Genomic DNA, 56,078 nt, shown 5'->3' with positions numbered 1-56,078 from the left:
ACCGTCGCCCCCTTAACCCAGTCCAGGCTACCATGGGCAGCCCCCTGGATTTCCACCTGATTGAACGGCTCATCGGGCAGAAACCAGGAGCCAGACTTGCCGCCCATCGAATAGACATTCCAGTCGGGCAAGGTGAAGTAATCGTGCCGCCCCGCCAGACGGGAGCGGTTATAGACGCCGGGCCAAGTGGTTTCCCGGATACCGTCATTGCCCTTCCACATGCGCTGCGCGATATCGCGCTGCTCGGTGAATTCCACCTTGCGGATACGGGTGCTGGCATCGGCCAGATAGGGCGGCGGATCGTCGACCCGGTCAAAGCCGTTGCGATGCGACCATGCGGCCCAGCCATCGGGAGCCGCTGGCACTGACACCGGCTCCCCACCCTGCGCCAGCACCTTGATTGCGGCGGCGTCCAGGGCGCGGTCATGGATGCGGATATCATCAATATCGCCGCCGCGCAGGAAATTATACCGGCTCTGTACCTGGATCGGACTGATGATGCGGCTGTGGGGCCCGAACTGATCCAGGCTGGCATCCAGGGAGGCCGGTTGATCCTTGCGGGCCACCAGGGCGCCATTCACATAAAGCTGCACCCCCGTCGCCTCATCCCAGGCAAAGGCGATATGGGTCCAGGCGTCAGGGGCCGGCGCGGCAGGTATCTCCCAGGAAACCCGCACGCGCGCCAGATTCGTGTCGGTCACGAATCCGTCGAAGCCCTTGCCGTTCCAATCCAGCCGCAGGAACACCATGTCCCAGCTGCTGTGATTGGCAAAAGACACGCGGAACAGCGGAAACTGATTGCTGCCAACGGGATAGCGGGAGCGCCAGAAGAAGCTGAGCGTGCCACGCTGCGCCCTTATATTGCCAGGGGCCGCCCAGGCCAGGACCTGATCGTCGGCGGCCTGAAGATAGGCACCAGACGCCCCACCCTGTGGCACCACGGTTACCTTGTCGGCAAAGGTGGGGCGCGCGTCGCCCACGGCACGGTCGGCCACCAGCCCCTTGTCACCCGTGACCTTGAACAGCAGCCCGTCCGTCGCATCCGCCCCCGCCACAGGCAAGACCACCGTCCAAAGGGCAATCAGCGCCACCCCTGTCCGTAACCGTTTCGCATGCGCCATTTTCGGTGTCCTTCCCTGGCCATGGCGACGGTTCATCCGCCTGCCCTGTTTATCGCCGGTCGTCTGGTTCGCATCCGCGCCACAGGAACGAAGTTTGTTCGGCTTCCTGTTTCCCACCGCTTGCGTTCCGTTTCAAACCATGCATAGTTTCTTATGACACCGGTGACAATTGGCAAGCGAAATCGCCTGTCGCTGGTGCAAAAAGGGGATGAACGGTGCGGCAAAGCATCGAGGCCCCGAACAGGAGGAGGAATCCCATGTCCCGTATCCATCGTGGCCTTCGCCGCGCAATCCCTTGTGGTGTCTCCGCTTTTGCCCTGTCGCTGGCGGTTTCCGCCGGCATCGCGCAGGCCCAGCAAGCCCCGGCCCAGACCGACAGCGGCGCGGTGCTGGAGGAGATTGTGGTTACCGGTTTCCGCGCCAGCCTTGCCAACTCGCTGAACATCAAGCGCAATGAGGCCGGCGTCGTTGACGCGATCAGTGCCGAGGATATCGCTGACTTCCCCGATACCAATCTGGCCGAAAGCATTCAGCGCATCCCCGGCGTTTCCATCGACCGCGACGCCGGCGAGGGCCGGTCACTGACGGTGCGCGGCCTGTCATCAGAATTCACCCGCACCCGCATCAATGGCATTGAGGCGCAGGCCACCACTGGTGCCACCGACAGCTCTGGCGGCACCAATCGTGGCCGCGGCTTCGACTTCAATGTTTTCGCATCCGAACTGTTCAACAATATCACGGTGCGCAAGACGGCGTCGGCTGAGGTTGAGGAAGGCTCGCTGGGTGCCACGGTCGATCTGAAAACCTCGCGCCCCTTCGATTTCAATGGCTTCACCGCCGCCGCCTCTGCCCAGGCCGGCTATAATGATCTGTCGGAAAAAGTGGACCCGCGCGGTGCGGTCCTGTTGTCCAACACATGGCTGGATGATCAGGTGGGTGCCCTGCTGTCGGTCGCCTATTCGGAGCGCGACCTGCTGGAAGAAGGGTTCAGCTCCGTGCGCTGGGGCCCCGCCAATGGCGATAACGGCTTCCAGAATCCGGCCGCCCTGCCCGGCGGGGCTTCTTCTGCTGGCGGTGTCTTCCACCCGCGCATCCCGCGCTATGGCCGTCTGGTCCATAATCAGGAACGCACCGGTGCTACCCTGTCCTTGCAGGCCAAGCCGAGCGAGGGCAACACCACCGTCAGCTTCGACGTGCTCTATTCCAAGCTGGACAGCACGCGTCAGGAAAACTTCCTGGAAGCCTGGTCGCTCAGCCGCAATGCCTCGCAGGGCGGTAAGCCCGAAGTGGACATTGTCCAGGCTGTGGTTGATCCGCAGACAGGCGAAATGGTCTATGCCAAGCTGGATGACATGGACATCCGGTCTGAACAGCGCTTCGACGTGCTGAAGACCGAGTTCACGCAATACACGCTGAACGTGGATCATGAATTCAGCGAGACGGTGCGCGGCAGCGTGACGGGTGGCCGGGCCAAGTCGAAATTCGACAATCCGGTCCAGACAACGGTCCTCATGGACCGGCAGAATACCGATGGCTACAGCTGGGATTTCCGCGAGAATTCGAACCTGCCGCTTATCGATTACGGGTTTGATGTCACCAACCCGTCCAGCTGGACGTTCACCGGCCCGACCGGTGCCAATCCAAGGTCGGAAATCCGCATGAACCCGACCTTCCAGACCAATACCTACGACACGGCCCAGGGTGATCTGGCCTGGGATATCAGCGAGACGTTCAGCGCCAAGGGCGGCGTCAACTGGAAGCGGTTCAAGTCCGACGCCCAGGCCTTCGCCCGTCCGTCCGCCACCAGTAATGTCGCCCCCGCCCTGCCCGCCGGCACCACTCTGGCCAGCGTGACCAAGCTGCTGACCGGCTTTGGCAAGGGTCTGAACCTGCCCACCGGCACGCCGACCAGCTGGCTGGTCCCCGATTTGGCTGCGTTTGAGCGTGTTTTCAACATCAACTGCAACTGCGATACCGGCATTGCGGGTGGCGATTTCCGCAGCCTGGGACTGGAGAACAGCGCTACCCTGGCCAACTGGCGGAGTGTGAAGGAAGAATCCCTGGGCTTCTGGGCGCAGGTCGACTGGAATACCGAACTGGGCGACATGCCGTTCCGCGGCAATGTTGGCGTGCGTCAGGTGAAGACGGACGTCACCGCCACCGGCTATTCCTTCATCAACAACGCTACCCGGCCCGTGACCGGCAAGAACAGCTACAAAGACACCCTGCCCTCCATCAACATGTCGCTGGAACCGGTGGACGACGTGATTCTGCGCGCTGCCGCCGCGAAGGTGCTGTCGCGGCCGCCTGTCACCAACCTGACGCCGGTCTTCACCCTGTCGGCGCTGAACGCGCCGAACCCCAGCGCATCGCTGGGCAATGTCACGCTGGAGCCGTACCGCGCCGATACGGCGGACCTGTCGCTTGAATGGTACTTCGCGCCGGAATCGCTGATCTCCGTCGCTTATTTCTACAAGGACATCTCCACCTTCGTGCAGACCACCCAGCAGACGCTGACCTATGCGCAGTTGACCGCCATGAATGCCGAGGCATTCCCGGCTGGCGGTGGGCGCGACCCCAACCTGACCTATGTGTTCAGCACGCCGACCAACACGCCGGGCGGCCCGCTGAAAGGCTTTGAAGTCAGCTTCCAGGCGCCGTTCAGCTTCCTGCCGGAAGGGTTCGACAATCTGGGTGTGCAGGCCAACTACACCCATGTGTCGTCGAAGATTGACTATTGCTCGACCTCGGCCTGCAACGCCTATGTCACGGCGGATCTGGTCAATCTGTCGCCCGACGCCTGGAACGGCACGCTCTATTACGATGACGGGGAGAAGTTCAACGCCCGCATCTCCGTCGCCTACCGGTCCGGCTATTATCAGCAGGTGCCGGCGGCCAATGCCGGTACACGTGGCATCGTGGCCATCGGCAAGTCCGCGACGACCACGTTCGACGCCTCGGCCTCCTATAACGTGACCGAGAATTTCTCAGTGTCGTTTGAGGCGCTGAACCTGACGGATGAGGCCAACCGCCAGTATCATGGCGAGTTGGATGGCGTCCGTAACTCCACCTACGTTTATCACCATACGGGCCGTCAGTTCTATCTGGGCGCCCGTTACAAGCTATAAGCTGATTGGTTCAAGGGGGGCCGGGATGCACGCCGCTTCCCGGCCCCTTTTCCATTGGATTTGGGGACCGTTTCGTCCATGACCATCATTCTGTCCCGCCGCGCCCTTCTCTCCTCCCTGGCTGCCTTGCCGCTGGCCGGGTGCGCCACGCGCATGTCGGGACGCCCCGGCGTGACGGAGCAGGTGTTCGGGCGGATGCCGGACGGATCACCGGTCACGCTCTACACCCTGGCCAACGGAACGGGTTCCAGCCTGCGCGTTATGACCTATGGCGCCGCCGTCACCAACCTTGTCATGCCGGACAAGACGGGGAATTTCGCCGATATCGTCCTGGGCCTGGATGATTTCGAGAGCTACCGCACCAAGTCCCGCAATTTCGGCACGCTGGTCGGCCGTTACGCCGGGCGCATCGGCAATGGCCGCTTTCCGCTGGATGGGCGGGAGGTGGTGCTGGAGACGGGCGGGTCGAAACATTCCGTCCATGGCGGACCGGTCGGCTTCGCCAAGCGCAACTGGCAAGGCCAGATCCTGGATGGTGCCGCCGTCCGCATGACCCTGCTGTCGGCGGATGGGGATCAGGGGTTCCCCGGCGAACTGGGCATCAGCGTCATCTATAGCCTGACGCCGGATAACCGCTTCTGCCTGGAGATCGAGGCGCTGACCACCCGGCCCACGGTCGTGAACCCCACCCATCACGGCTATTTCAACCTGTCGGGCGTGCCGGGATCGCTGGTCCATGATCACCTGCTGACCCTGGAGGCTGACAGCTTCACCGCCTTCGGACCTGACAAGATGGTGACGGGTGAAATCCGCCCCTTGGCGGGCACAGCACTGGATTTCCGCACGCCCAAGCCCATTGGCCACGATATCGCCTCCACCGAAGAACAGATGCGTATAGGCGGCGGTTACGATCACTGCTTCGTGATCCGTGCCCCGCATGGCGGCAAGCCCCGCAAGGCCGTCCGCCTGGACCATCCCGGCAGCGGGCGCACAATGGAACTCTGGACCACTGAACCGGGCGTGCAGCTATTCACCGCTAATGCCGTGGACATGGTCGGTCGCGGGGGGGCCGTCTACAAGCCGCATTGCGGCGTCTGCCTGGAACCCCAGCATTTCCAGAACAGCCCCAACCAGCCCGGCTTTCCGGGCACGGTGCTGAGACCGGGGCAGCGGTTCCGGTCCCGTAGCGAGTATCGGTTCGGTATCGAGCGCTAGGCCGCCACCGCTGCCATCACATCTGCCGCCAGGAACGCCGTCCACAAAGCCGGCAGCGGTTTCAAGGCGGCAGCCGTCCGCTTGCGCAGGGCGTCAGCGGCGGCTGTCTGTTCAATCTTATCCAACAAACCCACCGCGTTCATGTCATCCGCCACCTGCTTCAAAGGTGCGCGCAGGGCATCCACGGCGCGCTGCAGCGGCTCCACCCGTTCGGCGGGCCAGACGGCACGGCAGAAATCCAGATCATAGCGCAGTTTGCGCAGGCGCTTGTGGGCCTTGACGGCGGTGGCGACGTCACCCGGCAACCCAACTGCCCGCAACGCGTCCAGGCGCAGGCGCAGCATGTCGCCGGCGATTTCCGACAGGGTGGTACCGAACGGGCAGCCATGGGGCTGCCGCGCCCAGTCGCCGGCCTCCAGCCATGCCGCAAACTCAAGCTGCCAGCCTGTCCATTCCGGCGAGGCCAGCAGCCGCATGGCCTTGTCCAGCGCCTTGGCCCGGGCCGCCGAAACCGGCCCGACGGCGCCCTTGCGCGCCTCCGGCGGCAACTCGGTCAGGGCCATGGCCAGCTTCTGCCAGTCACGCGCCTTTTCCAGCTTGCGGCCCAGCGCCTTCAACTGGTCCCGCAGGGCATCGCCCTGGTCGGTATGGATCAGGTCGGCGAACAGGCCATAGGCCGTGATCAGCCGCCGCACCGCCGACGCCATTTCACGCAGGGCCGCCGGATCGCCCATGCCCTCCGTAAAGGCTGGCTGATTGTCCAGAAGATGGGCCAGACCATTGCGCCCAATATGCCGGAACGCCTCCATCACGGTGGTGATGGGCGTTATGCCCAGGGGCCGTACCGGATGGGCGCGCGGCTGCGCCCCGGTCAGCAGGGCCAGACCCAGGTCGGCCTTGCTGCGCGTGGACAGGCGCAGCGGCACGCGGGCATGGATATCGGCTGCCAGCCGGAACAGGTCCGCCACCTCCCCCTGTTTCAGTTCCAGTTCCACCTCGCTGATCGTGTGGCGGGCGGCGGGCTGACCATCGGGCGACATAACCATTGCCTGGCCCAGATCCAGCGCCAGTTCCACCCGCCCCTCATCCCCGGCGCGCAGCAGCAGGATGGTGCGCTGCACATCGGTGGTGAAGAGCGGAGAGAGATTGCCCAGCGCATCCGGCGGGATCAGTTCCGACAGGTCACCCTGGCGCAGCAGGCTGGTATCCAGCCCGTCACCGGCCACATCCCAGCGCCATTCACGGCGGACGGCGATGCCGGCACCATCCCCGCCCTCGCCCGACGACAGGGTCTTGACCGACTGTTCGCGCTTCATCCCCTGCCGACGCAGGCGCAGGGCAAGACCGCGCTTGGCCAGCGCCAGACCGGGCGTGTCGTAATAGGCCGTGTGCTGACGCGCGGGTTCGGCCTGCGTGACCAGTCGGTCACGCACCAGGGCCAAGGCCGCGATACGGGGCAGGTCCGCCGCATCGGCCAGTAGTTTGATTTCCACCTCCCGCTCCGGGCGGGGAATGCGGGGGGCCTTGGGCTTTGCGTTCAAGGGGGCTCGCGCGTCGGTTCCGTCAGGGAAGTCCCCCTTCACATACCGCAGTGCGGCATGGGACGGAAGGGGCAATGACCTTCGGTTACCGTTCTTCCAGATCGCGCGGCCGCGTGAAGCCAGACAGGGTACAGCTTCCCCATGTCAGATCCCGCCAATTCATCCCATCCGGCAGGGTGATTTCTACAAAGGAGCAGGTGGGCAGCTTGGTCGCCAGGGACTGACGCAGTCCTGCATCCCCCAGGCCACACAGGTCACGGGCCAGAAGCTGGAAATCGGGATTGTGGCCCACGAACAGGGCCGCCTCCACCTGTTCCGGCAGGGCCTTCACCCGGTCCAGCAGCAACTCCTCCCCACACAGATAAATCGACCGGTCAAAGCTGGTGGGCGGCAGGTCCGTGCCCCAGGCAGCCGCCACAATCTCCAGCGTGGCACGCGCCCGCACCGCCGTGGAACAGACGACAAGGTCGGGACGGGGCGGCCCACCCTTGCGCGCGGTCCAATAATTCGCCATCGTCGCGGCGGCGCGATGGCCCCGCGCGCTCAACGGCCGGTCATGATCGGCCAGGCGCGGGTCATCCCAGTCCGATTTGGCGTGCCGCAGCAGATAGAGTGTCTTCATGACGACCCATGGCAAGGATGGCGGAACTGGAACAGCAGGGCAGCGTCGCCGCCCGCGCGGGACCCGTGTACCCAAAACCGTCACAGAAGCAACATATACTGCCGCCGCCCCGCAGGACCAGAAGGACGAGATCGCCGTGACCGCCGCCCCCGATACGCTGCCGACCGCCGCACAGCCCGATGCCTTGCTGGCCGACACGCTGATCGCCAATGCGCTGATCCCGTCCAAAAGCGGCATTGATGCTGACAGCCCCGAACGGTTCATCAACCGTGAACTGTCCTGGCTGGCCTTCAACCAGCGTGTGCTGGAAGAGGCGTACAATAACCAGCATCCACTGCTGGAACGGCTGCGGTTTCTGTCCATTTCGGCCAGCAACCTGGATGAATTCTACACAGTCCGCGTCGCGGGCCTGAAGGCGCAGGTCGCGGCCAAGGTCGCCACCCCATCCGACGACAACCTTACCCCGGCGCAGCAGCTGGCCGCCATCAATTACCGGGTGACGGAGGTGATGCGCGACCAGCAGGTGTGCTGGCTGATGCTGCGCAAGCTGCTGCGCACCAACGGCATCGCCGTCGTCGATCCTGACGAATTGACCGCGTCGGAGCATGACTGGCTGGAAGCCCGCTTCATTGACGAGATTTTCCCCGTCCTGACCCCCATCGCGGTCGATCCGGCCCACCCGTTCCCCTTCCTGCCCTCCAGCGGCTTCGCGCTGGCCCTGCAATTGTTCGATCCGCAGAAGGGGACGAACCTGGACGCGCTGGTCCTGCTGCCAACGCAATTGGAGCGGTTCATCCGCTTGCCGGGCAATGAGACGCGCTATGTCCTGCTGGAACAGGTGGTCCTGACCTTCATCTCCCGCCTGTTCCCGCCTTTCGTCCTGAAGGGCCATGGCGTGTTCCGCGTGCTGCGCGACAGCGAAATGGAGATTGAGGAAGAGGCGGAAGATCTGGTTCGCACCTTTGAGTCAGCCTTGAAGCGGCGCAAGCGCGGCAGCGTCATCCGGCTGGCCGTGAATGCCGGCATGTCGAAGGAGCTGCGCGCCTTCCTGGTCGATGAACTGAACGTTTCCAATGACGATGTGTTCGTGCTGGATGGGCTGATCGGGCTGGCTGATACCAAGCAGATCATCGGCGATGACCGGCCCGACCTGCTGTTCCCGCCCTATAATGCCCGTTTCCCCGAACGTATCCGTGATTTCGGTGGCGATTGCTTTGCCGCCATCCGGCAGAAGGACATTGTCGTCCACCACCCGTTCGAAAGCTTCGACGTGGTGGTGCAGTTCCTGCGTCAGGCTGCTGCCGACCCGAACGTGCTCGCCATCAAGCAGACCCTCTACCGCACCTCCAAGAACAGCCCCATCGTGGCCGCCCTCATCGACGCCGCCGAGCAGGGCAAGTCGGTGACGGCGTTGGTGGAGCTGAAGGCGCGGTTCGATGAAGAGGCCAATATCCGCTGGGCCCGCGACATGGAACGCGCCGGCGTGCAGGTGGTCTATGGCTTCGTGGACCTGAAGACCCATGCCAAGGTGTCGCTGGTCGTCCGCCGCGAAAGCCATGGGCTGCGCACCTATGTGCATTTCGGCACCGGCAATTACCACCCGATCACGGCCAAGGTTTACACCGACCTGTCCTTCTTCACCTGCGACGTGGCACTGGGCCATGACGCGGCCCACATGTTCAATTACATGACCGGTTACGCCACGCCCAAGGCGCTGGAGAAAATCTCCATCGCGCCCATCACCCTGCGCCAGCGTCTGGTCGAACTGATCGACGCGGAAATCGCGCATGCCCATGCCGGCCGCCCCGCCCAGATCTGGGTGAAGCTGAACAGCCTTGTCGATGCCAAGCTGATCGACAAGCTGTATGAGGCATCGCAGAACGGCGTGAAGATCGAGTTGGTGATCCGTGGCATCTGCTGTCTGCGCCCTGGCGTGCCGGGCCTGTCGGAGAATATCCATGTGAAGTCGATCGTGGGCCGGTTCCTGGAACATGGCCGCGTCATCTGTTTCGGCAACGGCCATGGCCTGCCCTCGCGGCAGGCGAAGATTTTCATCTCGTCCGCCGACTGGATGCCCCGCAACCTGGATCGCCGCATCGAAACCCTGGTGCCCATCGAAAACCCGACGGTGCATCAGCAGGTGCTGGACCAGATCATGGTCGCCAACCTCAAGGACAATACGCAGAGCTGGGTCCTGCAACCCGACGCGACATACCGCCGCGTGGAGGCTTGCCTCGAAAGCTTTAACGCCCATACCTATTTCATGACCAACCCCAGCCTTTCGGGCCGGGGCAGTGCCACGACGGAGGCGCGTCTGCCGCCGAAACTGGTGTTGAGCAATTTCCCGTAACCCGGCATTCTCACCGATGTTGTCACTGAAAGCGGATCACCCGAACGTGGATCACGCCCATGCCGACGACCGTCTCGCGGTCATCGATGTCGGTTCCAATTCGATGCGTTGCGTCGTCTATGAGAAGCTGACCCGGTCGCCCGTCGCCCTTTTCAATGAAAAGGTGCTGCCTAGCCTGGGCAAAACGGTGGAACGGACGGGCAAGCTTAACCCCGACGGCGTCGTGCTGGCATTGGATAATCTTGTCCGGTTCCGCCGCCTGCTGGAAGGCATGCAGGTCCGTCGCGTCGATGTGCTGGCCACGGCGGCTGTCCGTGATGCCGCCGACGGGGCCGATTTCGTCGCCGAGATCACGCGCCGCACCGGCTTTCACGTCGATGTCCTGTCCGGTGAGGAAGAGGCGCGGCTGGCCGCACTGGGTGTGCTGTCCGGTGCCCCCAATGCCGAAGGGCTGGCCGGTGACCTGGGCGGCGGCAGTCTGGAACTGGTGCTGCTGGAAAAGGGGGAGATCGGGGCGCAGGTGACCACGCCTTTGGGTCCGCTGCGCCTGCTGGAGGCGACGGAGGGCAAGCCCGGCCCCGCCGCCAAGCTGATCGATCAGCATCTGTCCAAGCTGGATTGGCTGGCCCGCGGTAAAGGCCGCACCTATTACCCGGTCGGCGGCGCCTGGCGCGCGCTGGCCAAGATGCATCTGGAACAGGTGAACCACCCCCTGCACATCATCCATCAATATAGTGTGGATGGTGCCGCCATGGCGGAGTTCGCGGGCGCCGTGGCCCGTGCCGGACGCAGCAACCTGGAAAAGATGCAGGGCGTATCAAAGCGCCGCCTGGACACCTTGCCACTGGCCGCCCTGGTCATGGAACGGGTGCTGAAGGCGGTGCAGCCATCCCGCGTCACCTTCTCCGCCTATGGCCTGCGCGAAGGGCATCTTTACGATCTGCTGAATGCGCCGGAAAAGCGGCAGGACCCGCTGATCACGGCGTGCGAGGATGTGGCCGAACGCATTGGCCGTTTCGGCCATGCCGAAATCCTGACCGGCTGGACCGCGCCGCTGTTTGTGGGGGAAGACCCGACGGCCCGGCGTCTGCGTCAGGCGGCCTGTCTGCTGTCCGATCTGGGCTGGGCCGAACATCCCGATTACCGCGCCGAACATGCCTTCCTGCGTATCCTGCGCATGCCGTTCGCGGGCGTGGACCATGCCGAACGCGCCTTCCTGGCGACGGCCGTCCATGTCCGCTATGCTGGCACCTTGGACAGTCCCATCCTGGCGCCGGCCCGTGGCCTGCTGAAGGAAGGGGCGCTGACGCGGGCCTATATTGTCGGTCTTGCCCTTCGCCTCGCCCATACGCTGACTGGTGGTGCGGCAACCCTGTTGCAGCGGACATTGTTGCGTCTGGGTGATCAGAAACTGACCCTGTTCCTGCCCGAAGACGCCGCCATGCTGACGGGCGACAGCGTCCAGCGCCGGCTGGACGCACTGGCCAAGGCGCTGAACCGGACGGGTGAGGTCAGCGTACAGGCTGGACCGAAACTGGCCCGGTGAGGCAATCCCTCACTGCTCCATGACCTCCTTCACCTTGCCGGCCAGCTGTTTCAGGCTGAAAGGCTTGGGCAGGAACTCCACCACCTCCCCGCCGCCGACGGAACTGCGGAACCGCTCTTCGGCATAGCCGGAGATGAAGATCACCTTCACATCGGGCATGAACTCCCGCACCGCGCGGATCATGGCCGGGCCGTCCAGTTGCGGCATCACCACATCAGTGACGATCAGGTCCACCTCGGGCCGGTCGGGACGGCGCAGCAGGTCCAGCGCCGCCTCCCCACTTTTGGCCTCCACCACCTCATACCCTTTGTTGCGAAGGGCGCGGGCGGAGAAGACGCGGACGGCGTCCTCATCCTCCACCAGCAGGATACGGCCCGTCCCGGTCAGGTCGGCGCTGCCCTTTTCGCCCTTATCCAGGGTGGCGGCCTGCACGCCCTCTTCTTGGTAACGCGGCAGGTAGATGGAGAATTTGGCACCATCGCCGGGCGCACTGTCGACGAACACAAACCCACCCGTCTGCCGCACGATACCATAGACTGTGGACAGGCCCAGCCCCGTGCCGGACCCCAGTTCCTTGGTGGAAAAGAACGGTTCGAAGATGCGTTGCAGGTTCTCAGCCGGGATGCCGACACCGGTATCGATCACCTCGATCACCACATAATCGCCAGGCGGCATCGTCTCCGTCGCCCGCTGCACCGGGTTGATGACGTTCAGGTTCGAGGTGACGACTGTCAGGCGGCCGCCCGTCTCCGCCATGGCGTCGCGGGCATTGACGCAGAGATTGATGATCACCTGCTCCAGCTGCCCCTGGTCGACCTTGACCAGTCCCAGGTCGCGGCCATGCAGCATCTTCAGTTCGATATTCTCACCGATCAGCCGGCGCAGCAGGTTCGACAGTTCTGCCAGGACATCGGTGACCGAAAGAACACGCGGCTGCAAGGTCTGCTGCCGGGAGAAGGCCAGCAACTGACGCACCAGATTGGCCGCGCGGTTGGCATTCTGCTTGATCTGCATGATGTCAGTGAAGGAATGGTCGCCCGGCTTGTGCCGCAGCAGCAGCAGGTCACAGAAGCCGATCATCGCCGTCAGCAGATTGTTGAAATCATGCGCCACGCCACCGGCCAGCTGCCCGATGGCCTGCATCTTCTGTGACTGGACGAACTGCGCCTCCAGGTTCTTCTGATTGGTCATGTCGACCATGTGCAGAACAACGCCGGCGGCGGGCGCGCCATCGTCCCGGCGGGCATAAAGATGCACAATCGGGCCATGGGCCCCGCGCAGCTGCGCCTCATGCGCGGGGCCACCTTCGCCCCCGTCGCGGATGGCGGACAGGCGCTGCTGAATGGCCGTCCGCTGATCCCGCTTGAACAGGTTGACCACAGGGCGACCCTGGGCGTCGTCCCGCGACAGGCCGGACAGGGCCAAGACGGTATCGTTGCATTCCGCCAGCCGCAGATCGGCATCAATCAAGGCAATGCCGATGGGCGCATAGTCAAAGAAACGGCGAAACCGCTCCTCAATCCGGGCCAGATCGCAGCGCAGCCGCTCAATCTCCGCCAGATCCGCTGCCGGAACTGTTGGGGGCGGCGTCTGCACCACAGGGGCAGATGCTGTCTCCAGGGGCGGAACCTGCCAGACAGAACATCCGGGAATGCCATCTAGCGGTCGCGCCGTCACACGAAACCGGCGACCATCAGCAAAGCTGATTTCTGCATCCCCGTCCAGTCCGCGCTCCACCGCTGCCAGCAAGCGCTTGATCTCCAGGGGCGCCAGGCCGGTTCCCGCCGCAGCACCCAGCGCCGACAGGGGCGGTTGTGTTCCCGGTTGCGCCAGATCACGAAAAGCCGGGTTGTAATGCAGGGATCGTCCATCGCTGCCCACAATCACCATCGGCACGGGGGCCGCCTCCAGCGCGCGGGCCAGCAGGTGGCGCCGCTCCTCCACCCCGCCTGCCCGTTCCGCCACGGTACGGACCAGCATGATCGCCGCAAAGGCCAGAACCCCGCCCCCCAGCCATACCGCCACGCCCCCCCGCAGACCGGCGGCCCATTCCGCCGGCGGCGGTCCATCCAGCCGGGCCAGCCAGACCATGGCGGCAACACCGGCCAACACCATCACCAGCGCCCAGAGACCGGCGGCGCGCGCGGTCGGGTTCAGGCCGGAACGGGCGACGGGGGTGGATTTGCGCATGGGAACACCGGTCGTGTCTGTCGGCGGGCCATCATTCTACACGAAGGGGAATGTCAGACGCGACAAACAGTTAGGGGGCTTGCCTCACCGGGGGATGGGCTTGCGCTTCATCTTGAAGACGTAGGAGATGATTTCCGCCACGGCCTTGTAATGGTCGGTGGGGATTTCCTCATTCACCTCTGCCGTGGCATAGAGCGCGCGAGCCAGGGCGGGGTTGGTGATCAATGGCACGTCATGCTCCTCCGCGATTTCGCGGATGCGCATGGCCAGATGATCCACGCCCTTGGCCACAACCGTCGGCGCACCCATGACGGAGGGATCATATTTCAGCGCCACAGCATAGTGCGTAGGGTTGGTCACCACCACGTCGGCGGTGGGGATATTACCCATCATGCGGTTGCGGGCGCGTTCCATACGCAGTTGCCGGATCTTGCCCTTGATCAGCGGATCACCTTCCGCCTGCTTGAACTCTTCCTTGATCTCCTGCTTCGTCATGCGCATCTGCTTCATGAACGTATAGCGCTGATAAATATAGTCGGCGCCCGCCAGCGTCAGCAGAACCAGAATAACGGCGAAGATGATCTTGGCGGCCAGATGCTGCGTCTCCTTCACAATGTCGATGATCGCCATCGAGATGAAGTGATCGACCGAATCCCAAAGTGGTCGCAGCATGACGTAGACGACGATGGAAACAATCACCAGCTTGGCCAGCGATTTCAGAAACTCCACCAGATTCTTCATCGAGAATTTCTGGGCCAACGCCGGCAAGGGATTCAGGCGGTTCAAATCGAACTGCATGAATTTCTCGGTCGTCACCAGAAAGCCGACCTGCACGATGGAGGCGGTGACACCGGCAATCAGCAGAATGACCAGCGGCACCACCATGGAGATCAAGGTGCTGGTGATCAGGTCGGTGAAAACCGTGGTCAAGGCCCCGCCATCCATGATGATGGCGTGCGGTTGCTCAATGAACGGTGTGATTGATGCCGTTATTCGCCCGAATGACCAGGGCAGCACCATCAGGATCAGCACCAGCGAGGCGCTGAGCACGAACAGGTGGGTGAATTCCTGCGACTTCGGGACTTGGCCTTTTTCGCGCGCGTCCTGAAGCCGTTTACCAGTAGGTTCTTCTGTTTTGCTGTCATCATCCTGGTCTTCAGCCATGGCGAGCCCTCCCCGTCACAGCTGCAGGATATTGACAAGCTGACCCTCGAACCGGGTCAGCCAGAAGGTCATCAGGGCCGTCAGGCTGAGGCCAAGCAGCATCAGGCCCAGCACGATCTGGATTGGCGCACCGACAAAGAACACCTGGATCTGTGGCACCATGCGGGAGATCAGACCAAGCCCCAGATAGAACAGCAGCCCGATCACCGTGAAAGGCGCCGAAAGCTGCATGCCGATCAGAAAACTGTCGGCCAGCACGCGGGTCAGATGCTGTGCCACATCGCCAATGGGTAGCCATTGCCCCGGTTGAAACAGAGAGTAGCTGTCCACCACAGCCAGCAGCAGCATGTGATGCATATCGGTGGCAAAAATCAGCATCAGGGCCAGCACGCCGAGGATAGAAGATATCGCGTTTCCGGGCGATGACATGGCCGGGTTAAAGGCCTGTGCCGCTGACAATCCCACTTGATTGGCGATCAGCATACCCGCCGTTTCCAGCGCCGACATCAGCATACGGGTGATGGTTCCCAGAAAGATACCGATCATCGCCTCGGCGATGATCAGCAAGGTCAGATCAGCCGGGCTGGTCGGCGGTTTGGGCATGATTGGCAGCAGGATCGGCAGCAAAATAAACGAAACCGCCAGCGCGAACAGCAGGCGGATACGCGGCGACACGAACTGTTCGCCATAGCCGGGCATGATCAGGAAGGCGGAACCCAGCCGCACAAAAATCATCAGAAAAGCATAGACGGACCCGCCCAGGATCGCATCCAGCGACATCAGCCATCGTCCCCGTTATCGACGCCTGTCCCCACCGCGATGATCCGGTCCATGATCCGCTCGGTAAAAACCTTCAGATGCCCGTTCATGAAGGGCAGCAGAAACACCATGGCCGTGAACAGGATCAGGATCTTCGGCACGAAGGTCAGCGTCTGTTCCTGCAACTGCGTCAGCGCCTGGAACAGGGAAATAGCAAGGCCGACCACCAGTGCGATCAGCATCAGCGGCAAGCTGACGATGATCGTGGTGAACAGCGCATCGCGCACAATCTCGATGGCCTCGGCCTCATTCATGATGATAGGTCCGGCCTGCCGTCACATCGGCATGCGCAGGATTTCCTGATAGGCGGAAATCACCTTGTCGCGCACATTGACCACCGCCTGCAAGGTCACTTCGGCATTGGTGACGGCGTTGACCACATCGGCCAGATCGGCCTTGCCCAACACGCCCTTGGCCGTCATCTCCTCGCCCTTGTGCATGGTCTGGATGGATTGCCCCACGGCACTTTCCAGCATGTCACCAAAGGACGGCCCCTCCGTCGGGCCGGACCGGGAAGGCGCGCTGAGACCGCGGGTGGCGGCACTGGCATAGGCGGCGGCGGCACCGCTGAAGGGAATGGCCATGGCTCTGTCTCTTCCGTCCGGGGGATGGGGTTAATCAGTTGGAACGCAGCAGGTCGATGGTACGCATGATCATGGAACGGGTGGCGTCCAGCGTGTTCAGGTTCGCCTCGTATGAACGCTGCGCCTCGCGCATGTCCATGCTTTCCACCAGCGAATTGACATTGGGCAGCAGCACATAGCCGTCGGCATCAGCTGAGGGGTGACCGGGATCATAGCGGCGTTGGAAGTCGCTGCGGTCCACATCAATCTTCTTGACCTTGACCAGATCGGTTTCCATCTGCTTGTCCAGCGCGTTCTGGAACATCACCACCTTGCGGCGGTACGGCAGATCGCCCGGCGACGGGGCCGTGGAATTGGCATTGGCCAGGTTTTCGGCAATGACGCGCAGGCGGGTACCCTGCACCTTCATGCCGGCGGCCGATGCCGCCATCGAATTCATCAGATCCATATTCCGGTCCCCCTAACAGCCAGCAGCGGCGCGTCTTAACGCGGCGGCGTCATCGCGGTTTTCAGCATGCCAACCTGCTTGCGGTACAGGTTGGTGACGGTCTGGTACTCCATGGCGTTCTGGCCGACCTTCATCATCTGTTCTTCCAGAACCACGGCGTTGCCGGCGGGCGCGGTTTCATACGGGCTGCGTTCCTGCCCATCCTTGAAACCGGTCTTCGACACGATGGTGCCCGACAGATGACCATTCTCCCCACCCGCCAGCGGCATACGGGCCGTTTCGCGCAGCTGCTTCTTGAAGTCGAACTGCACCAGATCATGGGGACGGAATTCCGGCGTATCGGCGTTGGAGATGTTCTTGGACAGAACCTCCTGCCGTTGATTGTGCCAGGCCATCTTGTCCGACATCAGGCGGAATATGCCGCTATCCTTCAGATCCATGGCGATACCCTTCTTCCATCCTTGCCCATGAAGGCACCTGACAGGCACCTTCTCCAGACCAAATTTAATGCAATTTCCGCGCCATTTTTGGCTGTTTGGGTGGGCTTTCGGCCACCGCGCCCGCCTTTTGCGGGGACGAAACCACAGGGCCGGGGGCGGCCCAGCGGTTTTCATTCCCAACATAGCGCAAGTGCGACGCCAAGGAACGTGAAATCGCATGCGCGAAGCCGGCTCGCACAGGACAATCGCATCTGCTAAGATGCTTTCTGCCGCAAGGGTGGTTTCGCGCCCGGAATGGCACATCCGACAAGGGCCACGCCGTTGCCTCCACCCACTGAAAGCCCCCCGCCCGCCCCCGCCCGCCGACAGGTGGCCGTGGCCCTGCGGCATGAACGGGGCGACCCGAACCTGCCACGTATTGTGGCCAGCGGGCATGGCGCGGTGGCCGAACAGATCCTGGAACTGGCCTTTGCCCATGGCGTGAAGGTGCGCACCGATGCCGACCTTGCGGAAATTCTTGCCGCCGTCGATGTGGAAAGTGAAATTCCCATTGAAGCCATTGCCGCCGTGGCGGAAATCCTTGCCCATGTTTACCGCGCCAATGGCACGCTGAACGAACGCGCGGGTGAACTTGACCTGAAGCCCCTGGATCGGCCGACAACGCCATGACCAACAATCCCACCATCCCCACCCTGCCCGCCCCCGACGATATCGGTCAGACGCTGGACAGTCTGCTGTCCCTGCTGACCCAGGGCGACAAGACCCTGGGCGAAGGGGAGATGGTTGATCTCTATGGTCTGGAGCGGGAGGTGAAGCCCATCTTGGACACGATCCTGGCCCTGCCCCCACCGCAGGCGCGATCCCTGCTGCCGAAACTGGAACAGGTAATGGCGGCGCTGGATCAGGTGGCGGGAACCCTGGAACGCGTGCATGGCGACAAGCTGGGCGGGCGGGAAACGCATGCCACCCGCATGCGCGCCGCCCAGGCCTACCGCACCGGCAAGGATATGTGAATGGACGCGGCCAATTATCTGCGGCTGATCCTGGCGCTGGGCGTTGTCCTGGCGCTGATCGCGGTTTTCGCGCTGCTGCTGCGCCGTTACGGCCCCGCCGCCGGGCTGGCGGTCCGCCGGAAAGGTGATAAAAGGCTGAGCGTGGTGGAGGTGATGGCACTGGACGCGCGCCGCCGGCTGGTGCTGGTGCGGCGTGACGGGGTGGAACATCTGCTGCTGCTGGGGATTGGGGAGGACCGGGTGGTGGAGACGGGGATTATTCCGCCGGGGGATTTCAAGACGGCCCTGGATCGCCAGGAACATGCGGGGGCCGCATCATGATGGCGCATCTGTTGATGCTGATCCGCCGTACCCTCCTGCCCCTGCTGGGCCTGTTGCTGCTGTCGGTGGGGCCGGCGGCGGCGCAAAGCCTGTCGCTTGACCTGGGTGATCAGGGGGCCAGCGGCACAGGCCGCATCATTCAGTTCGTAATGCTGCTGACGGTGCTGTCGCTGGCACCCAGCATCCTGATCATGATGACCTGCTTCGTGCGCATCACCATCGTGCTCAGCTTCCTGCGGTCGGCCCTTGGCACCATGCAGGTGCCGCCCAATCAGGTGCTGGTCAGTCTGGCCATGTTCCTGACCTTCTTCATCATGGCACCGACGCTCCAGGCCTCCTATGAACGCGGCCTGCGCCCGCTGATCAATGAAGAGATCGACGAGATCACCGCCTTCAAGCGGGCGGTCGAGCCGTTCCACGCCTTCATGACCCGGCATGTGCGCGAACGTGACCTGCAGCTTTTCATGGATATGTCCAAGACAGCTCCGGTGGCCAAGCCGGAGGATGTGCCGATCCATGTGCTGATCCCCGCCTTCATGCTGTCGGAACTGAAGCGCAGCTTTGAGATCGGGTTCCTGGTGTTTGTACCGTTCCTGGTGATCGACATGGTGGTGTCGTCGGTGCTGATGGCCATGGGCATGATGATGCTGCCACCAGCGATGATCTCACTGCCGTTCAAACTGATCTTCTTTGTGCTGATCGATGGCTGGTACCTGATCGTCGGATCGCTGGTGCAGAGTTTCGGGGAGATATAGCCTCCCCAAACTCCAAAGCCTCAGCCGTTGTTCCGCCGCGCCAAGAAGGCCAGACGTTCGAACAGGTGGACATCCTGCTCGTTCTTCAGCAAGGCCCCGTGCAGCGGCGGGATAAGCTTCTTGGGATCGCGCTGACGCAGCGTCTCTGGCGACACATCCTCCACCAGCAACAGGCGGATCCAGTCCAGCAGCTCCGACGTGCTGGGCTTCTTTTTCAGGCCGGGCACGTCGCGCACTTCATAAAACAGGGTCAGGGCATCGCGCAGCAGTTCGGCCTTCAGGTCGGGGAAATGCACCTCCACGATCCGGGCCATCGTGTCGGCATCGGGGAAGCGGATATAGTGGAAGAAGCAGCGGCGCAGAAAGGCGTCGGGCAGTTCCTTCTCATTGTTGGACGTGATGATGACCACGGGACGCTTGGCCGCCTTGATGGTCTCCCCCGTCTCGTAGACGAAGAATTCCATACGGTCGAGTTCCTGCAACAGGTCGTTGGGGAACTCGATATCGGCCTTGTCGATCTCGTCAATCAGCAGGACCGGCGGCTCGTCGGCCTCAAACGCGTTCCAGAGCGGGCCTTTGCGGATATAGTTCTTGATGTCCTTGACGCGCGGGTCGCCCAGCTGGCTGTCGCGCAGGCGGGAGACGGCGTCATACTCGTAAAGTCCCTGCTGCGCCTTGGTCGTGGATTTTACATGCCAGGACAGCAGCGATCGACCCAAGGCCTTCGCCACCTCCTGCGCCAGTACCGTCTTGCCGGTACCGGGCTCCCCCTTCACCAACAGCGGGCGCTGTAAGGTAATGGCAGCATTGACGGCGACGCGAAGGTCATCGGTGGCGACGTAATCCTGGGTGCCTTGGAAACGGGTCATGGTCTCTGCTGCGCTGGGGCCATTGGGTTTGCGCAGCATCATTGCCGGAACGATCCGGAATGGCTACCCTGAAAACACCGTTACGCGGAGGTCCTGAACATGCGGCAGGTACTGAACGACGTTACCCCCGAACAAATGCCCGAAATTTTCCAACGGCTTGGCATCCAACCGGGCCAGCGCTTGCGCATCACACTGGAGACGCTGGACGAGGATGTCACCCTGCCAGGGGACGAGGAAGAAGAGGCAGCGGCCTTCGATTGGGCGCTGGACGAGGTGGAGCGGGCGTGAGGTCAGGCCGCCACGCGCGAATAGTTCTGCAACAACGCCAGGGCCTCGGCAATCACGTCGGCGTGCTGGCTGGCGAACTGGATGTCGTAGCCGACGGGTTCTCCATCCGCACCCAAGTCGATGATCACATCCCGTGCGTCATCATAACGCTGACGAACCGAAGCGCCGGGACGGATTTTGACATAGAGGCTGTCGGTCGACTGATCGTAGGAGACGGCATTGCTGCTCATGGCCTGAACTCCTCATCAATATAGTAGGTATGGACAGTGCGGCCATCGGTCAGCGTAATGACGCTGAGATAGGCACCCAGTTCCCGAACCAAGCCCCAATATCGCACACGGCCATTGGGTTGCGCCAGCCTGCGCACTGGCCTTTCAAGTACCGACACAACCATATCCGGGGTTATGGCGCGCCGTTCAGCACGGGCCATCACCTCGAACGCACAATAGCGCGTGCGCCAGAAGGGTGGCGGTGGAAAGCTTGTCGGTTCCACCGCCACCACCTTTCCTCAACCGGCCAGTGCGGCCTCCACCGCCGCGATGGCGTCGGCGGCCTTGTCGCCGTCGGGGCCGCCGGCCTGGGCCATGTCGGGGCGGCCGCCGCCGCCCTTGCCGCCGAGCGCCGCCGCCGCGACGCGAACCAGATCGACAGCGCTAGCCTTGCCCACCGCATCCTCGGTGACGCCGACCACGACCGACGCCTTGCCGTCGGCCACGGCGATGGCGACGACGACGCCAGTGCCAACCTGCTTCTTCAGTTCATCGGCAAAGGGCTTCAGGTCCTTGGCCGGCAGGTCGGCGACGACGCGGCCGATGAAGCCCAGGCCGTTGATCTGCTTCACTTCCGAGGCACCGCCGGAACCGCCGCCACCCAGCGCCACCTGACGGCGCAGGTCGGCCAGTTCCTTTTCCATCTTGCGGCGTTCGTCCAGCAGGCTTGTGACCTTGGCGACCACGTCGCCCGCCGGCACCTTCAGCGCCTGGGCGGCATCCAGCAGACGGCCTTCCTGCTGTTCCAGATAGGCCAGCGCGCCGGCACCGGTCAGCGCCTCGATCCGGCGGATGCCGGCGGCGACGGCCCCTTCGGACACGATCTTGAACAGGCCGATATCGCCGGTGCGGCGGACATGGGTGCCGCCGCACAATTCGACGGAGAATTCCTTGTTCCCGGCCTCGTCCACACCGCCCATGGAGACGACGCGCACCTCCTCGCCATACTTCTCCCCGAACAGGGCCATAGCGCCGACGGCGATGGCGGCATCGGGGGTCATCAGGCGGGTGGTGACCTCGCTATTGCCACGGATGCGGGCATTCACCGCTGCCTCAACATCGGCCACATCATTGGCGGCCAAGGGCGTGGGCTGTGAAATGTCGAAACGCAGACGGTCGGCGGAGACCAGCGACCCCTTCTGCGTGACATGGTCACCCAGACGGCGGCGCAGCGCCTCATGCAACAGGTGGGTGGCGCTGTGATTGGCGCGGATGGCGCCACGGCGGCTGCCATCGACCTTCAGTTCGACCGCATCGCCAACAGCCAGCGTGCCCTTGGTCACCGTGCCAACATGGGCGAAGACCGCGCCCAGCTTCTTCTGCACATCGCGGACCGTAACCTCGGCCCCCTTGGCGGAAATCATGATACCGGCATCGCCGACCTGACCGCCGCTTTCGCCATAGAATGGGGTCTGGTTGACGACGACCAGCACTTCCGAACCCTCAGCCGCACTGGTGACGCGGTTGCCTTCCTTGTCCAGGATGGCGGTCACCGCACCCTCGGCGGCCTCGGTATCATAGCCCAGGAACTCGGTCACCCCGACCTCGTCCTTCAGTTCGAACCAGACGCGTTCCGTCGCGGCCTCGCCCGACCCGGCCCAGGCGGCGCGCGCCTTCTTGCGCTGTTCTTCCATGGCGGCGTTGAAGCCGTCCACATCGACCGGACGGTTGCGGGTGCGCAGCACGTCCTGGGTCAGGTCCAGCGGGAAGCCGTAGGTGTCGTAAAGCGTGAAGGCGACATTGCCGGGCAATGCCTGACCTTCGGCCAGAGGGGCCTCCGCCTCGTCCAGCAGCTTCAACCCACGGTCCAGCGTTTGCTTAAAGCGGGTTTCTTCCAGGCGCAGCGTTTCGGTGATCAGTGCCTGAGCGCGCACCAGTTCGGCATAATGGCCGCCCATTTCGCGCACCAGGGCCGGCACCAGACGGTGCATCACGGGATCCTTGGCACCCAGCATATGGGCATGACGCATGGCGCGACGCATAATGCGGCGCAGAACATAGCCACGCCCTTCATTCGACGGCATGACGCCATCGGCGATCAGGAAGGAGCAGGAGCGCAGATGGTCGGCGATGACGCGGTGCGAGGTGGCCTGCGGCCCCTTCAACGACGCGCCCGTCGCCTCCGCCGAGGCTTCCAGCAGCCCCTGGAACAGGTCGATATCGTAATTATCGTGGACGCCCTGCATGACGGCGGCCAGACGCTCCATGCCCATGCCGGTATCGATCGACGGCTTGGGCAGGGGTACGCGTTCATACCCACCATCCTTGGACGGCAGCTGTTCATACTGCATGAACACGAGATTCCAGATCTCGATGAAACGGTCGCCATCCTGATCCGGGCTGCCCGGCGGGCCACCGGCGATCTTGTCGCCGTGATCGTAGAAGATTTCCGAGCAGGGGCCGCAAGGGCCGGTATCGCCCATCATCCAGAAATTGTCCGACGTCGGGATGCGGATGATGCGGTCATCCGGCAGGCCCGCGATCTTCTTCCAGAGGTCAAACGCCTCGTCATCATTATGGAAGACGGTGGTCGTCAGCTTGGACGGGGAGATGCCGAATTCCTTGGTGATCAGGTTCCAGGCCAGCTCAATCGCGTCGGCCTTGAAATAATCGCCGAAGGAGAAGTTCCCCAGCATCTCAAAGAAAGTGTGATGGCGCGCCGTGAAGCCGACATTGTCCAGGTCATTATGCTTGCCGCCCGCGCGGACGCATTTCTGCGAGGTGGTGGCGCGGTTATAAGGGCGCAGTTCCTGGCCCGTGAAGACGTTCTTGAACTGCACCATGCCGGCATTCGTGAACATCAGCGTCGGGTCGTTGCGCGGGACCAGCGGCGAGCTGTCGACAATGGCGTGGCCGTTCTTCCCGAAATAGTCGAGGAAGGTGGAACGGATTTCGTTGACGGTCTTCTTGGACATGGGATGACGGCCTGGCAGCTGCTTGGGTCGCGACGATATGGGGTGTGGGTTTTACCGTGGCCAGTGCCGCCCTGTCCATGCCCGCCTGCCCATGGGGGCCATGTCGGGGGGCAAAAAACGGTCCGCCAGCGGCCAGATGCAACATCGTGCAACACAAAAACAGGGTGTGTTGCACGGACTATCGGGATCGAAGCACCCCAAAAAGCAAAAGGGAGGCGGTTTCCCGCCTCCCTTGCTGAACGTGCATTGACATGCGGTCCGGTATTATTCCGGGCTGGATGCGTCGCCATCGGCCTCCGGCGTGCCCATCATGGCGCCTGCCACGATGCCGGCATTCGCACGGATCTTCTGTTCGATGCTGTCGGCCACGGCCTGATTGGTGCGCAGAAAGGTCTTGGCGTTTTCACGACCCTGACCGATGCGCTGCCCGTCATAGGAGAACCACGAACCCGACTTGTCCACCACACCGGCCTGGATGCCAAGATCGAGCAGTTCGCCGACCTTGGACACGCCCTCGCCATACATGATGTCGAATTCGACGACGCGGAAAGGCGGCGCCATCTTGTTCTTCACCACCTTCACGCGGGTCTGGTTGCCGGTCACCGTCTCCCGGTCCTTGATGGCGCCGATGCGGCGGATATCCAGGCGGACGGAGGCGTAGAATTTCAACGCGTTGCCGCCCGTCGTGGTTTCCGGGTTGCCGAACATCACGCCGATCTTCAGGCGGATCTGGTTGATGAAGATCACCAGACAGCGCGACTTGGAAATGGAGCTGGTCAGCTTGCGCAGCGCCTGGCTCATCAGGCGGGCATGCAGGCCGACATGGCTGTCGCCCATTTCGCCTTCCAGTTCGGCGCGCGGCACCAGGGCCGCAACCGAGTCCACCACCAGCACGTCGATGGCACCGGAGCGCACCAGCGTATCGGCGATTTCCAGCGCCTGTTCACCGGCATCGGGCTGCGAAATCAGCAGTTCGTCCACATCCACGCCCAGCTTGCGGGCATAAGAAGGGTCCAGCGCATGTTCGGCGTCAACGAAGGCGCAGACGCCGCCATTCTTCTGTGCCTGGGCGATGGCGTGCAGGGCCAGCGTGGTCTTGCCCGAGCTTTCCGGCCCGTAGATTTCAATGATGCGGCCGCGCGGGAAACCGCCGATGCCCAGCGCGATATCGAGGCCGAGAGAGCCGGTGGAAACCACCTCCGTCTCCGAGATCGCCTCTTTGGCGCCGAGCTTCATGATGGAGCCCTTGCCGAACGCGCGTTCGATCTGGCCAAGAGCCGCATCCAGAGCTTTTTGTTTGTCCATGGGTGTTTCAACCAGACGGAGTGGAGCTGCCGACATTATTGTCCCCTTCCTTCTCGCACGGATGTGCATGCCCGTTCAACTGCACCTGTTGTACATTTTTTGTTCTCATCCGCCAAGCGCAAATGTTCTCACTATGTTCACTTTTTACCATCCCGTTTCCAAGGAGAGAATGGGGAGCAATACGAACATGAACAAAGTTCACATGCGAAACGGCAGGGAATCCCGTATGATGTACCTCTTCATGGCCGTCCAACGGTGCGCATCATGATCATCAAGAACGGGAATCGCGGGCTGTTCTGTCTGGCCCTGCTGGCACTGGCACTGTTCTGCCCCCCGGCAGAGGCCCAGAATGCCGATCCGGCGGCACAGGCCAGGAACCCAGACAGCCCGCCCATGGAACAGGAAGTGATCGTCACAGGCCGACGCAACGGCGAGCCGGATTTTCAGGAGCAGCAGGAATTCCATTATGAGGAATACCGCCGCCTGAAAGCCATCTATGATCCCGATCCCCTTCCCGTCATCCGCAGCGACCGTCTGGTCCGCATGCCGGAGGCGATCAGCAGCACGGTCCAGGGCAAACCGACCCTGACGGAGAAACAATGGTAAGCGTGGCGGATCTGGTTCGTGCAGCCGAAGCGGCGGAAGTCCGGAACGACGGGGCCGCGGCCCTGGCGGCGTGGCGACAGGTCCTGAACACCGATCCCGGCCATGTGGTGGCGCTGCTGACCCTGGGCGACGCCGCGCGCCGGACAGGAGACCTGGGCGAAGCCGAAACCCTTCTGTCACGGGCGGTGACGCTTGCGCCGTCCCTGGTGCCCGCGCGTTGCGCCTTGGCCAATCTGTTGCTGCATACGGGGCGGGAGGCCGAGGCCGGCGCGCATCTGACCATCGCCCAGGAACAGGGGCCGCAGCACGCCTATGTCTGGCGCGATACGGGCCTGTGGCGGCGGGTAACCGGCGACGCGGCGGGTGCCCTGTCGGCGTTCGAGCGCTGTTTGTCGATCACGCCGGACGATGCATCGGCAAAGCTGGGCCGCGCCCTGACCCTGCTGCGCCTGGGCCGCTGGGACGAGGGGTTCCGGGAATATCATCACCGCTGGTCGGTGTCCGCCCGCCCGCCCCGGCACCGCAACCTTCCGCCCTGGCGGGGTGAGGATATCAGGGGCCGCCGCCTGCTGGTCTGGGATGAACAGGGAGCCGGCGACACCATCATGTGTGCGCGGCTGGTGCGCGCCCTGATGGAGGCGGGGGCGGAGGTAATGCTGGAGGTGCCGGACACCCTGACGCCCCTGTTCGCCGATGGCCGGCACGGGACCGTCGTGGCCCGCGACCATGCCCTGCCCCCCGTCGATATGCAGGTCCCCCTGTTGGACTTGCCGGGCATACTGGGCCTGACGCCGGCCACGATTCCCTGGAACGGCCCCTACATCAATGTGGATGCGGCCCTTTCGGCACGTTGGGCAGATGCCCTGCCCCGCCGGTCGGGGCGGATGCGCATCGGGTTCAGCTGGGCCGGCAATCCTGCCCATCCCGGCGATTTCTGGCGTTCGCCAGGCCTTGCCAGCCTGCTGCCGCTGCTGTCGCGGACGGGCGCGGACTGGTACGCGTTGCAGGTGGCCAGCGGGCGGCGGGAAATGACGGTCACCCCCCTGCCCGGCCATGTCACCGACCTGGGCGAACGCATTGCCGGCTGGGCCGACACAGCGGCGATCCTGCCGCATCTGGACCTGCTGATCACACCGGACAGCGCGCTGGCCCATCTAGCCGGGGCCATGGGCCGGCCTGTCTGGACCCTGATCGCCACCGATACGGACTGGCGCTGGCTGGACCAGGGGACGAAGACGGCATGGTATCCGTCCATGCGCCTGTTCCGGCAGCAGCACTGTGGCGACTGGGCGGGGCTGCTGTCGCGCGTCGCTGTGGCGTTGCCGGCTTGATCGCGGCGGCGCGGCGGGGCACCATCAGCCCTATCGCAAGCCCTGCACGGCGGAGACGCGCTTGGACCTGGATTGTCTGACGACTGCCTTCGACATGCTGACCGATGGCGTGGCCGTTTTCGATACGCAGGAGCGGCTGGTTGTCGCCAACCCGGCGTTCAAGGCCCTGTTCCCAGTGACAGCCGCGCAGATGGTGCGCGGTGCCACATTCGAGGCCCTGCTGCGCTATGGCATCGCCGCCGGCGACAATCTGCACGCCCAGGGCCGCGATATTGAGGAATATGTCGCCGAGCGGATGTGGACCTTTCGCAACCCGACCGGTCAGCCCGGCGAATTCCTGCTGTCCAATGGGCACTGGATTCGGGTGCATGACCGCCGGCTGCCGGAAGGCGGCACCCTGTGTGTGCGCACCGACATTACCGCGCTGAAGCACGGCGAGCAGCAATTGCGGGAGAGCGAACAGCGATATCGCCAGCTGGTGGACCTGTCGCCCGATGGTATCGCGGTCCATGATGCCACGGGCCGGGGACGCTTCATCAACCGCGCCGGTCGCGTCATCCTGGGCATCAGGCCGGATGAGGATGCGTCCGGCTTCCACATCCTGGATGTCGTGACCGCGGAAACGCGCCCCCTGGCCGAAATGCTGTTGCGCCGGGTGGTGGGCGGCGAACCGTTGAGCCAGATGCGAATTGATCTGCGCTGTCTGGACGGGCGGGACATCATCGCGGAACTGTCGGCGGTGCCGTTTGAGAGCGAGGGCGAGCGGCTGGTCATGTGCCTGTTCCGCGACGCCACCCACGAGGCGGCATCCAGCCTGCGCCTGCGGGAGAGCGAGGCACGGGCCCGATCAATCCTGGATACCGCTCTGGACTGCATCGTCTCCATCGATCAGGACGGCTATATCCTGGAATTCAACCCCGCCGCGGAACGTACCTTCGGCTGGCAGCGGGCAGAGGCGTTGGGCCGGCGGATGAGCGATCTGATCGTGCCGCCCATTCATCGCGAGGGGCATGATCACGGGCTGGCGCGCCTGAAAGCCGGGGCGGGCGGCACCATGCTGGGCCGGCGCGTGGAAACCGAGGCGATGCGCCGCGATGGCACCATCATCCCCATCGAACTAGCCATCACGGCGGTGCCGCTGGGGCCAGGCCAGCGCTACACCGCCTATCTGCGCGACATCACCGAGCGGCGTCAGGCCGAGCATGAGATATGGGAGAAGACCCGCATCCTGGACAGCATGATGGACAATGTCGGCATCGGCATTGAGGTGTATGACGCCAACGGTCATCTGCTGGTCGCCAACCGCATGGTGGCGGAACTGCTGGACATCCCGCCGGGTATCATGGTGCCGGGCCTCAAGGATCGGGATCTCGTGATCCTGCTGGCCCAACAGGGGGAATATCCAGGCGAGACGGTTGAGGAAAGCCTCGCCGATTATGACCGTATCCGCCATGACGGCATCTATTTCGGCGAAAGGCAGCGGCCCAACGGTACCTGGCTGCAGGTCCGGCACTTCCCCATGCCAGGCGGCGGGTTCGTGGTGTTGTTCGCCGATGTGACGGAACAGAAGAAGCTGGAAAGCCAGCTTCTCCAGGCCCAAAAAATGGAGGCGCTGGGGCAGCTGGCCGGCGGCATCGCGCATGATTTCAACAATATCCTGTCGGTCATCGGCGGCTATGCCAGCATGGCCAAGCAGGGGCTGCCGCGCGACGGAACCCTGGCCGGGTATCTGGGCAAGATCGGCCAGGGCGTGGACCGGGCGGCGGCATTGACCCGCGAATTGCTGACCTTCTCCCGCCAGAAGGTGGCGCGGACGGAGGTGATCGATCTGGGTGCCGTGCTGCGCGGACAGGAATTCCTGCTGAAACCGCTGCTGGGTGCCACGATCGAGCTGTCGCTGGCGGTGCCGGACAGGCCCGTCTGGGTCGCCATTGATCCCGACATGGCGGCTCAGGCCCTACTGAACCTCGCCATCAATGCCCGCGACGCCATGCCCGGCGGCGGGCCGTTGACAGTGAAGCTGGACAGTGCCGCCGAGGGGGCAATGCCGCCCGTGGGGCTGGCTCCCGGACGGTTTGCCATCCTGTCGGTCAGCGACCGGGGTACCGGCATGCCACCAGAACTGCTGGACCGCATCTTCGACCCGTTCTTCACGACCAAGCCGCCAGGCCAGGGAACGGGCCTTGGCCTCGCCATGGTCTATGGCACCGTCAAACAGGCGGGCGGCGCCATCCTGGTGGACAGCCAGCCGGGACGTGGCACCTGTTTCACAGTATGGTTACCGCTGTCCCCGCCGCCTGCAACGGTGACCGTACCGGCGGCACCGGCGCGCACCAGCATGACGGGTGCCAAGCCGGCAACCATCCTGGTGGCGGAGGACGAGCCGGAGCTGCTGACCCTGGTGTCGGGCTTCCTGGAACAGGATGGCCATCAGGTCCGCCGTGCCGCCGACGGGGTAGAGGCGCTGGAACGGTTTGAAGAGGGAGGCATCGACCTGCTGCTGACCGATCTGGTCATGCCTGCGCTGGGCGGGGTGCGGCTGGCGCATCTGGTGATGGAACTGGACCCCGGCGTCGTGGTCCTGTTCATGACCGGCTATCCCGGGCGCGGCCATGTCGAGGTGGAGGATTTGCCAGCGGATATCCCTGTGCTTTACAAACCCATTGATCCCGAGACCCTGTGCCGGGCCGTGGCGGACGCCCTGGCCAACCGGAGACGCTTCTGATGCGCATGAACATGCCGGAAGACCCGATCAAATCACTGCGCATCCTGGTGGTGGAGGATCAGCAGCAGACCCGCGTGTGGATCGCCGATGTGCTGAAACAGATGGGCGTGCGTGAGGTGCATACGGCCAATGACGGCACTGAGGCGCTGGACATCCTGTATCGCGATATCAACGGCATCGACATCATCATCTGCGACTGGGCCATGCCGCGCATGAACGGCATGGACCTGCTGGCCGCCGTCCGCAGCCGGCGCCCCGACCTGCCCTTCATCATGGAAACGGGCCACGGCACCAAGGACCATGTCCTGGCCGCCCGCGCCCAGGGCGTGGATGCCTTCATCGTCAAGCCCTACAGCGCCGCGCAGCTGGAGGTGCGCATCCGTACCCTCATCAAGAATGGCCGGCAGAAATGAGGCTGCACGATGAACGGCCCCTGGGCCTGATCTGCGCCATCCCGGAGGAAACGGCGGCCCTGGCCGGACATTTCAGCGGGATGGAGCGGGAGGAGATCGCCGGTTTCACCTTCACCACGGGCCGGCTGGATGAAAAACCGGTGGTGCTGGTGGAGGCCGGGATCGGCAAGGTGAACGCGGCGGTGGTGGGAACCCTGCTGCTTCACCGGTTCGCGGTGCGGGGGCTGCTGTTCTCCGGCGTGGCCGGCGGGTTGGACCCGGCGCTGCATGTCGGCGATGTGGTGGTCGCCCAACGCCTGATCCAGCATGATTACGGCGCCCTGTGCGATGGGCGGTTACGGCCCTATCAGCCGGGCGTGCCGCCCCTGCCCGGCTTTGACGATGCCCATGGCTATGCCTTGGCCGATGGATTGGCGGGGCGGATTGCACAGGCCCTGGAAGGCATCGTGCTGACCGGCATGACGGATGCCACGCGGGCACCCGTCTGGCGCTTCGGCACGGTGCTGACCGGCGATCATTTCCTGAACTGTGCGGCCACGCGTCAGGACCTGCATGAACGGTTCCAAGCCCAGGCGGTGGAGATGGAGGGAGCGGCCCTGGCCCAGGTCGCGGCCAAGTTCGGCACACCGCTGGTGGTGGTGCGCGCCCTGTCGGACCTGGCCGGCAGCGACAGCCACCTGGACTTCCCCACCTTTGCCCGCAATGCCGCCTTGAATGCCGCGATGATCGTGCGGCGTCTGGTGCAGGCGATCTGAAAAAAGCAGGGATTGCCGACAGGGTTTGCCGTTCCCGCCCGTTCAAGGGATGGGTCCGGCAAAACCCGTCAAGGAGCAATCCCATGAGCATCAGCAGCATCAGTAGCAGCAGCCCCTATGCCGCCGCGAGCGTCAGCCGCCAGCAGCGGGCGCAGGAGCGGTTCGAGGCGGCGGACGCCGACAAGTCGGGTGGTCTGTCGCTGGAGGAATTCCAGGCAGCCGGACCGAAAGACGGCGAAAAGGTCGGTCGCAGCGGCGGCAACCGCCCCAGTGCGGAGGAGATGTTCTCCCGCATGGACAGTGATGGTGACGGTTCCCTGACCCAGACGGAGATGGAAACCGCGTTCCAGAGCATGCGGTCGCAGACCAAGGGCGCCCTGCTGGCTGCACAGGAAGAGGCTGGTGGGGCCAGTGGTGGTCGTCCGCCCGGCCCGCCGCCGGGGAGTGGTCCGGGTGGTGCCGGTGGTCCCCCACCGGGCCCGCCGCCGGGCGAAGATGGCACGGAAGCATTCGCCACCACGGGCAGCAGCGACATCGCCAGCCTTCTGTCCTCCGGCAGTTCCGGCAGCAGCACAGAACAGGATGCGCTGGGCACCCTGATCAGCCAGTTGCAGAGCGCCATTAGCAGCTATTCGCAGAAGACCAGTTCCAGCACATCCGGTTCCACCACACAGCGGGCCGCCTGAACGGCAAGCAGCGCGTGGTCACGGTTTGGTCCGGTTGGGAATTCGCATGCCTTCAGCCGGCCCATACAGGGGGATGATGTCCCTCTGCGACTTTGGGGGAGTGCCAGCCGTCTTCTGCGGCCTTTCGGCCTCCCCCATATTTTTCAAACGGTTATAGGACGATCCTCTCCTTGCGTCCCCTTGGCTTTATCGTCAGACTGACTATCTGTTACTGCGATGAAACAAGGATGAGGCAAGGACATGGCCAGCGCACCTGCCATCAATATCGGTATTTCCGATGATAACCGCGCCAAGATCGTGGACGGTCTTTCCCGGCTTCTGGCCGACAGCTACACGCTGTATCTGAAGACCCATAATTTCCATTGGAACGTCACCGGCCCGATGTTCAACACGCTGCATACCATGTTCATGGCGCAGTATACGGAGCTGCACACCGCCGTTGACGATATCGCCGAACGTATCCGCGCCCTGGGCTTTCACGCCCCCGGCAGCTACAGCCAGTTCGCCAAGCTGACCAGCGTGGCAGAAGAAACCGGCGTGCCCAAGGCCCAGGACATGATCCGCCAGTTGGTGGAGGGGCATGAGACAGTGGCCCGCACGGCCCGGTCCATCTTCCCCATCGTGGATGAGGCCGGCGACGAACCGTCCGCCGACCTTCTGACCCAGCGCATGCAGATCCACGAGAAGACCGCCTGGATGCTGCGCTCCCTGCTGGAATAGTCGGGGACCGAACGAACAATGCCAAAGTTCAAGACAGCGCCGCCTCTCGCGGCGCTGGCCTTTTCAGGCCTGATCATGGCGGCCCCAACTGCCGCCCTTTCACAGGATGCGTTGCCGGCGGGGGTGGAGGCGATGCTGCGGCAGGCGGCGGGCCGTGATGCCGCCGCCCTGGACCTGACCGAATCCCTGGCGCGTGACGCCTTCCCCGATCAGGCGGACCCCATCGCCGCCCTGGCCGGGTCCTTGCGCAAGGACAAGAAGGAGGCGGAGCGGGCCGTGAAGCGGCAGGCGGCCTCCGACATCCTGGCCGGCTGGTCCGGCGAGGCGGAGGCGGGTGCGGCCCTGTCCACCGGCAACAGCGATGACCGCACCCTGTCCCTGCGCGTCGATCTGTTGAAGGAGACGCTGAAATGGCGGCATGAGGTGACGGCGGGCGCCGACCTGCAACGCGCCGATGGCGAGAATTCCAAGGAACGGTTCGAAGCCGGCTATGAGGCCAATTACTTCATCAGCCCGCGTTTCTATGCCGCCGGTGAATTCGGCTGGGAACGCGACACCTTCGCCGGCTACCGCCACCGCCTGACCGAAACCGTGGGTGCGGGTTATGTGGTGCTGGATGGCGACGGCACCCGCCTGTCGGTGGAAGGCGGCCCCGGTGCGCGCCACACCTTCATCGTCGACACGCCGGGCGAGCCGGGCGAACAGCATGAATTCGTCTTCCGCGCCGCCGCCGACTTCATCCAGGACCTGTCTGACAGCGCCAAGTTCGCGCAAACGGTCAAGACGCTGATCGGTGCCAAGAACACGACGATTGAGGCAACCAGCAGCCTGACGGCCCGCATCAACGCTCTGTTCTCCGCCCGCCTCGCCTTCACCCTGCGCCACGAAACCGACCCGCCCGACGCCCGCAAAGCAACGGACACGTTGAGCCGCGCGACGCTGGTCTATAGTTTCTGAGGGGCGTGTTTGAGTTAGATGGAAGCGGGACGGTCCCGCTCCGCCCCACCGTCATCCCCGCTTTCGCGGGGATGACGGTGGGGCGGGCTTCACCCGAGTCAGACAAACACCAACCGCACCATCGCCATCAGGCAGCCCCCATGCTGACAACCCTCCTGCTCCTCCTGCTGATCTGGATTGCCTATGCCGTCTGGTTCCGGCGGGGGCAGGAACGGTTGTTGCTGCGGCCCGACCCGCGCCCCCTGGTCCTGGCCGATGCCGGCCTGGGTGATTTCCGTACCGTCTGGGCGCAAACGGCGGACGGTCTGTCGCTGGAAGGCTGGCACCGCCCGGCGGACGGGTTCACAAAACCCACGGTCCTGATCCTGAATGGCCGCCGCCGGCATCCAGGCGCGCATGGTCCCCTGGCCCGGCTGCTGGCCGATGCCGGGTTCGGCGTGCTGCTGGCGGGCCTACGCGGACAAGCGGGTAATCCGGGTCAGGGCGGCGAGGCCGCCTGGATGGCGGATGCCCGCACCTGGGCCGACCATCTGGTGGGCCAGGGCATTTCCGGCGGTCGCCTGATCCTTTATGGCGAAGAAACGGGGGCCTATCTCGCGGCCACCCTGGCGGCAGAACGCGCCGTCGCCCACGTGATCCTGGAAGCCCCCTTCCCCAGCCTCCCCGACCTGCTCGGGTCCCGCTTCCCCCTGCTGCCGCTGCGCGCCCTGCTGCGCCACCGGTTCGAGATCAAATCCGCCCTGCCCCAGGTCCAGGCCCCCGTCCTTATCCTGCATGCGGGTACGGACAAGGGCGTGCCGGTGACGCTGGGCCAACGGCTGGACCCCCTGTTCTCCGCCCCGCCGCGCGCCTTCCGGCCCGGTGGCGTGGCAATGGAAGGAATGCTGGGTGCCGGGGGGGATAAGGTGCTGCTGGCGTTTCTTGATGGTGGCACGGGCGCGGCACCGCCACCGACCTTGGATCAGGAAAAGCCAGGGGGAGGACGGGCGCTGGTGGTACGGGGGTAAGCCAGGGGCAGGACGGTGCCCTGCCTGCCTGCCGCATAATGGCACTCCAACTTCTGTCGGAACATGACGGCGAGGCTCGATATACTGTATTGTGGTGAATAAGAGGGTATTCATAGGCACTGTTGGGAAGGGCGGATATTGATGCAGAACCTGTCCGGATTACTTGGGGCGGTAGAACATTATCGGCGGGACAAACCGCATCGCCATGCCGTCATGCTCGACCTGTCCGGATTACTGCATATCGATGAACCGGTTTTCCGCCGTACCCTGCGCCGCTGGCTGGTGGGTGATGAGAAGCCGGCGGCTGATGGTGCCAATGTCATTCTGTTTGATACCGGCAAGGACAAGCTGGTCCTTTCCATTCCCGACAGCCTGCTGACAGAGCGCCGTCAGGCCCTGGGAAGGGTGGCCGAGGCTTTGGCGTCCCATCACCGGGGGGAGTTGCGGACAGCATGGTTCGATCTGTCGCGGCAGGCTGATGACTTCGCCGATGCGGTGCGCGATCTGGTCGAACAGATGGGCAGCGAGCAATATCCAGATGCGCCGCCCGCCGCCGACGCCCTGGACAAGTTCATGGAGATGGAGCGCACGCTGCACGCGGTCGATCTCTCTTCCCTGCTGCGTGAACAGATCATTTTCCGGCTGGATGATGAGCAGGGGCTGGTCCCCGTGATGGTGGAACGGACGGTTTCCATCGAGGCGCTGGACCGACTGTTCGCGACGCATATGCGGCGTGAACCCTGGCTGTTTGATCAGGCCACCGCCTTGCTGGATCGCCGCATGCTTTATGACCTGCTGCGGGATGATGCCGTCCATACCCTGCCCATCGCCGTCAAGCTGCATGCCGCCACGGTGGCGGGAGAGGAATTCCGGGAGATGACGGCCCGCTTCCCGGCCCGGCTGCATGGTAAGCTGGTGGTGGAGATGCCTTTCCTGGAATGGGTCGCCGACCGGGAACTGTACCGTAAGGCCATCAATCAGGCGCAGGCGGACGAGGTTGCGGTTGCCGTTGACCACGTCCCGGCCCTGGCCCCATCGGATACTGAGCTGCCGGTGGTGGATTGGTATCGCATCCCCTGGCTGGGGGACGATGGGGCACCGGTGGACTTGTCCGGCGGGATTGCCTGGCTAGGGCCGGTGGCCCGCACACGCTGCATCCTGACCCGATGCCGGGATGATCAGGCATTGGAGGATGCCCGGACCCTGGGGTTCCGCTATGTCGAGGGGGCGGCGGCTACCCGCGCCTATCATGATGGGCTGAAGGTTGGCGACGATCAGCGCCGGGAACGCACGGCACCCGGCAACAGCCCGACGGATAAGGCAGGCGTCGAGCCGCCGGATGAGCCGGCCAAGCCATCCTCCTGGTGGTCACGGCTGTTCGGCGGTGGCGGTCGGTCCGGCGGCTGAGCTTTATTGCGTCGCTGCACTGGCAGTTACAGCATCGGTATCGATCACGATTTCCACACGCCGGTTTTCCGCCCGCCGCGCCGGATCACCCGTCACCGGGCGGCTGTCGGCAAGGCCAAGGGCACCCAGCCGGGCAGCGGGAATGCCCATGCCGGCGAGGGCGCGCACCACCGCTGCCGCGCGGGCTGCCGACAGTTCCCAGTTGGAGGGGAAGCGGATAGTGCTGATCGCCAGATCATCGCTATGCCCCTCAACTGTTATGCTGCCTGGCAGGCTAGCCAGCGACGGTGCCAGCGTGCGCAGCAGGTTGATCGCCGCCGGCTGCAATGTCGCCGAACCCGACGCGAACAGAATACGCTCCCGCACCACGATGGTTACCTTGCGTTCCGTGGCGCTGATATCGACCTCCGGCGGCAGGCCCAGCGCCTCCAGCCGGTCCAGCCATTGTTTGTTGCCGGGCGTCAGCGACGGGGGGGCGGGCGATGTCGGTGGGGAAGGTGCGGGCGCTGCGGCGCGGGCGGGTTCAGGCGGCGTCTGAACGGGTGGTGCCTGAACCTGGACTTCCGGTTGCAGCGCCTCTGTCACCGCCGTTGCTGCCGCACGTTCCGCCTCATTGGGGGCGGCAAGGCGGCCATCCATCCCCATAATAGCCAGCATGCCCAGGAACACGGTCATCAGCACCGTGACCATGTCCATGTAGCTGATGACCCATTCCTCGCTCTCTTCCGCCGGTTCGGCGGAGCGGACGCTGGCGCTGCTGTTCCAACGGGCGGCGACGCGCGCCCGGTCGGCATCCCGGCGGGGAGCGGTTGCGTTGGGGCGGCGTTCCGGCTCAGCGGCCACGGCCCACCTCCTCATGGACATCCATCAGGTAGGTGGCGAGCGTTTCCTGAATGACCGAGGGGGAGCGGTTCAGATGCGCCAGAACCACCCCTTCCAGCAGGATGTTCAGTTGCGCCACATGCTCCGTTGTCCGCTGTTCCAGCTTGATGGCCAGCGGCTTGAACACCAGATTGGCCAGGATCAGCCCATAGAGCGTGGCCAGCATCGCAATGGCCATGGATGACCCGATCAGGCCGATATCGCCGCCGCCCAGTTGCTTCAGCATGCCGACCATGCCGGCCAGCGTGCCCAGCAGGCCGAAGGCCGGGGCAAAAGATGCCAGCACCCGGAAGAAACGCGACTGTGCCTGTTCCGCCTCCGCCTGTTTCTGGATGCGCCAGTTCATGACATGCATGAGGTCGTCCAGGGATGCACCATCGACCACCATCTGCAGGCCCAGCTTCAGAAAGGGGCTGCTGACCTTGCGCACCCGTTCGTCGGCGGCGGCGATCTGCTTGCCATAAAGCAGCTTGGACACATCCAGCAGGTCCGCAACCTCCCGTTCCAGTCCCCCGGTTCCCCGGAAGACGGCGGAAAGGGCGGACAGGGCGGCCCGGATCTCATCACCCCGGAAGGCCAGCAGCGCCACGCAGATGACACCGCCGCCAACGATGACCAGCCCTTCCTCGTTATAGAAAAAGCGAGCATCGCCGCTGGCATGGGTCACGAACCAGAGAAGGCCGATCGTAGCCAGAATGCCCAGAACGGATGTCAGGATGAAACGGGAAGAACCTGAACGGGCCATCAGAGGGAAACCATAAAAATTTACCTGCGGAATGAATATCACCGTATGCGATCAGCAACCATGATTCATCTCAATGTTGCATAACCCGCCGGCCTGCCCAAAGATCGGCGATCTCCTGGCTGATACCGTCCTGGCGCGCCATGGAGAGTTGTACCGACAGCGACGCGCAACGGTCGCGGATACGTTCCCTGGCCCCTGTCAGGGTTGCCAGTCGCGCCATCTGTTCCGCGATATGATTGGCCAACAGCAGGCGCAGCAGCCGCGCCACGCGGTCCTGCCGGCCTGCGGCGGCCAGCAGTGCCGGACCCGGCATCTGTGTCAGCAGGTCGTAACGGCCCGTCCGGCGCGGGAGCGGCGGCAGATCGGTCCGCACAATCTCATGTCCCTGCGGCGACAGCACGGTGATGCTGGCGCTGGCGGGGAGTGTATCGGCCAGGGACGCGGCCAGGGCCGGCAATGCATCCACGCTGGTCGATGCCGCCCTGACCTCCCCCACGGGCCAGTGCCGGGCGCGCAAGGCAGCCTCCGTGCGCGTGCCGACAACCAACGGGCACCACCCGTCGGGTATCGCTGCCGCGATGCGACCAGCAAGTCCGCCGGTGAAGCCGCCATCGGGTCCCAATACCAGCGTCACCACGCCTTCTGTCGCCGCCGGTTCGGGGTGCAGCAGGGCCATGACCTGCGCCGCCTCGCCCGCATAGGCGTCAAGCGCGGGCAGAAGGGACAAGGCCTTCTGCTGCTTGGCTGCCGTCAGGGACCGCAGCGCCTCCACCACACCCAGAAGGGCGTTCAGGGTTGAAAGCCGGTATTCAAGGGCGGCCACGCTCATTCGGCGGCGTCCTTGGCCTTGGCGATGATGCGGCGCAGGGCATCCAGGTCGGTCGGGTCCGTGCCATCCACATGGGCCGCGATGGCATCGCGCACCCGTTCCACAGTGGTCAGGTCCAGCCCATCCGTCAGGTTCTCGTCATGGGCCAGCAGCAGGGCCACTTCCGCGCCTAAGCTGCGGGGTCGGCCCTGGCGCTGTGCCAGCAGCAGGCGCAGCCGTCGCCCCCGTTCCACGGTCTGGCGCGTGCGTTCATCCACCAGCCCGCCAAAGCGGGTGAAGGCCTCCAGTTCCAGAAACTGCGCATATTCCAGCTTCAGCTGTTCAGCCAGTTGCCGCAGCACCTTGGGCTGGGTCCGTGCCCCTACCCGGCTGACGGACCGGCCGACATCCACGGCGGGGCGTTGGCCCGACTGGAACTGTCTGGCATCAAGGACGATCTGCCCGTCGGTGATGGAAATCAGATTGGTGGGGATATAGGCGGACAGGTTGCCCGCTTGCGTCTCCACCACCGGCAGGCAGGTGAGCGATCCGCCGCCCGCCGCCGGTGAAAGTTTCGCCGACCGTTCCAGCAGGCGCGCATGCAGATGGAAAATATCACCGGGAAAGGCCTCGCGCCCCGGCGGGCGTTGCAGCAGCAGGCTGATCTGACGGTGCATGGCGGCATGCTTCGACAGATCGTCCAGCACCAGCAGGGCATGCCGGCCCGTGTCGCGGAAGAACTCTGCCATGGTCATGGCCGCGAAGGGGGCGATCCACTGCAATCCAGGTGCTGCATCGGGTGCAGCGACGACGACAATGGCGCGCTCCATCAACCCCGCCATCTTCAGGCTGGTGATGACATCGGCGACGGCGGAGGCCCGCTGCCCGATGGCGCAGTAGATGGGGACGATGTTGGTTCGCGCCTGGGCCAGCATGGCATCGACAGCGATGCTGGTTTTCCCGGTGGCCCGGTCGCCCACGATCAGTTCACGCTGCCCGCGTCCGATCGGGTACAGCGCATCGATGATGGTGGTGCCGGTTGGCAATGTCTCGGCCACCGTGCCACGGTCGGTCAGGGCAGGGGCCGCCCGTTCGACCGGGTCCATCCGGTCGGGCACGGGGTCCGGCCCGCCGTCAAGCGCCCGGCCCATCGGATCGATGACCCGGCCCAGCAGCCCGTTTCCCACCGGCACGCGCAGAACGCCCTCTGCCACGGACACAGGATCGCCGGCGTTGATGGCATTGCCATCGCCCAGCAGCAGACAGCCCAGCCGGTCCTGATCCAGGTCCAGCACCAGACCGGGCACGCCGCCCGGCAGGGTCAGCATGCCGTCCGCCGGCGCGTTCTCCAGCCCGCTGATCAGGGCGATGCCGTCACCGATATGGCTGACACGACCGCGTTGCCGCCAGCCGGGCGGCGGCAGCGGATCGGCAAGCAGCCGGTTCCGCTGTCGGCCCGTCCATTCCGTCAGTGCCAGGGAGAGTGTGCCAGTCATGCTTGCAGCCCCTCACGCGCCGCCGTCAGCGCAGCGCGCCAACTATGCTCGATAAGGTTATGGGGCGCGGACAGTTCCACCCCGGCGATCAGGTCAGGATCGACCACCCATTCCACCCGGTCCGGTGGCAGTAAGGACAGCAGCGCCCGACGCCGTTCCTCCGGCCAGGGGCGGGCAATGGTGAGGGTTATCGGTCCATCCAGGCCCAGCAGTGCTGCCTTCTGGTCAGGCTGCATGCCCGCCAGTTCGGTGGTCAGGGCGGTGGCGAAGACTTGATCCGCCACATCCGGCTGCGCATCGGTCAGCAGACGCGTTGTGAGGGTCACGGCCAACTCGCCCGCCCGCACGGTCAGCTCCGCTTCGGCCTGTCGCCGTTCTGAGTTGATCCGGTCGGCTGCCGCCTGCCGCAACGCGTCCGCCGATTGCCGTGCGGCATCCAGGATGCGCCGCCGCTCCGCCTCTGCCGCCTCATGGGCGTCGGCCCGAAGGCGGGCGGCATCGCTGGCAAGGGCGGCCCGGTCGGCCGCGACGGCATCCCGCGCCGCCTGTGCCTCGGCCAGGGCACCTTCGGCGTCCCGCCGTCTGGCCGTTTGCGCTGCCTCACGCCGGTCGATGGCGGCCAGCACAGGCCGGAACAGGAACCGCCGCAACAACAGGACAAGCACCAGGAAGTTGACCAGTTGCAACGCCAGTGTCGTCGGGTCCAGATGCATGGCGTCAGCCCACGAACGGATTGGCGAACAGCACCAGCAGTGCGATCACCAGACAATAGATGGCCGTCGTTTCGATCATCGCCAGCCCCACGAACAAGGTCCGGGAAATGGTGTTGGCGGCATCGGGCTGGCGGGCGATGGCGTCCAGGGCGGCGGCAACCGCCCGTCCTTCCGCCAGGGCGGGGCCGATGGCACCGAAGCTGACGGCCAGGGCGGCGGCCAGGATACTGATCATCTCAATGGTCATGGGGTCAGCCCTTCTCAATGGAACCGATGGCCCCGCCAATAAAGACGGCGGCCAGAATGGTGAAAATGTAGGCCTGGATCAGGCCCAGCAGCGCCTCCAGCGCCATCAACGGCACCGGCACCAGGAACCCCGCCAGCGACAGCACAATGGCGATGACGAATTCCCCGCTCATCACATTCCCGAACAGGCGCAAAATCAGGGACAGGGTGCGGGTCAGTTCCGACAGCAGATTCAAAGGCAGCATCCACCAGCGCGGATGCGCGAAACTGCCCAGATAGGCCCGCCAGCCGCGACGGTACACGCCCAGCACATGCACCGACCCGAACACAGCCAGACCCAGGGCGATGGCCGTTTCCAGATGCGCCGTCGGCGCCCCCAGACCCGGCACCAGCCCCATCAGGTTGGCGGTCGCGATGAACAGGAACAGGCCGCCCAGCAGCGGCAGAAAGGGGCGGCTGTCGGTCTGCATGACCTGATCCAGCTCAGCGCGCAGCAGATCGACAACGGCCTCAATGGCCGTGCCCAGCCGCCCCGCCCGTTCGGTGGCGACGCGGGCCGACAGGCCGATCCCAACAAGCGTCAGCAACAGGCTGCACAGCAAGGCATGGAGTACAGGCCAAGTGATGGGAAAAGGACCCAGGGCAAAGGCAACCGGCGCGTCGAACGGGGCTGAAAGCTCCATCACGCCCTCCCATATCGCCGCATCAGCGGGGGGCGCACCAGCAGAAAGCCAGCCAGGACCGCCAACAGCGGCAGGGCACCCCCGATCAGCACCACTCCCAGTAGCGTCGCGGCGACACCGCCCAGGCGTCCAAGATGCAAGGCCGCCGCTGCCATTGCCTGCCCGGTTGCGTAAAGGCGCGTGTTCAGCGCCAGCAGGCGGAAGAACAGCCAACCCAGGCCGGCCCCCGCGACCAGGCCAAGGGCCGCCCCGATCCAGGTTTCAGTCATCATGATGCCCCTCATCAATACGCCGCCATGCCGCCCAGCAGCCCACGAACACGCCGGTGAACAGCAGCGACAGGGTCCAGAACCGGCCATCGCCCGTCCGATCCAGCCAGCGGCCAAGGAACAGGCCGGCGAGCGGCGGCAGGACAATCAGCCAGCCCAAGGTGCCGATCAGCGCCAGGGTCGCCCCCGTGCCGCGCCGTTTCTCTGCCGCTGCCCGTTCCTGGTCGCGTTGCGCGCGGCGGATCGGGTCGATGAGATCGGGATCGGTCATGCGTCACCCGCCTTGTCACCAGTGACACTGTCCAGAAGGTGATGCACCAGAGCCGCATGCAATGTGCGCTCCTGCGCCGCGCCCTCGCGTTGCCGGTGCAGGGCGGCGGCCTTGTCCGCCGACACCCGCGCCGCCAGTGGGGCCAGTTCCGACCCCATGGCCGCATCGGGACTGGTCACCAACACGCCATCACGATCCACCCGCAACATACCCCCCGCGATGGCGGCGTAGAGGACGGCCCCATGTTCCGTGCGCAAGGTCAGAACGCTGGGTGGTAGGGCAGTCAGGAACGGCGCATGACCCGGTCTTATACCAAAGGCCCCGCTCTCATCCCGTGCTGAAATCTCGGCAATGTCCGTTCGGTCCAGGATGGTGGCCAGGGGTGTCAGAATATGAAGTCTCATCCTCTTCCTCCCCCGGTTTCCCGTGCATGGGCGTCGGCCAGTGTGCCGGTCATGTAGAGGGAGGATTCGGCCCAGCCATCGGTATCGCCATTCAAGATGGCCTCGCACCCGGCCAACGTGTCCTGAATATCGACGCTGACACCCTGGCGGCCCGTGAAACCGCCTGTGACATGGAAGGGCTGGGTCAGGAACCGCAGCAGACGGCGGGCCCGTGCCACCACCTGCCGATCCGCCGCCGACAATTCATCCACGCCCAGCAGGGCGATAATGTCCTCCAGCGCACGGTACTGTGCGATTGCTGCCCGTACCGCAGCGGCCACCCGGTAATGGCGTTGGCCCAGCAAATCCGGGTCCATCAGGCGGGTGGATGATGCCAGCGGATCAACGGCGGGATAAAGCCCCTCCGCCGCCACGGCACGCGACAACACGATGGACCCGTCCAGATGGCTGAACAGCTCGGCCACGGCGGGATCGGTGAAGTCATCGGCGGGGACATAGACGGCCTGGATGGAAGTGATGGCGGCACCCGCGACCGAGGCGATGCGTTCCTGCAGCATCCCGATCTCGCCCGCCATGGTCGGCTGATATCCGACGCGGGCCGGCATATGGCCCAGCATGCCGGCAATCTCCGCGCCTGCCTGCACAAAGCGGAAGACATTATCCATCAGCAGCAGCACGTCGCGGCCCATGACGTCCCGGAAATATTCCGCCTGTGTCAGGGCGGTCAGGCCCGCGCGCCAGCGGGCACCCGGCGGTTCCGCCATCTGCCCCAGCACCATGACGGTGCGTTCCAGGACGCCCGACCCGCGCATATCCTCCAGCAGTTCCGCCGCCTCCCGCGACCGTTCCCCGATGCCTGCGAAGACCGACAGGCCGTCGTCACGCTCCACAACCGTGCGGATCAGTTCCATGATCAACACGGTCTTGCCAACGCCAGCACCGCCAAACAGTGCCGTCTTGCCGCCGCGCGCCAGCGGGGCCAGCAGGTCGATGATCTTGATGCCGGTCCATTGCGGTTCCAGTCGGGCGGATCGCCGGGAGAGAGGCGGCGACGGCTGATGTATGGACCGAAGTGGCGCATCGGCAGGCAGCGGGCCGCAACCATCCAGGGGCCGCCCCACAACATCGACGACCCTGCCCAGAAGATGAGGGCCAACCGGCACAGACAGCCCGCCTCCCGTGCGAGCGACCGGGTCGCTACGCTTCAGACCTGCTGTGACATCCAGGGCTACAGCCCGGACCCTATCCGCCGACAGATGCGCCCGAACCTCCGCCGGTACGGCACCGCCGACCAGCAACATTTCATCCAGACCCGGCAGTCCGTGTGGAAAACGGATGTCCAGCACCGAGCCATGAATGGCCTGAATTGTTCCTGCCTGGGGATCGACAACGGTCATTACGGTTTGATCTCATCGCAACAAGAGACAACCATACGTTAATCCCATTGCGCAGTGCGGTAACTGATTCAGGTCAACCGGGATACGATTTGATGCGCCAACCTTTGCGAAGGCGGCTCATCAGGATGAAGCCGCAATCAGGTGGGAAATGTCCCTGTCCGCAGTTGCTCGCCCGATGCCGTCGGGCCTATCCAATCGGCAATCAAAGACCGCTGATTTTATAAAAGGCCGATCACCATGAAACCCGAATGACAACGTGAATACCATGAAATCTGGCGTTTCCGGCGCTGATTTGGAATACTATGGCATGAAATTTATCATGGGCGTGGTTCAATGCTTGACTGGAATGACCTTCGGCAGTTCCTGGCGGTGGCGCGCACGGGCAGCACGCTGGCGGCGTCCCGCGAAACCGGTGTGAACCAGACGACCACGGCCCGTCGCATCGCGGCACTGGAGGAACGGCTGGGCATCAGCCTGTTTGAGCGGCGGTCAACCGGCTATGTCCTGACCCCGGCGGGTGCCGCCCTTGTCCCCACGGCGGAAGAGGTGGAGCGCAGTGTCGAAGAGGTCCAGGTTCGGGCCGAGGCCATGCGGCGGCACAGCGCCGGCATATTCAGGATCACGACCAGTCCTACCCTGGGCGAAGGGGTGCTGATGCCAATCCTGGCCGAATATGCCAGACAACGTCCCGATCTGAAATATGAACTCATCATTGCCGACCGCCGGCTGGACCTGACAAAGGGGGAGGCGGACATCGCCCTGCGCGTCGGTTCCCGCCCTAGCGACCCTTTGCTTTATGGGTCCAAGCTGATGGAAATCGGCTGGGGTACCTATTGCGGACTGGATTATGCCCAACGTCACGGCGTTCCCACGATACCATCGGACCTGGCACAGCATACGTTGATCATGCATCAGGGCAGTTTCGGGGAACGTTGCCCGTTCCGCTGGATGCGGAACCACGCCCCCGACGCCCCGCAAATCTGCCAGACGAACAATCTTTATTCCCTGGTGGCCGCCGCGCGGACGGGGCTGGGGGTGACGGCCCTGCCCTGCTTCCTGGGGGATACAGACGCAGCCCTTACCCGGTGCATTTCCCCCATTGCGGAACTCGCGTCGCAATTATGGTTGATCACGCGACTTGAACTGAAAACACAGCCGGACGTCCGCGCGATGATGCGATTCATCGCGGATGGCGTCAGGCTGCGTAAATCAGTGCTGATTGGGGACGGCGTCAGGGCAGAATGAAGGCTTTCCCCTCCAGGCTGCGGACCCATGCGCGGAAATCACCGTCTGTCCGTACCCAGCTTTCCCGTGCCCTGATCCGGTTCAGCCAATCCGTCAGGTTCCGGTAGGGCGTGAAATCATACCGGATCAGATCACCCAGGGTGACATAGGTCGATATTATATAGTCAGCCAGCGTAATGGTCTCGCCGCAGATGAAGGGGCGGCCGTCGCCCAACATATGGCTGTCCAACACACGGAGCCTTTCGCGCGTGCGATCGGCCGACCATTTCAGCCGCGCCAACTGCCCCTCTTCATTCCCGACCGCATAGGGGGGCAACACCTGCGGATAAACCAGACCATAGCCCAGATCGCGATAGAGGCTGCTGGTACACCAGTCGATGGCGGCATGGACCCTGGCCCGCGCCCGTGGATCTGACGGCAGATCCGGCGTGCCATAAAGCTGCGCCAGATAGAACAGGATCGCGATGCTTTCCGTCAGAACGAAATCGCCATCCTGCAAGGTGGGCACCTGAGCGTTGGGATTGACGGCCCTGTAGCCAGGATCGTGATTGGCACCCGTCATGATATCGACGGGCACAAGCTCCATCGTCACGCCGTTTTCCGCCATCCACATCAAGATGCCCCGGCAGGTGGTGGCAAGCCTGGTCATGTAAAGACGCATTCTACCCTCAACGATGCGGCGTCCCTTCGCAACCAGAGACGGTTCTGCGCTGACGCCGATGATTATGCACAAACACTGATAGGTGCAAATATGAAAAATACCTTAAGAAGGCAAATGTGAAAACATTGAAACGAAGTAAAAATGATCATTGATGAATATATATTAAATTAACATTTATTAAATCAACGGAAATTTTTCAGGAAAACGCGGAAAAATCCGGAAACCTTAGAAACAATAAATATAAACATACTCCAGTGTTTATTTAATTACTCACACAACGACATCCAAACATCGAGAGGGCTGATGTTGAGCGACCATTCAACTTATCTTGGGGTACGGCGAATTGCCCGCTGGGGAGCGCCTGCACTTGCGGGATTGCTTTTGAGCGTGCCGGTCCCGGTGGCGGACGCCGCCGTCACTCCGAAGGACATGCAGATCATTGGTCGTGCGCTGACCTTCCTCGACCCACCGATGAATGGTTCGGTCGAGGTGGGCATCGTCTATGACGCGGCCAGCAAGGCGGACGCGGAGGCATTGGCCAGCCAGATGGGGGCCGGATTCGCCGCCGGCGCCGTTACCCTGGTGCCAAAACTGATGACAGCGGACGCCGCCCAGTCATCGGCGGTTAAGGTCCTGCTGCCGATGGCCAATGTCGGCGCACCGCTGGTAAAGGCTGCCAGCGGGCGCAAGGTCCTAGTCATTTCCACCGATCCCGGATGCATCGACACGAAATCCTGCATCCTCAGCATCCAGAGCGACCCCAAGGTGCAGATCACGCTCAGCCGCAGTGACGCCGACGCGGCCGGCATCAGCCTGGCCGCTTCCTTCCGTATGATGATCAAGGAGCGCTGAGCCATGAAGCGCCATCTGCACCCATCCACCCGCCATGCCGGTCGCGTGGCGGCCCTGCTGTTGGGCACCGCCCTGTCCGCCGCGCCCGCCATGGCGAAGCAGTTCGACTATGACAGCCTGAACGAACTGTTTGGCGAACCCGTCACGACATCGGCCATCGGGAAGCCGCAGCGCGTCTCCGATGCGCCGTCCACCATGCAGATCATCACGGCGGACGAGATCAAGCGGTCAGGCGCCTACAGCATTCCGCAGTTGCTGGAACGCGTTGTCGGCGTCGATGTACTGAACGTCAATATCGCCTATCAGGCCGTGGGCATCCGTGGCTTTGCCCGCCCGTTCGCCACCCAGACCCTGATCATGGTCAATGGCCGCCCCCTGTTCGGGGAGGTGCTGTTCGAAGTGGAATGGAACAACATTCCCATCGAAATGGCCGATATTCAGCAGATCGAAGTGGTCAAGGGGCCGGCGACGGCCTTGTTCGGCTTCAACGCCTTCCGGGGCGTGATCAATATCATCACCCGCGATGCCCTGTTGAGCCCCGTCAATTCCGCTTCCGTGCGGTTCGGCAATCACGGGTTCCAGGAATATTCCCTGGTCAAGACGCTGGCGCTCGGCCCGACCGTCGCGGCCCGGATCAGCGCCGGTTTCTCCCGGTCCAACCAGTTCTTTGCCAAGGAACTGCCGGGTCCCAACCCTTATCAGAAGCCGATTGACGACGCGCTAAACAGCCGTGAGGCGTCGCGGCGTAGCGTTGGCGGGGATCTGGTTTGGAAGATCGACGACAAGTCCAACCTGCGGGTCGAAGGCAGCTACATCGCCGGCAAACAGGGCAGCGCCTGGTCGACCTGGAATAATGTCTATACAGAAAGCAAGATCTGGGCGGCCCGCGCCTCTTACACGGTCGACAGCGACTGGGGCCTGATCAACGTTAACGGCTATACCAACAATCTCAAGCAGATGTGGACGCCGAATTTCTCGGGATATCCCGTGCGGGCGGATAACAAGGTCCATGCCCTGCGCTTCGAGGACTTGGTCAAGGCCGGTGCCGACCATACGTTCCGCCTGTCGGCCGAATATCGGCGCAGCAAGGTTGGTGGTACGCTAGGCGGCGACATTTTCGGTCAGGATGGCTCCTCGGTGAATAAGGAGACCTTCGCAGGCGGCCTCGTATGGGACTGGGCGGCCACGCCGACCCTGACCTTCACCAATTCCGCGCGCGCCGATTTCACCGATCAGTGGCGCGTCGGTCTGTCCGTGCCATCGGCCCAGCCCTATGTCACGAACGACGATTACAAGCGCAACATCACCACACCGTCGTTCAATTCCTACGCGACCTGGAAGCCGACGGAGCAGGATACGCTGCGCGCCACCATCGGCTATGCCCGACAGCTAGCACCCGCCTGTGAGGCGGCCTGTCAGACGGATGGCGGCGTGGTCCTGTACCTGGGCAATCCGAACCTGCCGCTGACCACCATCGAAGCCTATGAACTGGCGTATGATCGCTCGCTGGAAAGCATCAATGGCCGCTTCCGGTCGGCCATCTGGTACCAGCATACCTATAACAATATCGCCTCCAGTGCGGTTCCGCAGGACTTCACGTCCATGCCCCTGGTATTCCCCTTCGTGAATACCGGCGTATCCAACGCCAAGGGTCTGGAACTGGAGTTACAGGGCCTGGCCGCAGGCTTCCTGCGCTGGCAGGTCGATTACGCCTATATCGACGTCACTGACCATCCGACGACCCGGATGATCGGCGGCTCCCCCGTCCTGCACCATAATCTTCTCTATGGTAAGACGACGTCCAAGCACAAGTTCGGCGGCCTTCTGGGCATTACCCAGGGCAAATGGGATGTGGATGTTTCCGCCCGCACCTATTCCGGACGCAACGGCTTCGCAGGCAGCACAACCTATCTGGTGCCCGTGCCTTCCTATGTGAATGTCAGCGCCCGCGTCGGCTATCGCCTGAACGATACCTTCACCATTTCGGCCGAAGGCTGGAACCTGCTGGACCGCAACCACATCGAAACCAACGGCATCCGTATGGGCAGCCGTTATTCGGTCGGTGTCCAGGCCAAGTTCTAACCCGTGCCATCCGACGTCGGGGGGAGCTTTTCTGCCCTCTCCCAGGTTCCCCCCTGACGGTGGTCCAGGCGCGCATTTCTTTGACAGACCTGACCTGTCCGCGCCCTCGGACGGGCGGGCCGCCCCGCACGCGGCTCCGCGCGCCTGGACCATTTTCTCTTGCCCACCCCTCCCCTTGTTACGGCGTAACCCTTTGTGCCGGAGTGGCCCCATGTTCAGCCCGCCCGTCCGCCAGCATCTGGCAACCGACCTTCTTGCCCGTCCGGTCCGGCTGCTTGATCATGTCCGGCGCGCCATGGTTGCGCGTCGGCGTTTCCGTGACTGGCCCCTGGCGGTCAAGCTGGGGGCCGTGCCCGTCCTGGCGCTGCTGATCCTGCTGACCCAGTTCCTGATGGCCAATGGCACCATCAACCAATTGGCGGGACAGACGGTGCCCGGCCTGGACCGGGCCGTGGCCCGGACGGCCCGGATCGCCGCCATGGTGGGACAGATCCGCGATGTGAATGGCGATCTCTATACCGTGCTGACCGCCAAATCGACGGGCAACAGCAAGCTGACACTGGACCCTGTCGCGGCCAAGCTGACGGCCCTGATCAAGGACGTCAACACGCTGGCCGCCGAGCTGGAGGGCACCGAGACAGCTGCCAAACTGAAAGCCATCGAGGCGCGGCTGGTGGAGTTCAACGGTGCCGTCGTCTGGGTCTCCAGCATGCTGGACGTGGATTTCCAGAGTGCCGTCTCCTTTGTGGAGCCGTTCCAGGCCACCTATCAGGCCGTGGCAGAGGAGCTGAGCGCCATGGTCGCCGCCGAGGTGGCCAGTAGCAGCCGCGAGGTCACCAGCGCCGTCCAGGGTGCCCAGGATGATGCGCGCCTGTTCATCTGGACCGCCATCCTGCTGGGTGCCGGCCTTCTGGGCCTGTCCATCGCCGCCAGTATGGCCCTGCGCCGTTCCGTCCTGGATATCGCCCAGGCCACAGGCAAGCTGGCCGGCGGCACCCTGGATGTCGATCTGGAGGCGCAGGAACGCCAGGATGAGCTGGGCCAGGTCGTCGCCTCCCTGCATGTGTTCCGCGACAATGCCCTGCGCATGCGTCAGCTGGACGAAACGCAGCGCCAGCAGCGCGAGAAGGCCGAGCAGGAGCGCCGCACCCTGCTCTCCGATCTGGCCTCCAGCTTTGAAAGCAAGGTCATGGCCAATCTGCGGCTGGTCTCCGACGCCGTCGGGTCCATGCGCACAGAGGCCGACGGCATGGCCGATCTGGCGACCCGTGCCGCCAGCCAGTCCGACCGCGTCCGCAGCGCCGCCACCAATGCCGCCGGCAATGTCGAGGCCGTCTCGGTCGCATCAGAGGAACTCTCCTCCTCCATCTCGGAGATCGGCCGCAATGCCGATTACTCATCGCAACTGGTGCGCGACGCCGTCCAGCGCACAAGGCAGGCCAATGAGAATATCGGCACCTTGCAGCGCGCTGCCGACCGCATCGGCGAGGTCGTGGTCCTGATCAATGAAATTGCCCGCCAGACCAACCTGCTGGCCCTGAACGCCACCATCGAGGCCGCCCGCGCCGGTGCCGCCGGACGCGGCTTTGCCGTCGTCGCCGCCGAGGTGAAGGGCCTGGCCCAGCAGACCGCCGCCGCCACCGATGAAGTCTCGGGTCAGGTCCATAATGTCCGCGCCGCCGTGGACGAGGCGGTCAGCGACCTGAAAACCGTCACCAGTCTGGTCGACACGGTCAGCGACACGGTGGTCGCCATCGCCGGCGCCATCGAACAGCAGAACGCCGTCACCCAGGAGATTTCCCGCAACATGCAGGAAGCCTCCCAGTCCACCCGCACCATGTCGGTCGAGATCGAGGATGTCGGCGGCGCCGTCGGCACCACCGGCAACCGTGCCCGCAAAGTCTCCGACGCCACAGGCCTCGCCCAGGTGAATACCGGCGAACTGGCCAAGGCCGTCGATGAATTCCTGCGCACCATCCGCGCCCTGGCCGAAAATACCGACACCGACCAGCAGCGCACGGCATAGCAACGCACGGCATAGCGGGGGCAGGCTCTCCAGAACCGGCTCAGCGAAGGGAAGTCAGCATGCATTCTCCTCTCGCCCTGATCCCCATAGCCGATGAAGAGGGGCCACCCGCCCCCGATGTCACAGGCATGCTGGAAACCGCCCGCGCCCTGTGCAGCCGCCTGCCGGGCGAAACGCACCGGGCCGTGCGACACGCCGTCATCCTCACCCTCATCGTCAACCCAACACAGACCGCCATCCAAGCCCTGCTGCGACAGCCAGACCACGCAGAAGCCACCCTGCGCAACCAGCTCCTCGCCCTCCTCCGCCTCATGCCAGAGGCCATCGAACCCCTCATGGAAAACCTGCTCGCCGACGAAGACCGCGCAGTCCGACAATTCGCTCTCAACTTGTTCAGAGAGGTCCCACAAAACGGGGAACACACGGCGGATTGCTGCGACAATCGCGGCTTGTGATGGTGGCTTTCTGGCCCAACCCCAACCTACCCCCCCTACCCCCGCGCACTCCGCATCCCGGGCCGCTTCACGGTCGCCGTGTCGGCCAGCAACCGCTCATAGTCTGGGCTTTCCATCGCCACCAGAGCCACACGGCCCACCGCGTCATGGTGCAGGCCATAGCCCTGTTTCTTGACGAGTGGTGAGGCGCGCAGACAGGCCTGCGGCTTTGCGAAGAAGCGTTCCGCCGTCACTGCCCCCTTGCGGTCACACTCCACGGCCAGCAGCAGTTCGTCTGACGTCATTGTATAGGGCGCGTCGCGCAGCAGGGCGTACTGCCGCTCTGCCACGGTGCCCGGCTTGGCCGGCGGGGTGCCGACCGCGACAGGGCAATCGGCGGCGACGGTGATCAGGGTGTTGGCATAGTTGGTGGTGTGCAAAGCGCCCCCCTGCCCGCGATCACTTCCCGTCCGGCACCAGGAAAATCTGACCCGGATAGATCAGGTCGGGGTCGCGGATCTGGCCCTGGTTGGCCTCAAAAATCACCGTGTAGCGAATACCCTCGCCATAGGAACGGCGCGCGATGGCCCAGAGATTGTTACCGGGCACCACCACGACCGCGCGACCGGCCAGGGCCTGTTCGGGGATGGGTTTTTTGTCGAAATTCACCTCAGCCCGGCTGATCACCTTGCTGTCGGGGCCGACCTGATCAATGCGCAGGCTGTATTGGCCATCATCGAACACGCGGTCGGGCGTGATGGACCAGCGGCCATCGTCGCCCACCTTGGCGCGGCCGACCAGGGAGTTCTGGAGGTAGAGCATCACCTCTGTGCCGGGCTTGGCCTGACCACCCACGCTGACCTTGCCGCCGCGGTCATAATCGACCGTGTCGATGGTCACCTCCCCCGCCGGGCGCGGTGCGCCGCCCTGGGACAGACTGCGCGGGGCCTGAAGCACGCGGCTGCCGTCCTTGCCGGACAGCACGGCCAGGGCGTCGCCGTCGCCCTTGCGGCCCGCCAGATCGCGGTCGCGTTCCGGCACGGCCAGGACCACCGTTGCCTCGCCCTTGGTCACGGTACCGTCGCCGGCCACCTGTTCCAGGCGCAGTTCGCGGGCACCGGGCGGCAGTGCGTCGGGCGGCAGGAACACCCATTCACCGCGCGCATCGGCGGTAACGCTGCCCAGCAGCTTGTCCCCGTCCAGAATGTTCACCTTGGTCCCCGGTACCGCGCGGCCCGCGATGACGGCGGTGCCGGTCGGTTCCACCCGCACCACGTCAAAGGCCGGCAGGCTGGCCTTCTTCGCCGCCGGGGCCTGGGCCGAGGGCTTGGACGAACCGCCCGTCCCCGGTGCCTGAAGCTGCCATGCGGCGATGCCCACGATGGCGACGGCCAGGACGGCGACGGGGATCAGGAGCTTGCGGTTCACAGGCAAAAAACCTTTCGTAAGGCCCCGGAACGGGAACGGATGCGGCACCGGCGGGACGGGTCAGGCGTAGCTGACCAGCGCCCAGATGGCGGACGCCGATATTGCCGCGACAAGGATGGCGCGGACAAGGGAAACGATCCGGGGGGCCGGAATGTTCCCCGGCAGTGCCGCCCGCCCCGTCACCATGGGCCGCACCAGATCCAGCCGCTTGAACAGCGCATAAGCCAGGATGGCCGCGACATGCACGCCGACCAGGACCAGCAAGATGTCGAAATTGTTCAGATGGATACTACGCGCCAGCGCCGCGAAGGACCCGCTGACATGGTCCACCAGCGGCCCGTCGGTCAACACGCCGTCACTGGTGAACAGGCCCGATCCCGCCTGGACCGTCACCAGCAGCAGCAGGCCCAGAACCGCCAGCGCACCCAGCGCATTATGCCCGGCATGCGGGGCCAGCCGGCCCGGCTGGCGCAACTCATCAATATGATGGCGGATGGCAGCGGGGCCGCGCACGAAATGGGCGAAACGCGCCGTCTCACTACCCACCAAACCCCAGATCAGGCGGAACAGCACTAGGGCCAGAACGGCATAGCCGAAGCACATGTGCCAATCATAGGCCTCACGCTCGCCCGTGATCCAGGCGCCGGCAATGCACAGCACCAGCAGCCAGTGGAACAGCCGCGTGGGCAGGTCCCAGACCAAAATCTTGCGCATGGGCCGATCTCCGCCGGCATTGTGGGAACCATCCCCCATTCAATCATGAACGGGGGACGGACCGGACAGGAACCGATCAGTCGGCGCGGTACGCCTCGTGACAGGATTTGCAGGTACCGACCGTCTTACCAAACTGCGCGCCGATGGCGGCCTTGTCCCCGCTGGCGGCGGCCTTCACCAGGGCGGCGGACTCCGTCTGGAACGCCACGGTCTTGGCCTTGAAATCGTCCATCTTGGTCCAGATTTCGGGCTTCGCCTCGCTCTTGGCGACGCCCACAGCAGTGCCGGCCGGCCACCAGTTGGGGAATGCCTTGGCCGCTGCATCAATAGTGGCAGCGGCGGCCTGCACATCGGCCACGGTGCCGGTGCCATCCTTCAGGAAAGCGCCGATAGCCTTAGTGGCACCGCCGGCCTTCTTCAACTCCGCCTTACGGGCGTCGATCACCGCCGTCGGGTCCTGGGCCTGGGCGGTGACAATGAAGCCGGTCAGGCTGGTCGCAGCGATGATACCGGCGGCAAGCGCGCCGAAACGATGCTTCATCACTCGAAATCCTCCATCAGATCGCCAGGGGCGCCAGAGACGGCCCGGGCCGGGGGGTGACAAGGGGCGCCGTCCGGTCAGGGACGTCACCTTTGGAGATGGGGTGCGCTTGTGTCCCGTCAACAGATGGTGTAGGGCCGAAGGGATCGACAGCGCACGCCTTTCGCACGAAGCGCAGAGTGCCCGTTGTCGAGGTCCGTTTGCAAGCAGCACCACAGGGGTGCCGCCCGGTCAGGTCAGGAAAGTCTTTACCCATGTCGTCCATCAAATCGGTCTGTGTTTATTGCGGTTCCTCCGACTTCGTCGCCGACAGCTATAAGGAAGCGGCGCACCGCACCGGCGCGCTGCTGGCCGCCAACGGTTACGACATCGTCTATGGCGGCGGTCGCGTCGGCCTGATGGGCATCGTCGCCGATGCCGGCCTGAAGGGTGGGACCAAGGTCGTGGGCATCATCCCCGACCATATCAAGCGGTACGAGGTGGACCATACCGGCCTGACCGAACTGATCGTTGTCGAGAGCATGCATATCCGCAAGCAGATGATGGTGGAGCGGTCGGACGCCTTCATCATCCTGCCCGGCGGCATCGGCACCCTGGACGAGATGTTCGAGATCATCACCTGGCGGCAGTTGCGCCTGCATGGCAAGCCGGTGGTCATTATCAATACTGACGGTTTCTGGAACCCGCTGGTGGCGCTGATGGAGCACATGACCGAGACGGGCTTCATGCGCAAGCCGAACCTGCCCGGGGCTGAGGACCGGCTGTACCACGTGGTGGACAGTGTGGAAGAAGCCGTCGATCTGCTTGCCCGCCTGAAGGAGGCGGCGCATAAGGTTCAAACTGATCGCATGTGAGGGTGCGGGCTTTGCCTTTGTCGCAGGCCAGCCCCGCATTCCGAACGAAAATTACCCGAGCAGGCCCGGTTGCGACCCTGTCGTGAATGGGCTTTATTGACACCGCCGGGCCGGACGCTGGATCGCCGCCGGTACCTTTCACCCCTGGGAGAGCGCCCCCATGTCGAAGATCAAAGTCGTCAATCCGATCGTGGAACTCGACGGCGACGAAATGACCCGCGTGATCTGGCAGTTCATCAAGGACCGCCTGATCCTTCCGTATCTGGATGTGGACCTGAAATATTACGATCTGGGTGTCGAGCACCGTGACGCCACGGACGACAAGGTCACCATCGAGTCCGCCGAAGCCATCAAGCATTACGGCGTGGGCGTGAAGTGCGCCACCATCACCCCGGACGAAGACCGGGTGAAGGAATTCAAGCTGAAGCAGATGTGGAAGTCGCCCAACGGCACGATCCGCAACATCCTGGGCGGCACCGTGTTCCGTGAGCCGATCATCTGCAAGAACGTGCCGCGCCTGGTGCCGGGCTGGACCCAGCCCATCGTCATCGGCCGTCATGCCTTTGGTGACCAGTACAAGGCCACGGACTTCATCATCCCCGGTGCCGGTCGCCTGTCCATCACCTTCACCAGCGCCGACGGCACCAGCAACATCCGCCATACCGTGTTCGATTTCGACGGGCCGGGCGTTGCCATGGGCATGTACAACGTGGACGAATCGATCCGTGGCTTCGCGCGCGCATGCATGAACTATGGCCTGCTGCGCGGCTATCCGGTGTACCTGTCCACCAAGAACACGATCCTGAAGGCCTATGATGGCCGCTTCAAGGACCTGTTCCAGGAAGTGTTCGAGGCGGAGTTTGCCGACAAGTTCAAGGCGGCGGGCATCACCTATGAACACCGCCTGATCGACGACATGGTGGCCTCGGCCCTCAAGTGGTCGGGCAACTTCCTGTGGGCCGCCAAGAACTATGACGGCGACGTGCAGTCCGATCTGGTGGCGCAGGGCTTCGGTTCGCTGGGCCTGATGACGTCCGTCCTGATGACCCCCGATGGCAAGACGGTGGAAGCGGAAGCCGCCCACGGCACCGTGACCCGCCACTATCGTGAGCATCAGAAGGGCAAGCCCACCTCCACCAACCCGATCGCCAGCATCTTCGCCTGGACCCAGGGCCTGACCTATCGCGGCAAGTTCGACGAGACGCCGGACGTGGTGGACTTCGCCAAGACCCTGGAACGCGTCTGCGTGGACACGGTCGAAAGCGGCTTCATGACCAAGGACCTGGCCATGCTGATCGGGCCTGAGCAGAAGTGGCTGACCACCCAGGACTTCCTGGCCAAACTGGACGAGAACCTGCAGGCCGCGCGCGCGAAGTAAGCGCTGGCACTCATAGGTTTGCACAAGAGCAGCCCCGACCGCAGAAAGCGCGGTCGGGGCTTTTCTATGCATTTAATAGGTTGAAATTTCATTGGAATGAAAATAATTTAAGTGCGCCACTTCATATAACTGGGAATTATCATGTCAACTTGGAGGAATTTATCAGGCCACCCGTTGAGTTCCAATGAATGGCTGGAGATTCACCATCAAGCCAAGCTAAAAGAAAGAGAAGAATTCGCTAAAAAAATCGCAAGCATGTCCCCAAAGAAAATTGTCGACTTGGGTTGTGGTCCTGGGTTGTGGATAAAAACTATATCTAAATTCCTGAACAGTGACTGTGAGCTTATCGGCCTCGATAGTGACGAGAATTCCATATTTTTGGCTAAAAACAGCATAATTGGAGAAAGAGATAGAATTAAATTCAATGCTCTCAATGTTG

At 63.8% G+C, this 56,078-nt stretch carries 58 protein-coding genes (2 of these 58 cut by a window edge); 27 read left to right on the top strand and 31 right to left on the bottom strand.

Translation table 11 applies throughout. From position 1 onward, the window contains the following. On the bottom strand, positions 1–1,121 hold the start of the coding sequence (locus tag ABC729_RS04660; protein WP_495606480.1) for a LamG-like jellyroll fold domain-containing protein. Its footprint begins 2,689 nt before the window's first position; the window shows 1,121 of its 3,810 coding nt (coding positions 1–1,121); its start codon is at positions 1,119–1,121; its stop codon lies off the left edge, out of view. 257 nt (positions 1,122–1,378) lie between these two features. Between ABC729_RS04660 and ABC729_RS04655 the strand changes: the two genes are divergently transcribed. Beyond that, positions 1,379–4,249: a TonB-dependent receptor gene (locus ABC729_RS04655; RefSeq protein ID WP_495606479.1), complete on the top strand. Its 2,871-nt coding sequence runs from the start codon at positions 1,379–1,381 to the stop codon at positions 4,247–4,249. A gap of 78 nt (positions 4,250–4,327) precedes the next feature. Continuing rightward, the gene (locus ABC729_RS04650) at positions 4,328–5,464 is read left to right on the top strand and encodes an aldose epimerase family protein (RefSeq protein WP_495606478.1); all 1,137 of its coding nucleotides are present in this window, start codon (positions 4,328–4,330) and stop codon (positions 5,462–5,464) included. Here ABC729_RS04650 and ABC729_RS04645 read toward each other — a convergent pair. After that, positions 5,461–6,957 (bottom strand): CYTH and CHAD domain-containing protein, encoded by a 1,497-nt coding sequence (locus ABC729_RS04645; protein ID WP_495606477.1) that lies wholly within the window; start codon positions 6,955–6,957, stop codon positions 5,461–5,463. The genes ABC729_RS04650 and ABC729_RS04645 overlap by 4 nt on opposite strands. 133 nt (positions 6,958–7,090) lie before the next feature. Then, positions 7,091–7,627 (bottom strand): SixA phosphatase family protein, encoded by a 537-nt coding sequence (locus ABC729_RS04640; protein ID WP_495606476.1) that lies wholly within the window; start codon positions 7,625–7,627, stop codon positions 7,091–7,093. Here ABC729_RS04640 and ABC729_RS04635 point away from each other — a divergent pair. Both ABC729_RS04635 and ABC729_RS04630 read left to right on the top strand, forming a co-directional pair. Further along, complete coding sequence (locus ABC729_RS04635; protein WP_495606475.1) at positions 7,626–9,977, top strand: RNA degradosome polyphosphate kinase; 2,352 nt, start codon at positions 7,626–7,628, stop codon at positions 9,975–9,977. The genes ABC729_RS04640 and ABC729_RS04635 overlap by 2 nt on opposite strands. A 46-nt stretch (positions 9,978–10,023) precedes the next feature. Beyond that, on the top strand, positions 10,024–11,523 hold the full coding sequence (locus ABC729_RS04630; RefSeq protein ID WP_495606474.1) for a Ppx/GppA phosphatase family protein: 1,500 nt from the start codon (positions 10,024–10,026) through the stop codon (positions 11,521–11,523). Positions 11,524–11,532: 9 nt separating this feature from the next. Here the strand turns inward: ABC729_RS04630 and ABC729_RS04625 are convergent, their stop codons facing one another. From ABC729_RS04625 to flgB, 7 genes are all read right to left on the bottom strand, one after another. Further along, on the bottom strand, positions 11,533–13,713 hold the full coding sequence (locus ABC729_RS04625) for a PAS domain-containing hybrid sensor histidine kinase/response regulator (protein WP_495606473.1): 2,181 nt from the start codon (positions 13,711–13,713) through the stop codon (positions 11,533–11,535). Positions 13,714–13,797: 84 nt separating this feature from the next. Then, positions 13,798–14,877, bottom strand: coding sequence for a flagellar biosynthesis protein FlhB (flhB, locus tag ABC729_RS04620; protein WP_495606472.1), 1,080 nt, complete (start codon positions 14,875–14,877; stop codon positions 13,798–13,800). A gap of 15 nt (positions 14,878–14,892) precedes the next feature. After that, positions 14,893–15,657 (bottom strand): flagellar biosynthetic protein FliR, encoded by a 765-nt coding sequence (gene fliR / locus ABC729_RS04615; RefSeq protein WP_495606471.1) that lies wholly within the window; start codon positions 15,655–15,657, stop codon positions 14,893–14,895. Continuing rightward, positions 15,657–15,950, bottom strand: coding sequence for a flagellar biosynthesis protein FliQ (gene fliQ / locus ABC729_RS04610; RefSeq protein WP_054169560.1), 294 nt, complete (start codon positions 15,948–15,950; stop codon positions 15,657–15,659). The genes fliR and fliQ overlap by 1 nt, the downstream gene beginning before the upstream one ends. Positions 15,951–15,971: 21 nt before the next feature. Next, entirely contained in the window at positions 15,972–16,280 is a 309-nt protein-coding gene (fliE, locus tag ABC729_RS04605) for a flagellar hook-basal body complex protein FliE (protein WP_495606470.1), read from the bottom strand. A 34-nt stretch (positions 16,281–16,314) separates the two neighbouring features. Beyond that, entirely contained in the window at positions 16,315–16,728 is a 414-nt protein-coding gene (gene flgC / locus ABC729_RS04600; protein WP_495606469.1) for a flagellar basal body rod protein FlgC, read from the bottom strand. A 35-nt stretch (positions 16,729–16,763) separates the two neighbouring features. After that, positions 16,764–17,168, bottom strand: a complete 405-nt coding sequence (gene flgB, locus ABC729_RS04595) for a flagellar basal body rod protein FlgB (protein WP_495606468.1) — start codon at positions 17,166–17,168, stop codon at positions 16,764–16,766. 294 nt (positions 17,169–17,462) lie between these two features. Between flgB and ABC729_RS04590 the strand changes: the two genes are divergently transcribed. The 4 genes from ABC729_RS04590 to fliP are packed head-to-tail and all read left to right on the top strand — an operon-like array spanning position 17,463 to position 19,257. Continuing rightward, the gene (locus ABC729_RS04590) at positions 17,463–17,837 is read left to right on the top strand and encodes an EscU/YscU/HrcU family type III secretion system export apparatus switch protein (protein ID WP_495606467.1); all 375 of its coding nucleotides are present in this window, start codon (positions 17,463–17,465) and stop codon (positions 17,835–17,837) included. After that, entirely contained in the window at positions 17,834–18,181 is a 348-nt protein-coding gene (locus ABC729_RS04585; protein WP_495606466.1) for a hypothetical protein, read from the top strand. Before ABC729_RS04590 ends, ABC729_RS04585 begins: the two co-directional genes overlap by 4 nt. Then, entirely contained in the window at positions 18,182–18,502 is a 321-nt protein-coding gene (locus ABC729_RS04580; protein WP_495606465.1) for a flagellar biosynthetic protein FliO, read from the top strand. Then, entirely contained in the window at positions 18,502–19,257 is a 756-nt protein-coding gene (fliP, locus tag ABC729_RS04575; protein ID WP_495608640.1) for a flagellar type III secretion system pore protein FliP, read from the top strand. Before ABC729_RS04580 ends, fliP begins: the two co-directional genes overlap by 1 nt. Before the next feature lie 20 nt (positions 19,258–19,277). Here the strand turns inward: fliP and ABC729_RS04570 are convergent, their stop codons facing one another. Continuing rightward, positions 19,278–20,126, bottom strand: coding sequence for an AAA family ATPase (locus ABC729_RS04570; protein ID WP_495606464.1), 849 nt, complete (start codon positions 20,124–20,126; stop codon positions 19,278–19,280). A gap of 99 nt (positions 20,127–20,225) precedes the next feature. On the opposite strand from ABC729_RS04570, the gene ABC729_RS04565 reads away from it, so the two are divergent. Further along, complete coding sequence (locus tag ABC729_RS04565; protein ID WP_495606463.1) at positions 20,226–20,414, top strand: hypothetical protein; 189 nt, start codon at positions 20,226–20,228, stop codon at positions 20,412–20,414. Positions 20,415–20,416: 2 nt separating this feature from the next. Here ABC729_RS04565 and ABC729_RS04560 read toward each other — a convergent pair whose 3' ends face one another. The 4 genes from ABC729_RS04560 to recA all read right to left on the bottom strand — a co-directional run bounded on the left by ABC729_RS04560 (position 20,417) and on the right by recA (position 24,939). Continuing rightward, positions 20,417–20,644 carry a DUF2283 domain-containing protein gene (locus ABC729_RS04560; protein WP_292906315.1) on the bottom strand — a complete coding sequence of 76 codons (228 nt, stop codon included), beginning with the start codon at positions 20,642–20,644 and terminating at the stop codon, positions 20,417–20,419. After that, positions 20,641–20,907 carry a hypothetical protein gene (locus ABC729_RS04555; RefSeq protein WP_495606462.1) on the bottom strand — a complete coding sequence of 89 codons (267 nt, stop codon included), beginning with the start codon at positions 20,905–20,907 and terminating at the stop codon, positions 20,641–20,643. The genes ABC729_RS04560 and ABC729_RS04555 overlap by 4 nt, the downstream gene beginning before the upstream one ends. 15 nt (positions 20,908–20,922) lie before the next feature. Continuing rightward, complete coding sequence (gene alaS, locus ABC729_RS04550; protein ID WP_495606461.1) at positions 20,923–23,598, bottom strand: alanine--tRNA ligase; 2,676 nt, start codon at positions 23,596–23,598, stop codon at positions 20,923–20,925. A 264-nt stretch (positions 23,599–23,862) separates the two neighbouring features. Further along, positions 23,863–24,939 (bottom strand): recombinase RecA, encoded by a 1,077-nt coding sequence (recA, locus tag ABC729_RS04545; RefSeq protein ID WP_495606460.1) that lies wholly within the window; start codon positions 24,937–24,939, stop codon positions 23,863–23,865. A 228-nt stretch (positions 24,940–25,167) separates the two neighbouring features. On the opposite strand from recA, the gene ABC729_RS04540 reads away from it, so the two are divergent. The 10 genes from ABC729_RS04540 to ABC729_RS04495 all read left to right on the top strand — a co-directional run bounded on the left by ABC729_RS04540 (position 25,168) and on the right by ABC729_RS04495 (position 35,510). Beyond that, positions 25,168–25,509: a hypothetical protein gene (locus ABC729_RS04540; protein WP_495606459.1), complete on the top strand. Its 342-nt coding sequence runs from the start codon at positions 25,168–25,170 to the stop codon at positions 25,507–25,509. Next, entirely contained in the window at positions 25,503–26,840 is a 1,338-nt protein-coding gene (locus ABC729_RS04535) for a tetratricopeptide repeat protein (RefSeq protein WP_495606458.1), read from the top strand. The genes ABC729_RS04540 and ABC729_RS04535 overlap by 7 nt, the downstream gene beginning before the upstream one ends. Positions 26,841–26,901: 61 nt before the next feature. After that, a complete protein-coding gene (locus ABC729_RS04530) occupies positions 26,902–29,565 on the top strand; it encodes a PAS-domain containing protein (protein ID WP_495606457.1) in 2,664 nt (887 codons plus the stop codon). After that, positions 29,565–29,978 carry a response regulator gene (locus tag ABC729_RS04525; protein ID WP_495606456.1) on the top strand — a complete coding sequence of 138 codons (414 nt, stop codon included), beginning with the start codon at positions 29,565–29,567 and terminating at the stop codon, positions 29,976–29,978. The genes ABC729_RS04530 and ABC729_RS04525 overlap by 1 nt, the downstream gene beginning before the upstream one ends. Continuing rightward, positions 29,975–30,733, top strand: coding sequence for a 5'-methylthioadenosine/adenosylhomocysteine nucleosidase (locus ABC729_RS04520; RefSeq protein ID WP_495606455.1), 759 nt, complete (start codon positions 29,975–29,977; stop codon positions 30,731–30,733). The genes ABC729_RS04525 and ABC729_RS04520 overlap by 4 nt, the downstream gene beginning before the upstream one ends. 83 nt (positions 30,734–30,816) lie before the next feature. After that, entirely contained in the window at positions 30,817–31,419 is a 603-nt protein-coding gene (locus tag ABC729_RS04515; RefSeq protein ID WP_495606454.1) for an EF-hand domain-containing protein, read from the top strand. 240 nt (positions 31,420–31,659) lie between these two features. After that, positions 31,660–32,139 (top strand): Dps family protein, encoded by a 480-nt coding sequence (locus ABC729_RS04510; RefSeq protein ID WP_495606453.1) that lies wholly within the window; start codon positions 31,660–31,662, stop codon positions 32,137–32,139. 18 nt (positions 32,140–32,157) lie between these two features. Then, on the top strand, positions 32,158–33,096 hold the full coding sequence (locus tag ABC729_RS04505; RefSeq protein WP_495606452.1) for a DUF481 domain-containing protein: 939 nt from the start codon (positions 32,158–32,160) through the stop codon (positions 33,094–33,096). Positions 33,097–33,236: 140 nt separating this feature from the next. Beyond that, positions 33,237–34,103: an alpha/beta hydrolase gene (locus ABC729_RS04500; protein WP_495606451.1), complete on the top strand. Its 867-nt coding sequence runs from the start codon at positions 33,237–33,239 to the stop codon at positions 34,101–34,103. 141 nt (positions 34,104–34,244) lie between these two features. Further along, a complete protein-coding gene (locus tag ABC729_RS04495; RefSeq protein ID WP_495606450.1) occupies positions 34,245–35,510 on the top strand; it encodes a hypothetical protein in 1,266 nt (421 codons plus the stop codon). A gap of 3 nt (positions 35,511–35,513) precedes the next feature. Here the strand turns inward: ABC729_RS04495 and ABC729_RS04490 are convergent, their stop codons facing one another. From ABC729_RS04490 to atpD, 11 genes are all read right to left on the bottom strand, one after another. Further along, a complete protein-coding gene (locus ABC729_RS04490; protein WP_495606449.1) occupies positions 35,514–36,353 on the bottom strand; it encodes an OmpA/MotB family protein in 840 nt (279 codons plus the stop codon). Continuing rightward, on the bottom strand, positions 36,343–37,137 hold the full coding sequence (locus ABC729_RS04485) for a motility protein A (protein ID WP_495606448.1): 795 nt from the start codon (positions 37,135–37,137) through the stop codon (positions 36,343–36,345). Before ABC729_RS04485 ends, ABC729_RS04490 begins: the two co-directional genes overlap by 11 nt. Before the next feature lie 70 nt (positions 37,138–37,207). After that, positions 37,208–37,966, bottom strand: a complete 759-nt coding sequence (locus tag ABC729_RS04480) for a F0F1 ATP synthase subunit gamma (protein ID WP_495606447.1) — start codon at positions 37,964–37,966, stop codon at positions 37,208–37,210. Continuing rightward, on the bottom strand, positions 37,963–39,441 hold the full coding sequence (locus tag ABC729_RS04475) for a F0F1 ATP synthase subunit alpha (protein ID WP_495606446.1): 1,479 nt from the start codon (positions 39,439–39,441) through the stop codon (positions 37,963–37,965). Before ABC729_RS04475 ends, ABC729_RS04480 begins: the two co-directional genes overlap by 4 nt. Further along, entirely contained in the window at positions 39,438–40,154 is a 717-nt protein-coding gene (locus ABC729_RS04470; RefSeq protein WP_495606445.1) for a F0F1 ATP synthase subunit B family protein, read from the bottom strand. The genes ABC729_RS04475 and ABC729_RS04470 overlap by 4 nt, the downstream gene beginning before the upstream one ends. A 4-nt stretch (positions 40,155–40,158) precedes the next feature. Then, a complete protein-coding gene (locus ABC729_RS04465; RefSeq protein WP_102114233.1) occupies positions 40,159–40,401 on the bottom strand; it encodes a F0F1 ATP synthase subunit C in 243 nt (80 codons plus the stop codon). Between the two features lie 4 nt (positions 40,402–40,405). Next, the gene (gene atpB, locus ABC729_RS04460) at positions 40,406–41,083 is read right to left on the bottom strand and encodes a F0F1 ATP synthase subunit A (protein WP_495606444.1); all 678 of its coding nucleotides are present in this window, start codon (positions 41,081–41,083) and stop codon (positions 40,406–40,408) included. Continuing rightward, positions 41,083–41,355: an N-ATPase subunit AtpR gene (locus ABC729_RS04455; protein WP_495606443.1), complete on the bottom strand. Its 273-nt coding sequence runs from the start codon at positions 41,353–41,355 to the stop codon at positions 41,083–41,085. The genes atpB and ABC729_RS04455 overlap by 1 nt, the downstream gene beginning before the upstream one ends. Further along, positions 41,345–41,623 carry an AtpZ/AtpI family protein gene (locus ABC729_RS04450; protein WP_495606442.1) on the bottom strand — a complete coding sequence of 93 codons (279 nt, stop codon included), beginning with the start codon at positions 41,621–41,623 and terminating at the stop codon, positions 41,345–41,347. Before ABC729_RS04450 ends, ABC729_RS04455 begins: the two co-directional genes overlap by 11 nt. After that, positions 41,620–42,027: a hypothetical protein gene (locus ABC729_RS04445; RefSeq protein ID WP_495606441.1), complete on the bottom strand. Its 408-nt coding sequence runs from the start codon at positions 42,025–42,027 to the stop codon at positions 41,620–41,622. Before ABC729_RS04445 ends, ABC729_RS04450 begins: the two co-directional genes overlap by 4 nt. Continuing rightward, positions 42,024–43,424, bottom strand: coding sequence for a F0F1 ATP synthase subunit beta (gene atpD, locus ABC729_RS04440; RefSeq protein WP_495606440.1), 1,401 nt, complete (start codon positions 43,422–43,424; stop codon positions 42,024–42,026). Before atpD ends, ABC729_RS04445 begins: the two co-directional genes overlap by 4 nt. A 333-nt stretch (positions 43,425–43,757) precedes the next feature. Between atpD and ABC729_RS04435 the strand changes: the two genes are divergently transcribed. Next, a complete protein-coding gene (locus tag ABC729_RS04435) occupies positions 43,758–44,669 on the top strand; it encodes a LysR family transcriptional regulator (RefSeq protein WP_495606439.1) in 912 nt (303 codons plus the stop codon). Here the strand turns inward: ABC729_RS04435 and ABC729_RS04430 are convergent. After that, a complete protein-coding gene (locus ABC729_RS04430) occupies positions 44,656–45,318 on the bottom strand; it encodes a glutathione S-transferase family protein (protein ID WP_495606438.1) in 663 nt (220 codons plus the stop codon). The genes ABC729_RS04435 and ABC729_RS04430 overlap by 14 nt on opposite strands. A 393-nt stretch (positions 45,319–45,711) precedes the next feature. On the opposite strand from ABC729_RS04430, the gene ABC729_RS04425 reads away from it, so the two are divergent. The 4 genes from ABC729_RS04425 to ABC729_RS04410 all read left to right on the top strand — a co-directional run bounded on the left by ABC729_RS04425 (position 45,712) and on the right by ABC729_RS04410 (position 50,745). Further along, on the top strand, positions 45,712–46,182 hold the full coding sequence (locus tag ABC729_RS04425; RefSeq protein WP_495606437.1) for a hypothetical protein: 471 nt from the start codon (positions 45,712–45,714) through the stop codon (positions 46,180–46,182). A 3-nt stretch (positions 46,183–46,185) separates the two neighbouring features. After that, the gene (locus tag ABC729_RS04420; RefSeq protein ID WP_495606436.1) at positions 46,186–48,264 is read left to right on the top strand and encodes a TonB-dependent receptor plug domain-containing protein; all 2,079 of its coding nucleotides are present in this window, start codon (positions 46,186–46,188) and stop codon (positions 48,262–48,264) included. A gap of 211 nt (positions 48,265–48,475) precedes the next feature. Next, a complete protein-coding gene (locus ABC729_RS04415) occupies positions 48,476–50,290 on the top strand; it encodes a methyl-accepting chemotaxis protein (RefSeq protein ID WP_495606435.1) in 1,815 nt (604 codons plus the stop codon). Positions 50,291–50,349: 59 nt separating this feature from the next. Then, complete coding sequence (locus ABC729_RS04410) at positions 50,350–50,745, top strand: hypothetical protein (protein ID WP_495606434.1); 396 nt, start codon at positions 50,350–50,352, stop codon at positions 50,743–50,745. Between the two features lie 35 nt (positions 50,746–50,780). On the opposite strand, the gene ABC729_RS04405 is transcribed toward ABC729_RS04410, so the two are convergent. The 4 genes from ABC729_RS04405 to ABC729_RS04390 all read right to left on the bottom strand — a co-directional run bounded on the left by ABC729_RS04405 (position 50,781) and on the right by ABC729_RS04390 (position 53,407). Continuing rightward, positions 50,781–51,164, bottom strand: coding sequence for a DUF6157 family protein (locus ABC729_RS04405; RefSeq protein WP_495606433.1), 384 nt, complete (start codon positions 51,162–51,164; stop codon positions 50,781–50,783). Positions 51,165–51,183: 19 nt separating this feature from the next. Then, on the bottom strand, positions 51,184–52,152 hold the full coding sequence (locus ABC729_RS04400) for a LysM peptidoglycan-binding domain-containing protein (RefSeq protein ID WP_495606432.1): 969 nt from the start codon (positions 52,150–52,152) through the stop codon (positions 51,184–51,186). A 60-nt stretch (positions 52,153–52,212) separates the two neighbouring features. Then, positions 52,213–52,866, bottom strand: coding sequence for a cytochrome b/b6 domain-containing protein (locus ABC729_RS04395; protein WP_495606431.1), 654 nt, complete (start codon positions 52,864–52,866; stop codon positions 52,213–52,215). A 76-nt stretch (positions 52,867–52,942) separates the two neighbouring features. Beyond that, positions 52,943–53,407 carry a c-type cytochrome gene (locus ABC729_RS04390; protein WP_495606430.1) on the bottom strand — a complete coding sequence of 155 codons (465 nt, stop codon included), beginning with the start codon at positions 53,405–53,407 and terminating at the stop codon, positions 52,943–52,945. 254 nt (positions 53,408–53,661) lie between these two features. Between ABC729_RS04390 and ABC729_RS04385 the strand changes: the two genes are divergently transcribed. The 3 genes from ABC729_RS04385 to ABC729_RS04375 form a co-directional block, all read left to right on the top strand. Continuing rightward, entirely contained in the window at positions 53,662–54,261 is a 600-nt protein-coding gene (locus ABC729_RS04385) for an LOG family protein (protein WP_495606429.1), read from the top strand. Between the two features lie 160 nt (positions 54,262–54,421). Next, on the top strand, positions 54,422–55,639 hold the full coding sequence (locus ABC729_RS04380) for an NADP-dependent isocitrate dehydrogenase (RefSeq protein WP_495606428.1): 1,218 nt from the start codon (positions 54,422–54,424) through the stop codon (positions 55,637–55,639). A gap of 141 nt (positions 55,640–55,780) precedes the next feature. Further along, positions 55,781–56,078, top strand: the start of a protein-coding gene (locus tag ABC729_RS04375; protein WP_495606427.1) for a methyltransferase domain-containing protein. 512 nt of this gene lie beyond the right edge of the window; the window shows 298 of its 810 coding nt (coding positions 1–298); its start codon is at positions 55,781–55,783; the stop codon falls past the right edge of the window.

This window comes from Niveispirillum sp. CC-CTL257 (genome assembly GCF_059489915.1).
The sequence above is the reverse complement of the archived record's forward strand: the minus strand, read 5'-3'. Positions and strand labels throughout refer to the sequence as shown.

Bases quoted from the DNA above. Each gene is read 5' to 3' on its own strand.
- ABC729_RS04655 (WP_495606479.1), top strand. From the start codon at position 1,379: ATGTCCCGTATCCATCGTGGCCTTCGCCGCGCAATCCCTTGTGGTGTC.
- ABC729_RS04650 (WP_495606478.1), top strand. From the start codon at position 4,328: ATGACCATCATTCTGTCCCGCCGCGCCCTTCTCTCCTCCCTGGCTGCC.
- ABC729_RS04635 (WP_495606475.1), top strand. From the start codon at position 7,626: ATGACGACCCATGGCAAGGATGGCGGAACTGGAACAGCAGGGCAGCGT.
- ABC729_RS04640 (WP_495606476.1), bottom strand. From the start codon at position 7,627: ATGAAGACACTCTATCTGCTGCGGCACGCCAAATCGGACTGGGATGAC.
- ABC729_RS04625 (WP_495606473.1), bottom strand. From the start codon at position 13,713: ATGCGCAAATCCACCCCCGTCGCCCGTTCCGGCCTGAACCCGACCGCG.
- flhB (WP_495606472.1), bottom strand. From the start codon at position 14,877: ATGGCTGAAGACCAGGATGATGACAGCAAAACAGAAGAACCTACTGGT.
- fliR (WP_495606471.1), bottom strand. From the start codon at position 15,657: ATGTCGCTGGATGCGATCCTGGGCGGGTCCGTCTATGCTTTTCTGATG.
- fliQ (WP_054169560.1), bottom strand. From the start codon at position 15,950: ATGAATGAGGCCGAGGCCATCGAGATTGTGCGCGATGCGCTGTTCACC.
- fliE (WP_495606470.1), bottom strand. From the start codon at position 16,280: ATGGCCATTCCCTTCAGCGGTGCCGCCGCCGCCTATGCCAGTGCCGCC.
- flgC (WP_495606469.1), bottom strand. From the start codon at position 16,728: ATGGATCTGATGAATTCGATGGCGGCATCGGCCGCCGGCATGAAGGTG.
- flgB (WP_495606468.1), bottom strand. From the start codon at position 17,168: ATGGATCTGAAGGATAGCGGCATATTCCGCCTGATGTCGGACAAGATG.
- ABC729_RS04590 (WP_495606467.1), top strand. From the start codon at position 17,463: ATGGCACATCCGACAAGGGCCACGCCGTTGCCTCCACCCACTGAAAGC.
- ABC729_RS04585 (WP_495606466.1), top strand. From the start codon at position 17,834: ATGACCAACAATCCCACCATCCCCACCCTGCCCGCCCCCGACGATATC.
- ABC729_RS04580 (WP_495606465.1), top strand. From the start codon at position 18,182: ATGGACGCGGCCAATTATCTGCGGCTGATCCTGGCGCTGGGCGTTGTC.
- fliP (WP_495608640.1), top strand. From the start codon at position 18,502: ATGGCGCATCTGTTGATGCTGATCCGCCGTACCCTCCTGCCCCTGCTG.
- ABC729_RS04570 (WP_495606464.1), bottom strand. From the start codon at position 20,126: ATGACCCGTTTCCAAGGCACCCAGGATTACGTCGCCACCGATGACCTT.
- ABC729_RS04565 (WP_495606463.1), top strand. From the start codon at position 20,226: ATGCGGCAGGTACTGAACGACGTTACCCCCGAACAAATGCCCGAAATT.
- ABC729_RS04560 (WP_292906315.1), bottom strand. From the start codon at position 20,644: ATGAGCAGCAATGCCGTCTCCTACGATCAGTCGACCGACAGCCTCTAT.
- alaS (WP_495606461.1), bottom strand. From the start codon at position 23,598: ATGTCCAAGAAGACCGTCAACGAAATCCGTTCCACCTTCCTCGACTAT.
- recA (WP_495606460.1), bottom strand. From the start codon at position 24,939: ATGTCGGCAGCTCCACTCCGTCTGGTTGAAACACCCATGGACAAACAA.
- ABC729_RS04540 (WP_495606459.1), top strand. From the start codon at position 25,168: ATGATCATCAAGAACGGGAATCGCGGGCTGTTCTGTCTGGCCCTGCTG.
- ABC729_RS04535 (WP_495606458.1), top strand. From the start codon at position 25,503: ATGGTAAGCGTGGCGGATCTGGTTCGTGCAGCCGAAGCGGCGGAAGTC.
- ABC729_RS04525 (WP_495606456.1), top strand. From the start codon at position 29,565: ATGCGCATGAACATGCCGGAAGACCCGATCAAATCACTGCGCATCCTG.
- ABC729_RS04520 (WP_495606455.1), top strand. From the start codon at position 29,975: ATGAGGCTGCACGATGAACGGCCCCTGGGCCTGATCTGCGCCATCCCG.
- ABC729_RS04515 (WP_495606454.1), top strand. From the start codon at position 30,817: ATGAGCATCAGCAGCATCAGTAGCAGCAGCCCCTATGCCGCCGCGAGC.
- ABC729_RS04510 (WP_495606453.1), top strand. From the start codon at position 31,660: ATGGCCAGCGCACCTGCCATCAATATCGGTATTTCCGATGATAACCGC.
- ABC729_RS04505 (WP_495606452.1), top strand. From the start codon at position 32,158: ATGCCAAAGTTCAAGACAGCGCCGCCTCTCGCGGCGCTGGCCTTTTCA.
- ABC729_RS04500 (WP_495606451.1), top strand. From the start codon at position 33,237: ATGCTGACAACCCTCCTGCTCCTCCTGCTGATCTGGATTGCCTATGCC.
- ABC729_RS04495 (WP_495606450.1), top strand. From the start codon at position 34,245: ATGCAGAACCTGTCCGGATTACTTGGGGCGGTAGAACATTATCGGCGG.
- ABC729_RS04485 (WP_495606448.1), bottom strand. From the start codon at position 37,137: ATGGCCCGTTCAGGTTCTTCCCGTTTCATCCTGACATCCGTTCTGGGC.
- ABC729_RS04480 (WP_495606447.1), bottom strand. From the start codon at position 37,966: ATGAGCGTGGCCGCCCTTGAATACCGGCTTTCAACCCTGAACGCCCTT.
- ABC729_RS04475 (WP_495606446.1), bottom strand. From the start codon at position 39,441: ATGACTGGCACACTCTCCCTGGCACTGACGGAATGGACGGGCCGACAG.
- ABC729_RS04470 (WP_495606445.1), bottom strand. From the start codon at position 40,154: ATGCATCTGGACCCGACGACACTGGCGTTGCAACTGGTCAACTTCCTG.
- ABC729_RS04465 (WP_102114233.1), bottom strand. From the start codon at position 40,401: ATGACCATTGAGATGATCAGTATCCTGGCCGCCGCCCTGGCCGTCAGC.
- atpB (WP_495606444.1), bottom strand. From the start codon at position 41,083: ATGGAGCTTTCAGCCCCGTTCGACGCGCCGGTTGCCTTTGCCCTGGGT.
- ABC729_RS04455 (WP_495606443.1), bottom strand. From the start codon at position 41,355: ATGATGACTGAAACCTGGATCGGGGCGGCCCTTGGCCTGGTCGCGGGG.
- ABC729_RS04450 (WP_495606442.1), bottom strand. From the start codon at position 41,623: ATGACCGATCCCGATCTCATCGACCCGATCCGCCGCGCGCAACGCGAC.
- ABC729_RS04445 (WP_495606441.1), bottom strand. From the start codon at position 42,027: ATGAGACTTCATATTCTGACACCCCTGGCCACCATCCTGGACCGAACG.
- atpD (WP_495606440.1), bottom strand. From the start codon at position 43,424: ATGACCGTTGTCGATCCCCAGGCAGGAACAATTCAGGCCATTCATGGC.
- ABC729_RS04435 (WP_495606439.1), top strand. From the start codon at position 43,758: ATGCTTGACTGGAATGACCTTCGGCAGTTCCTGGCGGTGGCGCGCACG.
- ABC729_RS04430 (WP_495606438.1), bottom strand. From the start codon at position 45,318: ATGACCAGGCTTGCCACCACCTGCCGGGGCATCTTGATGTGGATGGCG.
- ABC729_RS04420 (WP_495606436.1), top strand. From the start codon at position 46,186: ATGAAGCGCCATCTGCACCCATCCACCCGCCATGCCGGTCGCGTGGCG.
- ABC729_RS04415 (WP_495606435.1), top strand. From the start codon at position 48,476: ATGTTCAGCCCGCCCGTCCGCCAGCATCTGGCAACCGACCTTCTTGCC.
- ABC729_RS04410 (WP_495606434.1), top strand. From the start codon at position 50,350: ATGCATTCTCCTCTCGCCCTGATCCCCATAGCCGATGAAGAGGGGCCA.
- ABC729_RS04395 (WP_495606431.1), bottom strand. From the start codon at position 52,866: ATGCGCAAGATTTTGGTCTGGGACCTGCCCACGCGGCTGTTCCACTGG.
- ABC729_RS04390 (WP_495606430.1), bottom strand. From the start codon at position 53,407: ATGAAGCATCGTTTCGGCGCGCTTGCCGCCGGTATCATCGCTGCGACC.
- ABC729_RS04385 (WP_495606429.1), top strand. From the start codon at position 53,662: ATGTCGTCCATCAAATCGGTCTGTGTTTATTGCGGTTCCTCCGACTTC.
- ABC729_RS04380 (WP_495606428.1), top strand. From the start codon at position 54,422: ATGTCGAAGATCAAAGTCGTCAATCCGATCGTGGAACTCGACGGCGAC.